Raw genomic sequence first — 56,299 nt, 5'->3', positions numbered from 1 at the left:
AGCCTCCTCAAGCGCTCCAAGGAGCTCCACCTCGGCGTGCCGATGGTGCCCACCACGGACTACATCAACACCATCGCGCCCGAGAACGAGCCCGACTTCCCGGGCGACGAGGACGTCGAGCGCCGCTACCGCGCGTGGATCCGCTGGAACGCGGCCATCCTCGTGCACCGCGCGCAGCGTCCCGGCATCGGGGTCGGCGGCCACATCTCGACGTACGCGTCGAGCGCCTCGCTGTACGAGGTCGGCTTCAACCACTTCTTCCGCGGTCAGGACCACCCGGGCGGCGGCGACCAGATCTTCATCCAGGGCCACGCCTCCCCCGGCCCGTACGCGCGCGCCTTCCTCGAGGGACGCCTGAGCGAGCACCAGCTCGACGGATTCCGCCAGGAGAAGTCGCATCAGGGCGGCGGGCTCTCCAGCTACCCGCACCCGCGGCTCATGCCGGAGTTCTGGCAGTTCCCGACCGTGTCGATGGGCCTCGGCCCGATCAACGCGATCTACCAGGCGCAGGCGAACAAGTACCTCACCAACCGCGGCATCAAGGACGCCTCCGACCAGCAGGTCTGGGCGTTCCTCGGCGACGGCGAGATGGACGAGGTCGAGTCGCGCGGTCAGCTCCAGGTCGCCGCGAACGACGGCCTCGACAACCTGAACTTCATCGTCAACTGCAACCTCCAGCGCCTCGACGGACCCGTCCGCGGCAACGGCAAGATCGTGCAGGAGCTCGAGTCGTACTTCCGCGGCGCGGGCTGGAACGTCATCAAGCTCATCTGGGGCCGCGAGTGGGACGACCTGCTCGCCCGCGACACCGAGGGCGCGCTGCTCGACCTGATGAACAAGACGCCCGACGGCGACTTCCAGACCTACAAGACGGAGGACGGCGCCTACGTCCGCGAGAACTTCTTCGGCCGCGACCCGCGCGCCAAGAAGCTCGTCGAGGGCTACTCCGACGAGCAGATCTGGGGCCTGCGCCGCGGCGGCCACGACTACCGCAAGATCTACGCGGCCATGAAGGCCGCGACAAAGCACAAGGGCCAGCCCACCGTCATCCTCGCCCACACCATCAAGGGCTACGGTCTCGGCCGCAGCTTCGAGGGCCGCAACGCGACCCACCAGATGAAGAAGATGACGCTGGACAACCTCAAGTCGTTCCGCGACACCATGCGCATCCCGATCACGGACGCGCAGCTCGAGGAGAACCCCTACCTCCCGCCGTACTACCACCCCGGTCAGAACGACGAGGCGATCGAGTACCTGCAGGAGCGCCGCCGCGCGCTCGGCGGCTACCTCCCCGAGCGCCGCTCGAAGTACACGCAGCTGAACCTCCCCGAGGACTCGGCCTACGCGGTCGGCAAGAAGGGCTCCGGGACGCAGGAGATCGCCACCACCATGGCGTTCGTCCGCATCCTCAAGGACATCCTCCGGTCGAAGGACTTCGGCAACCGCGTCGTCCCGATCATCCCGGACGAGGCGCGCACCTTCGGCATGGACGCGTTCTTCCCGAACGCGAAGATCTACAACCCGCGCGGCCAGCACTACACGTCGGTCGACCGCGAGCTCCTCCTGGCCTACAAGGAGAGCCCGCAGGGTCAGATCCTCCACGTCGGCATCAACGAGGCGGGCGCCCTCGCGGCGTTCACCGCGATCGGCACCTCGTACTCGACGCAGGGCGAGCCGCTCATCCCGGTCTACGTCTTCTACTCGATGTTCGGGTTCCAGCGCACGGGCGACGCGATCTGGGCGGCCGGCGACATGATGTCGCGCGGCTTCATGATCGGCGCCACCGCAGGACGCACCACGCTGACCGGCGAGGGCCTCCAGCACGCGGACGGGCACTCCCCGATCCTCGCGGCGACCAACCCCGCGGTCGTGAGCTACGACCCGGCCTACGGGTACGAGATCGCGCACATCGTGCAGTCCGGTCTCGAGCGCATGTACGGCGGGAAGCACACCGACCCGAACGTCATGTACTACATCACGGTCTACAACGAGCCGATCGTGCAGCCGAAGGAGCCGGAGGACGTCGACGTCGAGGGCATCGTCCGCGGCATCCACCGCATCTCCTGGGGCCAGTGGGACGGGCCGAAGGCCCAGCTCCTCGCCTCGGGCGTCGCGGTGCCGTGGGCGATCGAGGCGCAGAAGCTCCTCGCCGAGGACTGGGGCGTCTCGGCGGACGTCTGGTCGGTCACCTCGTGGAACGAGCTGCGCCGCGACGGCATCAAGGCCGAGCAGCACAACTTCCTCCACCCCGAGGACGCCGAGCAGGTGCCGTACGTGACGCAGAAGCTGGCCGACGCGAAGGGCCCCTTCGTCGCCGTCTCGGACTTCTCGCACCAGGTCCCCGACCAGCTGCGCCAGTTCATCCCGGGCGACTTCGCGACGCTCGGCGCGGACGACTTCGGCTTCTCGGACACCCGTGCGGCGGCGCGGCGCTACTTCCAGATCGACGGCCCCTCGGTCGTCGTGCGGACGCTGCAGCTGCTCGCCAAGCGCGGCGAGGTCGACCCCTCGCTCGCCGTCCAGGCGATCGAGAAGTACCGCCTCCTCGACGTCAACGCCGGCACCACCGGCAACGCGGGCGGCGAGAGCTGACGGACGAGTCCGTGCTCTCGCAGGAACCCGCACCGTCGAGTGCGCGGGGTCCTGCTCCTGCGGCGGAGCGTCCGGCCACCCGGCCGGGCGCTCCCCGCACGAAGGAGCAGACCCTCGCCTGGCTGCGCACCCTCGCCGGTGAGCTCTCGACGCAGACGATCAAGCGACTCGAGGACACGCTGCCCTGGTACGGCAGCATGCCCCCCGGTCGGCGCTCGGCGGTCGGCCTCGTCGCCCAGGCCGGCATCACCTCGTTCATCTCGTGGTTCGACGACCCGTCGGCCACGCCGTGGATCGCGGCGGACGTGTTCGGAGCCGCTCCCCGCGAGCTGCTGCGCTCCGTCTCGCTGACGCAGACGCTGCAGCTGATCAAGGTGACGGTCGAGGTCGTCGAGGACCGGATCAAGAACGGCGGGGAGGACCTCCGCGAGGCGATCCTCCTCTACTCGCGCGAGATCGCCTTCGCCGCGGCCGACGTCTACGCGCGCGCCGCCGAGGCCCGAGGTCTCTGGGACGCGCGCCTGGAAGCGCTGGTCGTCGACTCGATCCTCACGGGCGAGGCCGACGACGAGCTGCCCAGCCGGATCGCCGCCCTCGGCTGGCACGGCCACGGCGAGGTCGCCGTCCTGGTGGGCACCGCTCCCAAGATGCTCGACGTCGACCAGCTGCGCCGCACGGCCCGGCACATGGACGCCGACGTGCTGATCGGCGTGCAGGGCAGCCGGCTCGTCCTGGTCATCGGCCGCGCCGAGCCGAGCGAGAACGCCACGGAGGAGACCGGCCCGCCGGTCGCGTTCCTCGAGATCGCGGAGGCGCTCGAGCCCGGCTTCGGGACCGGCCACCTCGTCCTCGGCCACGAGGTGCCGACCCTGGTCGAGGCGTCCCGCAGCGCCCGCGCGGCCCTCGCAGGGTTCGCGGTCGCCCGCTCCTGGCGGAACGCGCCGCGACCGGTCAACGCCGACGACCTCCTTCCCGAGCGCGCCCTCGCCGGCGACCCGCTCGCCCGCCAGAGCCTCATCACGCAGATCTACCGGCCCCTGCAGAAGCACTCGACCGAGCTTCTGACCACGCTGTGGGCCTACCTCGACAACGGCCGCTCCCTCGAGGCGACCGCCCGCGAGCTGTTCGTGCACCCGAACACGGTGCGCTACCGCCTCAAGCGGGTCGCCGAGGTGATCGGCTGGGACGCGACGGGCGCCCGCGAGGCGCTCATCCTCCAGTCCGCCCTCATCCTCGGCTCCATGAGCGACCCGGACGGCGCCGTCCGCCGGAAGCCGTCCCGACGCTGAGGCCCTCCGCTCGCCGAACCCCTCCCGCCCCTGAACACTTGTAGACCCGCGACAAGCTCTTTGTGCTTTGTCAGTGGCTCCACGCGCCGCACGTGCGAGCGCAGATCGGAAGACTGAATACCGTGATCGTCGTCGTCGCCCCGGGTCAGGGCTCCCAGACCCCCGGATTCCTCGCCCCCTGGCTAGAGATCCCCTCCGTGGCCGAGCAGGTCGCCGCGCACTCGGAGGCGGTCGGCATCGACCTCGCCGCGCACGGCACCGTCTCGGACGCGGACACCATCCGCGACACCGCGGTCGCCCAGCCCCTGATCGTCTCCGCGGGACTCGTGAGCCTCGCCGCCCTCCTCGAGGGCGGACGGCGCGAGCGCATCGCGGGCATCGCCGGCCACTCCGTCGGCGAGATCACCGCGGCCGCCGGAGCCGGGGTCCTCACCGAGGCCGACGCGCTGGTGTTCGTCCGCGAGCGCGCCCGTGCCATGGCCGCTGCGGCCGCCGCCGAGCCGACCGCGATGAGCGCGGTCCTCGGCGGCGACGAGCAGGCCCTGATCGCCCGTCTCGACGAGCTCGGCCTCGAGCCGGCCAACTACAACGGCGGCGGGCAGATCGTCGTCGCCGGCGCGGTCGACGCGCTCGAGGCACTCAAGGCGGAGCCGCTCCGCGGGACCCGCGTGATCCCCCTGCAGGTGGCCGGCGCCTTCCACACCCGCTACATGGCGCCCGCCCGCGACTCCCTCGCCGGCGTCGCCGCCGGGCTGACCCCCTCCGACCCGACGCTCCGGCTCTGGACGAACCGCGACGGGTCGGTCGTCGACTCCGGTGCCGCGTTCCTCGAGCTGCTCGTCGGCCAGGTCGCCTCCCCCGTCCGCTGGGACCTCTGCATGGCGGCCTTCGCCGACGCGGGCGTCACCGGGATCATCGAGCTGGCACCCGCCGGCGCGCTGGTCGGCCTCGCCAAGCGCGGCCTCAAGGGCGTGCCGAGCATCGCCATCACGACCCCCGACGACGTGGACGCCGCCCGCGCCTTCCTCGACGAGCACGCCGCCTAGCAGGAGAGACCCCATGACGACCCCTTCCCTCACCCAGTCCAGCGGCAGCGCGTACACCCGGATCCTCGGCATCGGCGCGGCACGCGGCGACCTCGTCGTCCCGAACGACGACCTGATCGAGCCGATCAACTCCTCCGACGAGTGGATCCGCCAGCGCACCGGCATCATCGAGCGCCGCCGCGCCTCCGCCGACATCCACGCGGTCGACCTCGCGACCACCGCCTCCCTCGAGGCGATCGAGAAGGCGGGCATCCGCCCGGACCAGATCGGCGTCGTGCTCGTCTCCACGATCAGCAACACCGTGCAGACCCCGTCGCTGGCCGCGCTCCTCGCGGACCGCATCGGCGCGAACCCCGCCCCGGCGTACGACATCTCGGCCGCCTGCGCCGGCTACACCTACGGCATCGCCCAGGCCGACTCCTTCATCCGCTCCGGCCTGGCCGAGTACGTGCTCGTCGTCGGAGCCGAGAAGCTGTCCGAGCTGGTCAAGTCGACCGACCGCAGCATCTCCTTCCTCCTGGGCGACGGCGCGGGCGCCGCGGTCGTCGGCCCCAGCGACACCGCCGGCATCTCGAAGACCGTCTGGGGATCCGACGGCTCCAAGTGGGACACCGTCGGCATGGACAACCCGCTCGCGGCCTACCGCGACGGCACCGCCGAATGGCCCACCCTCCGCCAGGACGGCCCGTCGGTCTTCCGCTGGGCGGTCTGGGAGATGGCCAAGGTCGCCAAGCAGGCGCTCGCGGAGGCGGGCGTCCAGCCCGAGGACCTCGCCGCGTTCATCCCCCACCAGGCGAACATGCGCATCATCGACGAGCTCGCGAAGCAGCTGAAGCTGCCCGAGACCGTCGCTATCGGCCGCGACATCGAGACCACCGGCAACACCTCCGCCGCGTCGATCCCGCTCGCCACCCACCGCCTGCTCGAGGAGCACCCGGAGCTGCACGGCGGACTCGCGCTGCAGATCGGCTTCGGCGCCGGACTGGTGTTCGGCGCGCAGGTCGTGGTGCTCCCGTGACCGGCGCGACCCCACCCCTAAACTGACCTACGGTCACTGACGAACACCCGAAGAACCCCCAAGGAGAGAACCATGGCACTGTCCAACGAAGAAGTCCTCGCCGGCCTGGCCGAGCTTGTCAACGACGAGACGGGCATCGCCACCGACTCCGTCGAGATGGACAAGTCGTTCACCGACGACCTCGACATCGACTCCATCTCGATGATGACCATCGTCGTCAACGCCGAGGAGAAGTTCGACGTGAAGATCCCCGACGACGAGGTCAAGAACCTCAAGACGGTCGGCGACGCGGTCCGCTTCATCGTCAAGGCGTCCGAGTAGTCGTCGCCCGCGCACCCCGTCCTCGTGGCGGACACCCCGGCCGGCGATCGTCGGCCGGGGTGAGCCCGGCACCCACCCACACGGAACAGAGAAGCTCGTCATGACCAAGAAGATCGTCGTCACCGGAATCGGTGCCAGCACTCCCCTCGGCGGGACCGCCCGGGAGTCCTGGAACGCACTCCTCGCCGGCGAATCAGGCGTCCGCTCCCTCGAGCAGGACTGGGTCGCCCAGTACGACATCCCGGTCACCTTCGCCGCCCAGGCCAAGGTCCGCCCGGAGGAGGTGCTCTCCCGCCCGGAGGCGAAGCGCCTCGACCCCTCCAGCCAGTTCGCGCTCATCTCGGCCCGCGAGGCCTGGGCCGACTCCGGCATCACCGACGTCGACCCGCTCCGCGTGGGCGTCGACTACTCGACCGGCATCGGCGGCCTCTGGACCCTCGTCGACGCGTGGGACACCCTCCGCGAGCGCGGACCCCGCCGGGTCCTCCCGATGACCATCCCGATGCTCATGCCCAACGCGGCCGCCGCCGCCATCAGCATGGCCATCCCCTCCCGCGCCTACGCCCGCACCGACGTGTCGGCCTGCGCCTCCAGCACCGAGGCCCTCGCGAACGCCTACGAGCACATGCAGCTCGGCCTCGCCGACGTGGTCGTCGCCGGCGGCACGGAGTCGGTCGTCCACCCGCTCCCGATCGCCGCCTTCGCGTCGATGCAGGCCCTCTCGCGCCGCAACGACGACCCGGCGACCGCCTCGCGCCCCTACGACGTCTCCCGCGACGGCTTCGTCCTCGGAGAAGGCGCCGCGACGCTCATCCTCGAGACCGAGGAGCACGCCCTCGCCCGCGGAGCCCGCATCTACGCGGAGCTCGCCGGCGGCGCCGTCACCAGCGACTCGTACCACATCACGGCGCCGGACCCCGAGGGCTCCGCCGCCGCCCGCGCCATGATCGGCGCCCTCGAGCAGGCCGGAGCCGCGCTCACCGACGTCACCCACGTCAACGCCCACGCGACGAGCACCCCGGTCGGCGACATCGCCGAGTACCGCGCCCTGCTGCGCGTCTTCGGCGACCACCTCCCGAACATCGCCGTCTCCGCGACCAAGGCGTCCACCGGCCACCTCCTCGGCGGCACCGGCGCGCTCGAGGCCATCTTCACCGTGCTCGCCCTCCACGAGCGCACCGCACCCCCCACCATCAACCTCTTCGAGCAGGACCCCCAGATCCCCCTCGACGTCGTCACCAGCCCCCGCGCCCTCGGCGACGGACCGCTGGTCGCCATCTCGAACTCGTTCGGGTTCGGGGGGCACAATGCTGTTGCCGCTTTCCGGACGGTGTAGCGGGGCGTAGCCCCGCTCCACCATGCGGAAAGCGGGCTGCGCCGCTCCTTGCGCGGCGCAGGCGCGTCCGCTGGGGAGGGGGGCGGGGTTTCCGAGGGCCGGTGCGGTGCGGCGACGGTGATCCGCTGGAACGCGGATCCCCGGATACGCCTCGTGCCGCGAGGGATCTGCGCCGCCGTCTGGTGCGGGCTGGTGAGCACGCCGTGCTGGTGGGGAGCGCGGGCTTCGCCGCGGCTCGGGTCGGATGCTCGGATCAACGAAGCTGTCCGGGTGGGAGCGCGGGCTTCGCCGCGACTCGCGTCGGATACTCCGATCGCGGAAGCTGTCCGGGTGGGAGCGCGGGCTTCGCCGCGACTCGGGTCGAAAGCTTCGGTTCAAGCAGCTGTGCTCGAGGGGAGCGCGGGCTTCGCCGCGACTCGGGTCGGATGCTCGGATCAGGGCGGCTGCGCTCGTGGGGAGCGTGCGACTCGCCATTACTCGGGCCGTCGGCGTCGTGCGCGACAGAGGTGCGGGCGGGTCCACGAGTCTTCCGACGCCCTCCGCCGGAACGCGGTGCTCCGCCGACCGTCTGGTCGACGTGCCAGCGAGCGGCAACCGCGAGGTGACGACGCGACTTCGAGGCGGGCCTCTGCCGGAACGGGGGTCCGCTGGCCGCCTGGTTCATGGAGGCGGGAGCGAGCGGCCCCCGCGAGGCGTATCCGCCGATCCGCGTGCCAGCGGATCGGCGTCGCCGGACGCAAGCCGCTCCACGGAACCCGACCACCCGACCGAGCCGACTGCGCGACGCCGCGCGAGGAGCGGCGTCGAATGAACTCAGCCGACCCCGTGCATCCAGACGACGGGGGCGAAGTCGCCGCCGTAGCGGAAGGGCTCGAGCTCGTCCTCCCAGGCCTGGCCGAGGGCGAGGCGCAGCTCGCGGTGCAGCTCGATGGGGTCGGCGCCGGCGAGCTCCATGGCGGAGCGGATGCGGTCCTCGGGCACGACGGTGTTGCCCGCGCTGTCGGTCTGGGCGTAGAAGATGCCGAGCTCGGGAGTGTGCATCCAGCGGCCTCCGTCGACGCCGGGCGAGGGCTCCTCGGTGACCTCGTAGCGGACGTCGGCCCAGCCGCGGAGAGCGGACGCGATGACGGCACCGGTTCCGACCGGGCCCTCCCAGGCGAATTCGGCGCGCAGTGTGCTGCGGAGCACGGGCTGCTCGATCCAGGCGAAGTTCACGGCACGACCAAGGGCGCGACCTGTCCCCCACTCGAGGTGGGGGCAGAGCGCGCGGGGGGCGGAGTGCACGAAGAGCACACCCCGAGTCTGCTGCGCCACCATGGTGTCCTCCGTTCGTCCCGGTGCGTCTTCCCCAACGACCCGGACCACGGAACACTCTGCGGTGCGCCTTCTTCGATTATGACGGTGGACGTGCCACCACGCCCGATCATGCAGGAGCGGCGGACCTCCGTCAAGGCGGCTCGCCGCGCCTGCTCGACCGGCCGTGGGCGGCTCCTGCCTATACTCGGGTCGTCCGCGCCGCCGGACGCCGCACACCGCCAGACGCCCGCCGGGAGGAGCACCGTGTCCGTCCGCGACGGCCTGCTCGCCCTGCTCACGCTCGGCCCCGCCTACGGCCTCCAGCTGCACGCCGAGCTCCTCGACCGTGCCGCGCACCGGCCCCGGGTCAACGTCGGCCAGATCTACTCGACGCTCGAGCGCCTGCGCGAGCGGGGCCTCGTCGTCTCGGCCGGGTCCACCGACGACGGCCTCCCCCTGCACGCGCTCACCGGCGAGGGCCGCGCGGAGGCGGCCGCCTGGCTGACGGGTGACGGAGCGTCCCCGGAGGAGGACTGGGACGACGTCCTCGACCGGGTGCTGCTGGCCTCGAGCCTGTCCGGCGCCGACCTCGCCGCCGTCCTCGACGCGTACGAGAGCTCGCTGCCCGCCACCGCCGACGAGCAGGCGGAGGAGGAGGACGCGCACCCGCAGCGCCGCCTCGCCGCGATCGCCGCCGGCGTGCGGGAGGAGGCCCTGAGGCGCCTCCTCGAGGCGGCCCGCGACGAGCTCACGGGCGACGGGCCGGGACGGGGCGTCCGCGGATACGCTCTCGAGCGTCCCCGTCGGGGCCGTCGAGCCTCGAGCTAGGACGAGACAGGCGCGGGTGCCGTCGCCTAGGGTGGTTCGCATGTCCCGCACCCCCCTCGGTCTCCGCGTCCCCTCCCGGGCGCGCCGGCGCCTCGTCGCCGCCGGAGCGGGCACGGTCCTCGTCCTGTGCGCCGCCCTCGCCGCCCCGCTCTCCGCGTCCGCCGCCTACGACCCGTCCGACTACCCCTCGTGGTCCGATGTCGAGGCCGCGAAGTCGAGCGAGAGCGCCACCGCCGCCGAGGTCGACCGCATCACCGCCTTCCTCGCCGACCTGCGCGACCAGGCCGCCGCCCTCACCGACGCCGCCATCAGCCGGGCCGCGGAGGCGGACGCCGCGCAGAGCGCTCTCGACGAGGCGACCCAGCGCGTGAGCGTCCTGGAGGAGCGCGCCTCCGCCGCCCGCTCGGACGCCGACGCAGCGAAGGAGCAGGCCGGCCGTCTCGCCGCGCAGCTCTACCGCAACGGCGGGACCGATGCGACGCTCAACCTCCTCATCGGCGGCGACGAGTCGAGCGAGCTGCTCTACCGCCTCGGCACCATGACGCAGCTCACCCAGCAGACCAGCCGGCTCCAGACCGCGGCGCAGTCGACCGAGAACCAGGCCGTCTCCCTCGCCGCTCAGGCCGAGCAGGCCCGGGGCGAGCGCGTCTCCCTCGCCACCGCCGCGGCCGACGCGCTCTCGGTCGCCCGCTCCGCTCAGGCCGAGGCCGACGCCAAGGTCGCCGACCAGGAGAAGTACAGCCAGGAGCTCTACACCCAGCTCGCCTCGCTCAAGAACACCACCGCCGAGATCGAGCGGGAGTACGCCGACGGCCAGGACGCGAAGTCGGCGTTCGAGGAGCAGCAGCGCCTCTCCCGCCTCGCCGCCGAGGCCGAGGCCGCCCGCCAGCGCGCCGCGTCGGCTCCCGCCGCGGTCGCGGCTCCGGCAGCGCCCTCCAACAGTGGAGGCGGAGGCGGCGGAGGAGGCGGCCCGGTCGAGCTCGGCGACGACGACCCGACCGGCGCGCGCAACAGCTCCGCCAAGACCATCGCCGCCCTCGGCACCTACGCCGGACGCACGGACGGCCTCTCCCCCGCGCAGGCCCAGGCCTACGCCCGGACCGCCGTCGGCCGCTTCGGTTGGGGCGCCGACCAGGTCGACCGGTGCCTCATCCCGCTGTGGAACGGCGAGTCGGGATGGCGCTGGAACGCGCTGAACCGCTCCTCCGGCGCCTACGGCATCCCGCAGGCCCTCCCGGCGAGCAAGATGGCCAACTCGGGAGCCGACTACCAGACGAACGCGGCGACGCAGGTCGACTGGGGCCTCTCGTACATCAAGAGCGCCTACGGCTCGCCCTGCAACGCGTGGTCGAGCTGGAACAACCGCTCGCCGCACTGGTACTGATCCCGCGTCTCACTTCGCCTGGTCGTAGGAGTCGACGACGGCGACGGTGACCGGGAAGTCGACCTCGCCCACTCCGAAGAGCGAGCGTCCGGCGCGCACCGCCGCCTCGCGGACGATCGCGGCGACCCGCTCGCCGACGTCGGCGGGAGCGTGCACGATCACCTCGTCGTGCAGGAAGTAGACGAGGTGCGCCCGGCCGACCGTGCCACCCTCGGCGCGCAGTCGCGCCCGCAGCTCGCCCATCCAGCAGAGCGCCCACTCGGCCGCGGTCCCCTGCACCACGAAGTTGCGGGTGAAGCGTCCCCACTCGCGCGCTCGCGCCGCATCGGCCGAGAGCCCCTCGGGGCCGGGAGGCGAGCTGCGCCCGAGCCACGTCGAGACGCTCTCGCCGCGCTCCCCCGCCCGAGCCGCCGCCTCGACGTGCGCGACCGAGCGCGGGTAGGCACGGGCGAGCCTCGGGAGCAGCCGCCCGGCCTCGCCGCTCGTCGCCCCGTACATCGCCCCCAGCATCGCGACCTTCGCCCGCGGCCGATCGGGGACCACGCCGGCATCGACGATGCCCTGGTAGAGGTCGCGGCCCCGCCCGGCGGCGGCCATGGCCGAGTCGCCCGAGAGCGCGGCGAGGATGCGCGGCTCGAGCTGCGCGGCATCCGCGACCACGAGGCTCCAGCCCGGATCCGCGGTGACCGCGGCGCGGATCTGCCGCGGCAGCTGCAGCGCCCCTCCGCCCGAGGTCGCCCAGCGGCCGGTGACGACGCCGCCCACCACGTACTCCGGCCGGAACCGTCCGTCGCGCACCCACGCGTCGAGCCAGGCCCAGCCGTTGGCGGTGAGCAGCCGGGAGAGCTTCTTGTACTCCAGGAGCGGCGGCACCGCGGGGTGCTCGAGGGACTGCAGCTCCCAGGAGCGCGTCGACTCGACCGGCAGACCCGCGCGCCGCAGCGCCTTGAGGAGCTCGGCCGGCGAGTCGGGGTTGAGCTCGGGCGCGCCGAGCTCGTCGCGCAGGCGGTCGGCCAGCGCCTCCAACCGGGCCGGGCGGCCGCCGAAGAGCGGGCGGGGGCCGAGCATCCCGGTGAGCACCCGGTCGTGCACATCGGCGCGCCAGGGCAGCCCCGCGTGGGCGATCTCGCGAGCGATCAGGGCGCCGACGGATTCGGCGGCGAGCAGCAGGCGGAGCCGGCCGGCCTCGGCGGCGCCGGAGAGCGCCTCCTCCTGCAGGGCCAGCTCGAGGACGGGGTCGAGCTCGTCGGAGCCGCCCGCCGCCTCCTCGAACCCGATCAGCGTGTCCTGCGCGGCGGGGGCCGCGGCTCCCGCGTCCCACGGGTCGAGGGGCGAGCGCGCGAGAGCCGATGAGGCGGCGGAGACCGAGCGGCGGAGGATCGCGCGGGCCAGCCGGAGGTCGTGGCACCGGGCGACGACCACCCCGGCCGACAGCAGTGCGGGGTACCAGCGCGCGGTGTCGTCCCAGACCCAGCGCGGGCGCTCCGGCTCCCGCTCCCGGACGAACGCCGCCAGCTCGGCCGGCCCCCTGCCGCTCCCGGCCTCGGCGCCGCCGACGGGGTCGACCGCCCGCCACGCCCCCGTGGGGCCGCCGACGAGTGCGAGGAGCATCGGGCCATTCTCCCCCGTGGCGGACACGGAGGCCGCCGTCGCGGGGACGGCAGGGCCCCCTCTCGCTGAAGGAGTCACGCCGACGGCCGCGAGGGCGGGTAGCCGGGGAAGGGCTTCTCCTGCGCCGTCGGCGGCTGATGGGCCCACAGGGCGGCCGCGATGGTGTCCATCGAGCGGGAGTAGCCCACGAGCGTCCGCCTCTCCGGCTCGGCCGCCCAGGTCACCGCGCGGAACCAGGTCTCGCGGTACGGGCCGGTCTCGATGCGGCGCACCAGGCCGATCCGGCCGGTGCGCAGGGCGTCGACCATCACCCACTCGTCCTGCCCGCTGCTGCGCAGCATCTGGAGCGGACTCCACTCGATCATCGCGCCTCCCACCGGTCGATCCGCGGCCGTGGCGAGCACGAGCGCCGCGGCGTACACTCGCAGACTATCGAACACATGTTCGAACGGCCAACCGGGTCCGGCGAGTGAACGGGAGCACGACGATGGCGGTGATCGACGAGACGGCGCTGGTCTCGACCGACGGCGAGGGAGTGCCGATCGCGCTCGAGTGGCGGGGCGGGAGCTACCGGGTGACCGACCGGCCGACGGTGTGGACCTGCACGAGCGAGTGGTGGGCGCCCCTCGAGGGGTTCCCGCCGACGTTCGGGCGCACACCGGTGAGCATCGGCGGCTGGCGCTTCCAGGCGACGGACCTCGCGACCGGCGGAGCGTTCGTGCTCGACGTGGTCGCGTCGACGGAGCCGCAGTGGAGCGTGGTGCGGATCTACGAGTAGTGCCGGCGCGAGGCCGGCCGGGCGGCTACTTGTCGGCCGACCAGGGCGCCCGCGTCATGGCGATGAGAGCCGCGACTCCGGAGACGAGGCCGACACCGGCGATGGCGGACACGACGAGCCAGAGAACGAGTTCCATGCCGCCAGTCTACCGAGCCCCGGAGCGGATCCTCTCCGCCCCGCTTCCATCCCCCGGCTATGGAATAGCCTGGGCAGAGTGACCGACGCCCCCACCCGCGCGAGTGTCGGACTGCGCTCGGAGCGCGGCCCGATCCTGCTGTCCCTGATGATCTCGACCGCTCTGGTCGCCCTCGACGCCACTATCCTCTCGACGGCCGTGCCGTCCATCGTCGCCGACCTGGGGGGCTTCGAGCAGTTCCCCTGGCTGTTCTCGATCTACCTGCTGGCCCAGGCCGTCTCGGTCCCCCTCTACGGCAAGCTCGCCGACGTGATCGGGCGCAAGCCCATCATGCTGATCGGCATCGCCCTGTTCCTGGTCGGCTCGCTCCTGTGCGGCCTCGCCTGGAGCATGCCCGCGCTGATCGCGTTCCGAGCCCTGCAGGGCCTGGGGGCCGGAGCGATCCAGCCGATGGGCATCACCATCGCCGGCGACATCTACACGGTCGCCGAGCGTGCGAAGACCCAGGGCTACCTCGCGAGCGTCTGGGGCATCTCCTCTGTCGTCGGGCCGACCCTCGGCGGCGTGCTCTCGGACCTGGGCGCCTGGCGCGGCATCTTCCTCGTCAACATCCCCCTGTGCCTTCTGGCGGCGTTCCTCCTGATCCGCAGCTTCCGCGAGACCACGCGGGGCGAGAAGCAGCGGATCGACGTGGCGGGCGCCTCCGTGCTCGCCGTGGGCACCGCGCTGCTCATCCTCGGGCTGCTCGAGGGCGGCAGCGCCTGGCCGTGGCTCTCCCCCGCCGGAGTCGGCGTGTTCGTCGTCTCGGCCCTCGCGTTCGCCGGCTTCGTCGCGATCGAGCGGCGAGCTGCCGCCCCGGTGCTCCCCCTCTGGGTCCTCACGCGGCGCGTGCTGATCTCGACCAGCCTGGTCTCGGTGACCGTCGGCGCGATCACGCTCGGCGTCACCTCGTACTTCCCGACCTTCGCGCAGGGCGTGCTCGGCAGCTCCGCCCTCGGCGCGGGCTTCGCCGTCGCGGCGATGACGCTCGGCTGGCCGGTCGCGGCGAGCCTGTCGGGCCGGCTCTACCTGCGCATCGGCTTCCGCAACACGGGCTTCCTCGGAGCGGGGCTCGTCGTGATCGGCACGGCGCTGACCGTCCTGCTCGGCGCCTCCTCGACGCTGTGGGAGATCGCCGGCTTCTGCGTGCTGATCGGCGCCGGCATGGGGCTCGTGGCGACTCCGACGCTGATCCGGGCGCAGTCGAGCGTCGACTGGAACGAGCGCGGAGTGGTCTCCTCGACCAACTTCTTCGCCCGCAACATCGGCAGCGCCGTCGCCGTGGCCGTGTTCGGCGCGATCGTGAACGCGAAGGCGGGCGGCGGCGTCCCCGCACCGGCGGACCTCGCCGAGGGCACCCGCTTCGTCTGCATCGCGCTCACGGTCCTCGCCGTGGGCATGCTCGCCGCGGTCTGGGCGATGCCGAAGGAGGGGCGCCCCGCGCCCGGAGAGGATCGGGCGGCGGAGGCCGAGCCCGACGCGGCCCGGCCGGACGCGGCCCAGCCCTAGCCGTCAGGCGGCGCCGTCGGTTCTCGTCGTCAGCCGGAGCGGCGCGCCGCGGCCGTCGCTCGCAGGCGGTCGCGGCGGGTGCGGCGCACCCGGTGCGTCCAGCGCTGCAGGGACGATCCCATGCCGGGGTGCCGCGCCAGCGTGTGCAGAGCGCGGTCGAACCGGCGGAGCATGTCGGCGAAGGCGCCGAAGGGGCGGGCCGAGATGCCGACCTCGAGGTGGCGGTCGAGCACGATCCGGTGCCGGAGTCCCAGGTGCACGCTGATCTCGACGTCGTCGTGCACGTAGGCGTCGTGCCGGTGCATCTCCTCCGCGATCTCCTCCCACGCCGACCGGCGGACGGCGCAGTTGGAGCCGAAGAGCGGCCAGTTGGCCAGCGCCGACCCCATCAGCACGAAGTAGGCGTCCATGTAGGCGACCCGCGCGATCACCCGGGCGATCGGGCCGAGCTCGTCGAAGCGTCCGGGACCGGTCACCGCTCCGACCTCGGGATCGGCGAAGTGGCCGGCCAGGCGCGCCAGCCAGTCGGGTCCCGGGCGGGAGTCGGCGTCGAGCCGTGCGAGGACGTCGCCGTGCGCCTCGTCGAACCCGTGCGCCGTGCTCGCCGGGATCCCGGCTCCGTCGTGCCGCACCACCCGCGCGCCCGCCGCTCGCGCGACGGCGGCGCTGTCGTCGGTGCTCCCGTCGTCGACGACGACGATCTCGAACGGAGCGAGCGTCTGCTCGCGGAGGAGCTCGAGCAGCTGCTCGAGGTGGCGGGCGTCGTCCTTCACGGGGACGACGACCGAGATGCGCCGGTGATCCATCCGCCCAGTCAACGCGATCGGGCCGCTCAGCGGGGACACCGCCACGCGTCTCGCGCGAGCCCGGACCTGTCAACCGGCTCCCGAGCGCGCCGGATCCGCTGATGGGATCGGCCCGTGTCCGCCGGATCGGCGGCCCGATCGAGACAGGAGACGACATGACTCAAGGACCTCGAGACTTCCGGCCCACCCGTGCACTGGTGACCGCCTCGGACTCCGGCATCGGCCGGGCGACCGCGGTGGCACTGGCCGAGGCGGGCATGGACGTCGGCATCACCTGGCACAGCGACGAGGAGGGCGCGCAGGGCACGGCGGAGGAGGTGCGCTCCCTCGGCCGGCGCGCCGAGATCGCGCGCCTCGACACGACGGATCTGGAGGGCGCGGGCGACGTGATCGACGACCTCGCGGATCGACTGGGCGGGCTCGACGTCGCCGTCAGCAATGCGGGCGGAGGCGGGGGCGAGCCCTTCCTCGAGCAGAGCCTCGACAGCTGGCGCTCGACCGTCGCCCTGAACCTCGACGGAGCGTTCGTCTGCCTCCAGCGCGCCGCGCGGCGCATGGCGGCCCAGGGCACGGGCGGCAGGATCATCGCGGTCACCAGTGTCCACGAGCACCAGCCGCGGGTCGGCTCCGTCGCCTACACCGCTGCCAAGCACGGGCTGGGCGGCCTGCTGAAGGTCGCCGCACTCGAGCTCGGCTCCCTCGGCATCACCGTCAACGCTGTCGCCCCCGGGGAGATCGCGACGCCGATGAACGACGCCGAGGATGTGGACCCCGTCACGATCGACCGCCCCGGCATCCCCCTCGGCCGCCCCGGCGACGCCCGCGAGATCGCGGCGGTGGTCGCCTTCCTGGCCTCTCCCGCCGCCTCCTACATCACCGGATCCTCGTACGTCGTGGACGGCGGGATGCTGCAGATGGGGCCGCAGGCCGGCTCCCACCTCCGGCAGGACGACTGGCGCGAGGCCTGAGCCGCCGACCACGGCGCCCGCCCGCCGGGTACTCTCGAAGAGGTGCTCCGGCGGGCGGGGCACCTGCTCCGGGATGTAGGTGACGCACGTGTGGTTCCGGCGTCGACGCAGGTTCAAGATGGAGCCGTACGACCCCGATGAGAACCCGTCGCGCGAGCCCGCCTCCGTCGAGGAGGCCGCCGAGGAGGGCCTGATGCTCGCGCAGTACGCGAGTCGCATGGCCGTGAAGAACCGTGTGCTGATGGACGGCCTCGGTGCTGACGTCCCCTTCGACTCGGGCCGCTACTCCGTCGTCGCCGCGGAGGAGCTCGAGAAGCTGGCGCGCGAGTCCGAGGCAGCCGCCGAGCGCCTGCGCGGCATCGCCGCCGACGTGACCTCGGTGGGCGGCCGCTCCGACCACGTGCACGACTACCGCTCGGCCGACGTCGACAACCTCGACCACCGCGAGCGGCTCTCGCTCCTGGTCGCCGACTCCCTCCACAGGCGGGCGCAGGACGAGGAGTACCTCGCGACGCTCGTCGACGACGCCCGTCAGGACGCGTGGCGCGAGCTCGCGCAGTCGATCGAGGAGACCCTCGACCGCACCTCGCGGATCGACCCGGACGACGAGGAGTACCGCCGCGACCGCTCGGTCCGGATGGCGCTCGTGGTCGTCGACGACCTGGTCAAGCTGGCGGAGGAGCGCGGCGTCAGCCTCGAGGACTGACGGGCTCGTCGTGGGACGCCGGGACGGGGCTCAGGCCCAGCCGGCGCGGAACGACTCGGTCGCCTCGGCGGAGCGCTCCCGGACCGACTCCAGCAGCTCCTCCATGGTGGAGCTGCGGAGGAACGCGAGGCGGTCGAGCTCGGTGACCGGTGCGACGCCGGCGAGCTGCCAGGCGTGCGCGGCCGGATCCTCGGCGAGCTCGACGACCGCGCCGTAGCGCTGCTCGACGAACTCGCTCGCGACCGCCAGTGCCGTGCGGACCGCCGACTCCGCCGCAGCCAGCGCGGGGGCGTGCTTCTCGTCCCACTCCAGATCGGGCAGCAGGCGGACCTCGGCGCGCGGGTACGGGTCGTCCTCGTACCAGCGGACGACCTCGAAGCGCTCCTCGCCCACGGAGTCGAGCGTGACGAACGACTCCGCCCCGTCGATGTTCAGGATGCGCGCGCGGGCGCCGACCGCGAACCGCTGGTCGCCGCCGCCCACCTCCTGGCCGCGCTCGATGAGCACGACGCCGAACGCGAGGGTCTCGTCCTCGAGGACGTCGCCGAGCATCCGCAGGTACCGCGGCTCGAACAGCCGGAGCGGGAGCGGCATGTGCGGCAGGAGCACGGAGCCGAGCGGGAACATCGGAAGATCAGGCACGGGATCAGGCAATCACGTCGAGCGGGGAGCGGCCAGTACGGGCGCGGCGCGTCGGGACGTGCTAGCGCATCGCGCCACCGTGTCGTCCGCTCGCGGATGCTCGCCACGCCCCGGACGATCTCCGACGGCCCGGACCCACCCGCGAGGCGCCCACTCGGACTGGGAGCATGGATCTCGCCGAACTCCGAGCCGTCGTCCGCGCGGACCTGGCCGCCAAGGGCCACGCCTCCGACCGGCTCACCGTCCTCGTCCTCCGACTCGGGCAGTACTCGAGCTCTCGGAGGACCCGGCTCCCCCTCCACCTCGTCTACCGCCTGGTCGATCTCGTCTGGACCCGCATGATCGTCGGAGCCGAGCTGCCGCCGGCCGCTCAGGTCGGGCCCGGCCTGCGGCTCCCCCACTGGGGCCGCGGCGTGATCCTGCACCCGCGCACGGTCATCGGGAGGAACGCGTTCATCTACCACGGCGTCACCATCGGCGAGTCGAAGGGTCGGACGCCCGTCATCGGCGACGACGTCTACATCGGCGCCCGCGCGACGATCGTCGGGGACGTGACCGTCGGCGACCGTGTGCGGATCGGAGCCGGCGCCGTCGTCGTCCGCGACGTCGCCTCCGACTCGTCCGCGGTCGGCGTGCCGGCGACGACCGCGTCGGCGCCGTCTTGAGGCACGGCCAGTCGGCCTGACGGGGCCGGACCGCCCGCCCCGACGAGACCGGCATCAGGTGGATTCCCGACCCGGCGCTGGAGAGGAGGAACCACCGCGGGTGGAGCGGAGTAGGGCGTACGGGACTTGAACCCGTGACCGACGGATTGTAGGACAGATTCTCACTGCCGTTCCCGCGGCCTCCCAATACTTCCTCTGATCTGGTCTTCCCTCTCGGCAGCTGATCCCGCCTGGCCTGCGTAATTCGCTCTGACTCCCCTGCATTCCGATGGGTAAACGACGGAAGGCCCCTTCCACTCCGAGGAGGGCGGGGGCCGAGGGCTCATCGAGGGCGGTTAGACCAGGTGTGGAATGCACGCGCGGCGTCGGCGAGCGAGTCGCCGCATCCGACCACCCACTCTGAGCGGGTGACACACACGAATGTCGGGCGGCCTTGATAATGCACCAGGCGAATCCAGCCGAGGTGCTTGCGCTTGTCCCCGACCCACCACTCCCCCGAGCGCACGGCGGCGCGCACCATGCTCATCGGAGTCCAGTGGTGGGCCATGCCGACGACCGTAGAGGTCGCCGCCGACACTCACTCTGGCTGCGGCTGCTCGATCGCGCGAAGGCGGAGCCCGGCGGCAACGAGCTTCAGCCCGTGCAGCGCTTCGCGCGACTCACGGACCGTCGGCTGGTTGAAGACGCCAGCGATGCCATCGGACGCTGCCCGGAGCACGGCGCCGCGTCGACGCAGCTCCGTGATCTGCTCATCGGAGAGCCGCTCGCCCTTGGCGGGGAGCGTCGGCGTCGACGTAACGAATGGTGTTGGCTCAGCGACCGGCGCTGCGGAGGTGGCGGGGGCGGCGGGCGCTGGGCGCTTCACTCGTGCGGCCCACTTCTCGGCGCGGGCGGTCTTCGCCTGCTCGTAACGGGCCTTGCGGTCGGCCTCGCGACGCTCGAACTCGGCGCGGCGCTCGTCTCGAGACTTTAAGCTCGGGATCGTAGCGCAGCAACCGATCAGCCGATCCTCGTCCTGCCCGCCCAAGTTTTATCGAAGCGATCCGGGGTAGGGCCGCACTCTCGCTCCGCTGCGACGGCGGCATCGGCGTCCTCGCGGCGGGCAAAGATGCCGAGCACAGACGTTGCGTCGTCCCACGGACGTTGGACGGTGGCGCGTTTCTACCAGTTGCCATCTCATGTAGCGACCGATGCTTCATTGAGCCGTCGGCAGCAATGTCGTCTCAGGACTTTTCGAGTGGCTCACTGTACAGACATCCACGATTTGTCGCGTGAGCGGCAAGGGCACGTGCCAATCGACGCTTGCCCTCCCGACCATCTTCGATTCTGATGAAGGCATGGTCTTCAGGGCGGTCATCCCTCGCCGAGTCGTCGGCTACTTCTAACTCAAGCGCTACAGCTTCGCCAACCGAAATACCCCACGTCCCCCGCGATTCGCCGCCGAGCGCTGTAAAGCGTTGATACGCCTCCTGAGGTGAAACCGCGCCGCGAAGATGACTCATGTCGCCTTCGGGCTCATCCTGTTTCCAGCGAGGGGTGAATGCCACGCTTCGCACCCTCCTTGAGATTGGATCGAGGTTAGCCTCGTGGACCTGCCGGTTCAGAACTTCATCCGCGTCTTCGATTGCCACGACCTTAGAATCCGTCATGTGATGGCACCTCGAAGGAAATCGGCCAGCTTTCGCACCGACAATGGACTCGTCCAAGTTCGCTCGTTATCGTCACTTTCGATCACGTAGACGATACGGTCCGGATGCACCTCGACCGTGAACCAATGCCCGAGGTCCTCCCACTCGGATGAGAGGTAGCCATCCGCGTGAGCAGTAGGTCCGATGCGGTCGCGGAACTCGAAAGCACGCTCTGTCGCGGCAAATAGGACACTAATCGCACGCCTAGAGGGCGCCTTGCTTGCCGGACCATCCCAGCCATTCCGGAGTCTGGCGAGCAGTGCAAACCTCGCATCAATTCCATCCCAGTCCCGTCGCCGGCCGGGTCCTGCTGAAAGTACGGGTACCGCTTCGTTATACTTCTGTTCGAATCGGGTTAAGCTATTGGCACTAGTTTCGAAGCTGTAATCCGCATTTAGTTTTGGCTTTTCACTTACGGTTCGGTCAAGTAACAGGGTCAAAGGCCGAGCACGCCCCTTCGAAACTCCGAGGTGAATAATTTATCGCCAAGAACGCCAATGTTTTCAAAGCGACAGTCGATAAATTCGGAGTTAGAGAAGCCAAGAACACCAAGGACTTGACGAGCACCGGGAATCTCAATGATTATGTCTTCGCCCGGCCCGATGAACGTACAACCCCGAAGTACGGACTGCCCCAAAAACGTGATCACCGCTGGGCCTACCAGCAAGCAGTCTTTAAATTGCAACTTATCGATCACCGACTGAACGGTAAAGAGATCGGACAGACGGACGACTTCGTCCGTGTACTTCAACCCGTGTACAGCCATGGCGGAATTGTATCGGTCCAAGCTTCGGCGTGGCGAACCCTGCGTGTTCCGGCGGCTCGCGCGAACGACCGAACGCCCCCACCCTGCCGCCGAGGCAGAGGGTGGAGGCGTTGTCGCGTCAGGCTGCGGCATACCAGGCTGCGGCGTCGATCTGGTATCCGGTCACGTTCATCGTGGTCGTGATGCGGCCGACGTTGCCGGTCGTGATCGGGCTGGCCGTGTCGGTGTAGCTCGCGACCTCGGTCCCATCGACGTACGCCTTCAGCAGGACTCCGCTGGGGACGTCGGACACCTCGACACGGACTCGATGCGTGCCCGCCCACGTTCCCCCGCCCGGAAGGGCGGCCACCGCCCCGAGCGTCTGAGATGCGGCACCGGAGGGTCGCTTCGTCAGCTGCACGATGTTCGCGGTCGTAAGCGCGAGCCGGTAGGTGCCCACGGTCGAGGTCGCGGTCGACTCCGCGCGGACGTCGAGCCACATCGTGCCGCCCGCGAGGCCGGTGATGATCGCCTCAAGCGCCATGCTCGGCTTGCCGGATGATTCCGATGAGAAAACGATGGCAAGCGGCACCGTGCGGGGACTCAATGGCCCCCGATCCCTCCTGGCAGTAGGGCGTACGGGACTTGAACCCGTGACCGACGGATTATGAGTCCGCTGCTCTGACCGGCTGAGCTAACGCCCCGCGGCGGCCGTCCGAGCGGCCGTCAGGTGGCGGCGGGTGCGGACGCTGCGTCGGAGGCCGGATCGGCCACCGGCTCCCCACGATACAGGCTCTCGAAGGTGCTGATCGTGCGGTTGATGTCGTGCGCGGCGACGATTTGGAGGGAGGCGCGCTTCATCGCCTCGAGGTCCTCCTGGTCGGCCGTGAGCACGGCGGTGAGGCGGTCGGCGAGGGCCTCGGCGCTGCCCGGCGCGAAGAGGTAGCCGTTCTCGCCGTCGTGGACGAGGTGCGGGAGGGCCATCGCGTCGGCGGCGACGACGGGGAGGGCCGAGGCCATCGCCTCCATCGTCGCGATGCTCTGCAGCTCGGCGATGGACGGCATGGCGAACACGGTGGCGCGCGTGTACGCCTCCTTGAGCTCGGCGTCCGAGACGTAGCCGGTGAAGCGCACGCGGTCGGCGATGCCGAGGGTCGCGGCGAGCTGCTGGAGGTTGCGCATCTGGTCGCCGCCGCCGACGATCTCGAGCTTCGCGTCGAGCGCCGGATCGAGCAGGGCGACGGCGCGGAGCAGGACGTCGATGTGCTTCTCGCCGGTCACGCGGCCGACGAAGAGGATCGAGTCGCCGGCGCGCGCCGTGAAGTCGGGCGTGTAGTTGTCGGCGTCGATGCCGCAGGAGATGGCGTGGACGCCCCGGAGGCCCGTGTACTTCTCGAGGAACTGCGCGGCCTTGCGGGTCGGCGTGGTGACCGCCTCCGCCCGGCCGAAGGTGCGGCGCGCGGCCCGCCACGCCATCGCCACGGCCTTGGCCTGCACGGCCTTCGGCAGGAGGGTGAACTCGAGCATGTTCTCGGGCATGAAGTGGTTCGTGCCGACGATGCGGATGCCGCGCTTGGCCGCCTCGATCCCGAGGCCGCGGCCGACGATGATGTGCGACTGGAAGTGCACGACGTCGGGCTTCACCTCGTCGAGGATGCGCGCGCTGTTCTGCCGGATGCGCCACGGCATCGCGAAGCGCAGCCAGTCGTGCGGGTACCAGCGCCAGCTGTAGAGCCGGTGCACGATGATCCGCTGGCCCTCGTGCGTCTCGACCCGGGTGCCGCTCCAGCCGTCGGCCGAGGGGGCGACGACGTGGACCTCGTGGCCGCGCTGCGCGAGACCGGCGGCGAGGCGCTCGGCGAACTTCGCGGCTCCGTTCACGTCGGGAGCGAAGGTGTCGCAGCCGATCACGACCGTCAGCGGTCGGGAGTCGGGCGATCCCGGTCGGGACGCGTCGCGGGGATCTGACACGGGAGGTCCTATCGGTGTCGTGCCGCTCGGGGAGAGAAGGGAGCGATCGGCGGAGGTCGGTCGGTTTCGTGGCTCTCGGCGCGGACCCATTGTAGGCAGAGGAGTCCTCACCACTCGGGATCCCGCGCCGTCAGCGCGCCTGCGGGTGGTGCTTGGCGAGGAGGAAGACGCCGTAGATGGCGACGGCACCGGCCGCGATGAAGAGCGGGATCGCCCACGGGGCCGCGTACTGCGCCTCTCCGAGCACGACGATGCCGATCGCGACGGCGACCAGCGGGTCGATGACGGTGAGGCCCGCCACGACGAGGTCCGGCGGGCCGGAGGAGTAGGCGTTCTGAACGAAGTACCCGCCGAGCGCGGTCGCGGCCAGGAGCGCCACGATGCAGACCACCGTAAGCGGGTCGAACTCGCCGTACTTGATGCGGTTGAGCACGACCTTCGCGAGAGTCGCGACGAAGCCGTAGACCACTCCGGCGCCCACGATGTAGAAGATCGCCTTCGCTCCGCGGCGGAAGACGCGGAAGGCGACGACGAAGACCGTGAGCACCACGGCGAGGATCACGAGGATCGTGATGAGCTCGGGCGTCTGGATGGACTTGTCGACCGCGTTGAACGCCGCTACGAGGACGAACGTGCCGACGCCTCCGACGCAGAGCACGATCGCCCGGATCGACGCCGCGTTCAGGCGCACCCGGCTGACCCGCGCGTTGACGACCGCGGTGATCACGAGCGCCACCGCTCCGAGCGGCTGCACCACGATGAGCGGGGAGAAGCCGAGGCTCGTCAGCTGGAAGACGATCGCGAGACCCAGGAGCAGGGTGCCGATCACCCACGAGGGGCGCGAGAGCAGCGCGACCAGCTGGCCGCCGCTGAGCCCGGAGGAGCCGGAGCGCTTCGAGAACCGCTCCACCTTCGCCACTCCCCGGTGCTGGAACTGCGCGCCGAGGGAGAGGAACACCGCGCCCACGAGAGCGATCGGGATGCCGATGAACTTCGCCGGGTCGTTGAGGAGTTCGGCGAGATCGGCGGGCATGGGTCGACCCTACCCAGAACGCCTCCGGGAGTCCTCCGACGCACGGGTGAGGGGCTGAGCCCAGCGGATGATCCTCGCGGACCCGGTCGGCGGCCCCGCGGTACCCTGTCCACCATGGCCGTCCTCCCCATCCGCATCGCCGGCGACCCCGTCCTGCACTCCCCCGCCGCCCCCGTCACCGAGTTCGACGATGCGCTGCGCACCCTCGTCGCCGACATGTTCGAGACGATGGACACCGCCCCCGGAGTCGGCCTCGCCGGCCCGCAGGTCGGCGTCCCGCTGCGCCTGTTCGTCTACGACTACGCCGACGACGACGGCACCCCCCGCCGCGGCGTCGCGATCAACCCCGAGCTGTTCGTCACGCCGACCCCGCTCGGCGAGGCGGACGAGGACACGGAGTCGGAGGGGTGCCTCTCCTTCCCCGGCGAGCGCTTCCCGCTCCGCCGCTCCGAGCGCGCGATCCTCCGCGCGGTCGACCTCGAGCAGGAGCCGTTCGAGATCGTCGCGGACGGCTGGTTCGCCCGCGTGTTCCAGCACGAGTTCGACCACCTCGACGGCGTGCTCTACATCGACCGCCTCGAGCACGACTACCACAAGCCGGTCGCGAAGATCACCCGGAAGCGCGGCTGGGGCGGCCCCGGCGTCTCGTGGCTGCCCGGCGTGGAGCACCTCGAGGACTGACTCAGGCCAGGTCGACCCCGTGCACGCCGTTGTGGTGGCGGATCGCGGGGAACGAGGCGGTGACGCTCCGGCCGACGCCGGGCGTCCGCTTCTCGGTCACGTCACCGCCGAAGAGGGCGGCCCGCTCGCGCAGCTCGGCGAGCGCGGGGCTGTCGATGCGCTCGGTGAGCGAGCGCAGATCCGCCTCGAGAGCGCTGGCGTCCTGCTCCGCAGCGCCGTGCTGCTCGCGGTCGTCGTCGACCTCCACCCGGAGGCCGGTGGTCGTCCATCGGGAGCTGATGCGGACCTCGGTCCCCGCGCCGCCGGTCTCCAGCGCCGAGTCGAAGGCGTACTCGAGCACCCGGAGCACGGCCACCTCGGCGCCGTTTTGCAGCGGGAACGGCTCGCCGAACGACTCCTCGCGGACGCTCAGGCCTCGCTCGCGGGCGCCCTCGATCAGGGGGACGGAGCCGCCGGTGCGCGGCAGCTCCCCCGGATCGACGGAGGCGACGGTCGCGATGCGGCGCAGCTGCGCCAGCGAGGCCTCGGCCGCCCGCACGGCACGCTGCGCCGACCGCGCGGCTGCGGCGGGGTCGCGGTCGATCGTGAGACGGACGCTCTCGGCCTCCTCGACGACGTGCGCGGCGCTGCGGACCGCGAGCTGCTCGAGCTCGCCGACGATGCGGAGCCTCGCCTCCTGCTCGCCGACCGCCAGCTCGAGGCGGACGACGCGCGCCGCCTCCTCCGCACGGCTCTCGGCGGCACGGCGCTCGGCGCCGACGGCGCGGCGCCACAGCACGACGACCGCGACCAGGGCGATCAGGGCGAGGACGAGGACGACTTCGAGCACGACGGCCTCCGGGGGGACGGGACGGGTTCGGCACAGGAGCGCCGGAGAGAGATCGTACCCGCGCCGCGGACAGCGGACCTGAGGCCGCGGAGGGGGTTGCGGAGCCGTACTCAGCCGTCGGAGCGCACGGAGCGGGTGACGGTGAAGCGGCGGTCGCGCGCCACCACCGTGGTCGGCCCGACCGCGCGGCGCAGCTCGGCCGGATGCGCGAGGTGGGAGTTGAAGACCGTCCACAGCACGCCTCCGGGGCGCAGCACGCGGCCGGCCGCGCGCAGCATGCGCCGGGCGACGAGGTCGGTGACGGCTCCGTCGGAGTGGAACGGCGGATTGCAGAGCACGACGTCGACGGAGGACGCCTCCAGAGTCGAGGCGTTGTCGTCGCGGAGGACGCGGACGGCCAGCCCATTGGCCGCCGCAGTCGCCCGGGCGGACTCGACCGCGGCACGCGAGGTGTCCGTCGCGGTCACGGCGAGGTCGGGGCGGGCCCGGGCCACCACGGCGGCGAGCACGCCGGTTCCGCAGCCGAGGTCGAGTGCGGTGCCCGCGGGGAGGGAGTCGAGATCGAGGGCGGCGAGGAGGGCGCGGGTGCCGAGGTCCAGTCGTGCACCTGCGAAGGCTCCCGGCAGTGCGACGACCTCGAGGTCGAGCTCGTCCAGACGGCGCCGCTCGGGCCCTGGCGCGGGCGGCTGGTCGGGGAGCGCGCCGCTCGCGAACAAGGCGCGCGACTTCTGCCGGGCGAGGGAGACGTCGATCCGCTCGTAGCGCACGGCGAGCACGTCGTTCATCGTGCGGGTCATGTGCTTGATGCGGCCGGCGCCGATCAGGGTCGCCGCCGGGTTCGCGAGTGCGGTCCCGGCCGCGACGGCGGCCAGCGCGTCGAGCGAGCGCGGCAGGCGCAGGAGCACCGCGTCGGCGTCGCGGACGGCCTCCGCGACGGAGTCGACGATCTCGATCGGCGCGAGATCGACGCCCGACCCCCGCACCGTCTCGAGGTTCTGCGCGAGAGCGCGCTCGGCGGTGATCGAGTCCTGCACGACGCGCACGGCACGGCCGTCGGCGGCGAGGCCGAGGCTCAGTGCCCCGTAGGCGTCCCCGATCACGGCGAGGCGGCCGCGATCGGCGGCGAGGTCGAGCAGCAGACGGTCACTGGCGTCGACGGCGACGAGATCCGGCGCCTCGACGTCGGGGCGGCGGCGCAGGAGAGCGAGCACGTCCTCGCGCATCGCCCCTCCGATCGTCGGTCCGAGCGGGTGGGCCCTCGAGGGCGACCGCTCGCGGGCGCGAAAAAAGGGCCCGAGAGTGGAGTCCCGGACCCTTCGCTCCCCGACTTGGACTCGAACCAAGAACCTACCGGTTAACAGCCGATTGCTCTGCCAATTGAGCTATCGAGGATCATCCGACCACCCGGAGGCGATCAGCGCGGTACTACTTTAGCAAACTCTCCGCGAACGCAAAATCGGGCGCGCACTCAGTAGCCGGAGGCCGGGTCGACGCGGCCGACGAACGGCCCGCCGGCGGCACAGGCGGCCACGTTGGCGCGCACGCGCTCGGCCAGGAGCGGCGCGGTGATCTCGGGGGTGTCCGCGCTGTGGGGCGTGATCAGGCACCGGGGCTCGCTCCAGAGCGGATGCCCGTCCGGCAGCGGCTCGGGGTCCGTCACGTCGAGCGCGGCGCCCGCGAGACGGCCTTCGGCGAGGGCCGCGACGAGCGCGTCCGTGTCGACGAGGCTCCCCCGGGCGACGTTGACGAGCACGGCGTGGGCGGGGAGCCGCGCGAGCAGACCCGCGTCGACCATCCGCTCCGTGCCCGCGGTGGCGGCGGCGGCAAGGACCAGCACGTCGGCGTCCGCCGCGGCCTCGGCGAGCCGCGACGCCGGCAGGGTGCGGGCCGCGCCCTCCACCGGCTCGTCTCCGCGGCGGACGATCGTCACCCGGCAGTCGAAGACGGCGAGCAGCCGCAGGAGCTCGCGAGCGATCCCTCCTGCTCCGACGATCACCACGGAGGCGCGGTGCAGCGTGACCGCCTTCTTCGGCCCCCACGACGCGGCGCGCGCCCGCTCCGGCAGCGAGCGCAGGAGGGCGAGCACCAGCGCGAGCGCGTGCTCGGCCACCGGCTCCGCGTAGGCGCCCTTGGCGCTGGTCCAGACGACGTCCGCGCGGGACGCGGCGAGCACGGGCGCGAAGACGTCGACGCCGGCCCAGGGCAGCTGCACCCAGCGGATCGACGGGTGCTCCTCCAGCACAGCGGCCAGCTCGTCCGTGCGGCCGTAGGACAGCCAGAGCAGCGCGTCCGGACTCCCGTCGAGTCCGACGACCACTCCACCGCCCGACTCGACCGCCTCGGCGAACACCGGCTTCGGCCGCGGGAGCACCGCGACGCGCGGGACGGTCACTGGTCGGCCGCCTCGACGCGCTGCGCTCGGGAGGCGTCGAAGCGCTCGTACTCGGCGAAGGCCGCTCCGAGCTCGCGCACGTAGGGGTGCCGGGCCTCGATCAGCACCTCCAGCAGCGGCCCGTACGCGACGACCTCGCCGCCGACGAGCACGGCGATCCGGTCGGTCGCCCGGCTCAGCACGTCGATGTCGTGGCTGACCACGACGGCCGCGAAGCCCTCCCGGCGCCGCAGGTCGGCGAGGAGGTCGACGATCGACTCGCGCACCGTCGCGTCGATGCCCGAGGTCGGCTCGTCGGCGATCAGCACCTTCGGCCCGAGCACGAGCGAGCGGGCCACGGCCACGCGCTGGCGCTGGCCGCTGGAGAGCTCGTAGGGGTAGCGGTCGAGCAGGAACAGCGGCAGGTGCACGGAGTCGAGCAGCGTCGCCACCCGCACCGCCGCGGCCTTCGGGTCGTAGTGGCGGTCGCGGAGGAAGATCGGCTCGGCGATCAGCTCCGAGACGGTCAGCTCGGGGCGGAGGGCCGCTCCGGCGTCCTGCGCGAGATGCGCGACGTCGACGGTGAAGCGCTTGAGCTCGCGGGCGGGGAGCGAGCGGAGGCGGTGCCCCGCGACCGTCGCGTCCCCTCCGATGATCACCGGGCGCGTGCGGCCGCCGTCGTGCCCCAGGCCGTCGCCGCCGAGCACGCGCGCGAGCGTGGACTTGCCCGAGCCGCTGCCGCCGAGGATCCCGAGCACCTCCCCCGGCTCCACGCGGAGGCTCACTCCCCGCAGTGCTGTCCACCGGCGGCTGATGCCGCGCGGCGGGTACTCGACGCTGAGGTCGTCGACGACGATGGGGGCCTGATCCTCGGCGGTCCGGCTCACGCCCGGCGCTCCGCCTCGACGATGCTGCGCAGGAGCTCGCGCCTCGAGGCCTGCTCGACCGGGTCGGGCACGGGCAGGGAGGCGAGCAGGCGCTGCGTGTAGGGGTGCTTCGGCGCGGCGAGCACCTCGGCCCCCGTCCCCTCCTCGACCAGCTCGCCGCGGTAGAGCACCGCGATGCGGTCGGCGAGCAGGTCGACCACGGCGAGGTCGTGGCTGATGAACAGCGAGGCGAAGCCGAACTCGCGCTGCAGCTCGGCGAACAGCTCGAGCACGCGGGCCTGCACCGACACGTCGAGCGCCGAGGTGGGCTCGTCGGCGATCAGCAGCTTCGGCTCGAGGGCGAGGGCCCGGGCGAGGCTGGCGCGCTGGCGCTGGCCGCCGGAGAGCTCGTGCGGGTAGCGGTCGCCGTAGGAGCGGGGCAGCTGCACCGCCTCCAGGAGCTCGTCGACGCGCGAGCGCGCCCCGGCGGCGTCGCCGGCCCGTCCGTGCACGATCAGCGGCTCGGCGACGCACTCCGCGATGGTGAGCAGCGGGTTGAAGCTCGACGCCGGGTCCTGGAACACGAAGCCGATGTCGCCGCGAACCGGCCGGAAGGCGCGCTCGCGGATGCCGCGCATCTCCTTGCCGAGGACCTTCAGCGACCCGCCGGTCACCTGCGTCAGGCCCGCGATGGCGCGACCGATGGTGGTCTTGCCCGAGCCGCTCTCGCCGACGAGGCCGAGCACCTCGCCCGCGCGGATGCGCAGCGAGACGCCGTCGACCGCGACGAAGCCGGGACGGCCGAGCCGGCCGGGGTACTGGATCCGCAGGCCCTCGCCGGCGACGAGCGTCTCGGTCTCGGGGGCCTCGGCGCGCTCGACGGCGCGGACGCGGGCGCGCTCGACGCCCTGGCCCACGTGCGGGACGGCGGCGAGGAGCTTCCTCGTGTACTCGGCCTTCGGCGCCGAGAACAGCTCGGAGACCGTCGCCTCCTCGACCAGCTCGCCCTGGTACATCACGGCGACGCGGTCGGCCAGATCGGCGACGACGCCCATGTTGTGGGTGATCAGCACGATCGAGGTGCCGAACTCGTCGCGGCACCGGCGGAGCAGGTCGAGGATCTCGGCCTGCACGGTCACGTCGAGAGCCGTGGTCGGCTCGTCCGCGACGATCAGGCCGGGATCCAGGACGAGGGCCATCGCGATGACGACGCGCTGCTTCTGGCCGCCCGAGAACTGGTGCGGGTAGTAGTCGACCCGCTTCTCCGGCTCCGGGATGCCGACGGTGCGGAGGACGTCGATCGCGCGCTTGCGCGCCTCCTTCTTCGAGACGGAGCCGTGAGCGCGAAGTCCCTCCGCGATCTGCCAGCCCACCGTGAAGACCGGGTTGAGGGCGGTGCCCGGCTCCTGGAAGACCATGGCGACGTCGGTGCCGCGCAGCTCCCGGAGGCGGGCCTTCGGCACGGAGACGACATCGGTCGCCGCGCTGCCGTCCTTCTTCGAGAGCAGGACCACTCCGGAGGCGGTGGCCGTCTCGGGCAGGAGGCCGAGGATGGTCTTCGCGGTCACGGTCTTGCCGCTGCCGGACTCTCCGACGATCGCCAGGACCTCGCCGCGCTCGACGCGCAGGCTCACCCCGGCGACGGCGCGGACGGCGCCGCGGTCGCTCGCGAAGGCGACCTCGAGGTCGGTGATGTCCACGATCGGGCGCGCTGAGGCGTCCCGGACGATGCGCTGGTCGCTCATCGCGTCTCCTCCACTCCGGCGACGGGGTCGTGCCCCGGCGTCTCCAAGCCGTCGGCGGCGAGGACGCCGCCCGGCACGACGGACGTCGCGGCGACGTCGCCGGCACCGGCGGCCACCGCGCGCCGACCGCGCAGGCGCGGGTCGGCGAGGTCGTTCAGGCTCTCGCCCACGAGGGTGATGCCCAGCACCACGAGCACGATCGCCAGGCCCGGGAAGACCGAGGTCCACCAGATGCCGCTCGTGACGTCCGACAGCGCCTTGTTGAGGTCGTAGCCCCACTCCGCGGCCGACGTCGGCTCGATGCCGAAGCCGAGGAAGCCCAGGCCCGCGAGGGTCAGGATCGCCTCGGAGGAGTTCAGCGTGAAGATCAGCGGCAGCGTGCGCGTCGCGTTCCGCAGGACGTGGCGGAACATGATCCGCGGCGTCGACGCTCCGATGACCTTCGCCGACTCGACGAAGGCGTCGCCCTTGATCCGCACTGTCTCGGCCCGGATCACGCGGAAGTACTGCGGGATGTAGACCACGGTGATCGAGACCGCCGCGGCGAAGATGCCGGCCCAGAGGTTCGACTGCCCTCCGGAGATGACGATCGACATCACGATCGCCAGCAGCAGGGTCGGGAACGCGTAGATCGCGTCGCAGATCACGACGAGCACGCGGTCGAGCCAGCCGCCGAGGTAGCCGGAGACGAGGCCGAGGAAGACGCCGAGGAAGATGGACAGGACCACGGCGACGACGATCACGAGGAACGCGGTCTGCGCTCCCCAGATCACTCGCGAGAGGACGTCGTAGCCGCCCACGGTGGTGCCGAGCAGATGCTCCGCGCTCGGCGGCTCCTGCGCGCCGAACGACTCGCCGCCCGAGCGCAGCTGCGAGTATCCGTAGGGCGCGATGAGGGGCGCGAACAGGGCCACCAGCAGGAACGCGCCGGTGATGATCAGGCCGGTGACGAGCATCCCCCGCTGGAGGCCGACGCTCTGCCGGAGCTGGTGGACGACCGGCAGACGGTCGACGAGACGGCGGCGCGGACGCGCCGGGGAGGTGGTGCTCATGCTCAGTACCTCACTCGCGGGTCGATGAGCGCCGCGATGACGTCGACGATGAAGTTGGTCAGCGCCACGATGACGGCGAGCAGGGCGACGATGCCCTGCACGGCCACGAAGTCGCGGGCCTGGAGGTACTCGGCGAGCTGGAAGCCGAGGCCCTTCCACTCGAAGGTGGTCTCGGTGAGGACCGCGCCGCCGAGCAGCAGGGCGATCTGCAGGCCGATCACGGTGATGATCGGGATGAGCGCGGGCCGGTAGGCGTGGGTGCGGACGAGCCGGAACTCGCTGACGCCGCGCGAGCGCGCCGCGTCCACGTAATCGGTGCCGAGCGTGCCGATCACGTTGGTGCGCACCAGGCGCAGGAAGATGCCCGCGGTGAGCAGTCCCAGTGCGACGGCGGGGAGCACCGCGTGCGAGAGCACGTCCGAGATCGCGGCCGGGTCGCCGGTCTGGATCGCGTCGATCAGGTAGATGCCGGTCTTGTTCTCGAGGAACTGGAGCGAGAGCTCGGTGCTCGTCGAGGCGCGCCCGGCGACGGGGAACCACTTCAGCCAGACGGAGAACACCAGCTTCAGCAGCAGGCCCGCGAAGAACACCGGGGTCGCGTAGCAGAGGATCGCGAAGATGCGCAGCACCGCGTCGGGCGTGCGGTCGCGGTGGTAGGCGGCGAGCATCCCGAGCGGGATGCCGACCAGGAACGCCACGATCAGGGCGTAGAAGGCGAGCTCGACCGTCGCGGCGCCGTAGGTGAGGAGCACCTCGGTGACGGGGCGGTTGTCGCTCAGGGTGGTGCCGAAGTCGCCGGTCAGCAGCTTGCCGAGGTACTCGAGGTACTGCACGATCAGCGGCCGGTCGTAGCCGGCGGCGGCTACGCGCTCGGCGAGCTGGTCCGCGGTCAGGCGGCCGCCGAGGGCCGCCGTGATCGGGTCGCCCGTGCTGCGCATGAAGAGGAACACCAGCGTCACGAGGATGAAGACGGTGGGGATGATGAGCAGGAAGCGGACGAGCAGGTAGCGCCCGAGTCCGCCCCCGGAGCCGCGCGGTCGCCGGGTGGGCGCCGTCGCCGCAGCCGTCGTGGCTGTCGTCGTGGCTGTCGTCACGTGATGCCTTTCGTGGAGAACGGCCGGCGCCTCCTGTCGGGGAGGCGCCGGCCGCGAGGGGGTGGATCAGCCCTTGCTGAGTGCCGCGTAGCGGAACTTGAACGAGGCGTCGAGGGTGTCCTCGGCTCCGCTCACGGTGCTGCCGACGACCGCGACCTGCGAGCCCTGCAGGTAGGGGACGGTCGAGAGCTGCGCCGCGACCTTCTCCTGGATCTGCTCGATCAGCGCGGTGCGCGCGTCGGCGTCGGTGGTCGAGACCTGCTGTGCGATCAGGCTCTGCACCTCGGCGTCGTCGAAGTGGTTCGCGAGGAAGTTCTCCTTGATGAAGAACGGCGAGAGGTAGTTGTCGGCGTCGGAGTAGTCGGGGAACCAGCCGAGCTGGTAGGCCGGGTAGACGTCGCTCGAGCGGTCCTTCGAGTACTGCACCCACTCCGTGGTCTGCAGGTTCACGGTGAAGAGGCCGGTCGACTCCAGCTGGTCCTTGATCAGCGCGTACTCGTCGCCCGAGGACGGACCGTAGTGGTCGTTCGAGTACTGCAGGTTCAGGGTGACCGGAGCGGTGACGCCGGCGGCCTCGAGGGTCGCCTTCGCCTTGTCGGCGTCGGGCGCGCCGTTGCCGTCGCCGTAGAGCGACTTGAGCGGCTCGACCGCGCCGGTCAGGCCTGCGGGGACGTAGGAGTAGAGGGGGGTGTAGGTGCCCTTGTAGACCTGGTCGGCGATCTCGTCGCGGTCGATCAGGTCGGCGACGGCCTGGCGCACGGCGAGGGCCTTTGCGCTGTCGGCCTCACCGGTGGTCGCGCCGAAGGGCTGGGTGTCGAAGTTGAAGACGATGTAGCGGATCTCGCCGCCGGGGCCGTCCACGACCTTGACCGTGTCGTTGCCGCGGAGGTCGTCGATGTCCGTCGCCGAGAGGCTGCGGAACGCGACGTCGATGTTCCCCTCCTGGATGTCCAGCTTGAGGTTGGACGAGTCCGCGTAGTACTTGACGTTGACGGTGTCCGTCTTCGCCTCGCCGAGAACGCCCTGGTAGTCCGGGTACGCCTTGTACTGGATGAGGTTGTTCACGTCGTAGTTCGCGATCGTGTACTGGCCGGCGAAGGCGTCGCCCGAGACGATGTCGGCGTCCGCGGTCAGCTCGTCGGCCGAGAAGACCTCCTCGTCCACGATCGGGCCGGCGGGGCTCGAGAGGATCTGCGGGAAGGTCTGGTCGTTCTCGGACTTCAGCGTGAAGACCACGGTCGTGTCGTCCGGAGCCGCGACGCTGTCGAGGTTCGCCAGGAGCGAGGAGGGGCCGTTCTCGGCCGCGATGCCGACCTGGCGGTCGAAGGAGAACTTCACGTCGGAGGAGGTGAGGTCGTGGCCGTTGGCCCACTTCAGTCCCTCCTTCAGCTTCACGGTGTACTCCGTGGGAGCGGTGAACTCCGCCGACTCGGCGATGTCGGGCTCGACGTCCGGGCTGCCGTAGGGGGTGTTCATCAGGAACGGGAACACCTGGTTCATCACGGCGAACGAGCCGTTGTCGTAGGAGCCCGCGGGGTCGAGCGTCGTGATCTTGTCGGTGGTGCCGATGGTCAGGGCCCCTCCGGCGCTGCCGCCGGACGAGTCGTTCCCGCCGGCGGCGCAGCCCGTCAGCACGAGCGCGACCGCGGCGAAGCCTGCGGCGGCGGCCAGTGCACGGGTGCCGCGAGTGGATGCGGAATTCATCTCCGTCTGCCTCTTCCTGTCAAGGATGGGATGCGGGCGCGCTCCGGGCGCGCGGACTCTCGGCACACAGATCTCCTGTGGGCTGTGGCGTCACGACACTGGACGCCCGCATTGCTGTTCCTCATGGGTAACACAGTTGGAAGCGCTCTCCGAACCGGCACGGGCGTGCGGCCGATTTCTTCACACGACCGCAACACGCTCACTCCGTGCGCAGCGCCCGCTTCTCGCGCTCGAGCTCGACCAGTCGCACCTGCACCGCGCGCGCCATCACCGGATCGGCGGACGCGCGCTGGAGCGCCCCGCGCAGCTCGGCGATTTCGCGGAGCAGGTCGCGCTCGATGAGCGAGATCGCCACGTCGCGGGAGTAGCGGGCGAGCCCCTCCTCGTCGGCGGCCGGGATCGGCGCCACCGCGAGCTGGCGCACCAGCGAGGCGAAGGGGCCGGGGACGTCGTCGGCGACGTGCTCGACCCAGTCGCGGTCCTCCGCCCGCTCGAGGTTCGCGACCACGGCGTCGCGGACCACGCGGAGGGTCTCGTTGGTGACCGCCGCGTGCGCCGCCCGGGCCAGGAGCTCCGGACCCATCGCCTGCGGAAGCTGGAGCATCGCCATCAGCGCCTCGCGCTCGATGCGCGTGACGACGTCGACGGGGAGGTCGGCGATGCGCGCGCCGAGGGGCGCCTCGGCCGCGGACGATTCGCCGCCGCCCCGCCCGCCCTGCTGGTCGCGGCCCTCGGGTCCGGAGGAGCGGGGCCGGGATCCGGCGGAGCGCACGGCGGAGTTGACCTCGGCCATGTCCAGGCCGAGCATCCGGGCGAGCTCGCGGGAGTAGCCGGGCCGCAGCGCCGGGTCGCGGATCTCGGCGACGACCGGGGCGGCCGCGCGCAGGGCCGCGATCCGGCCCTCGACCGTCTCGAGGTCGTAGCGGTCCAGCAGCTGCCGGATCACGAACTCGAACATCGGCTTCTTGTCGTCGATGAGGCGGCGGACGGCGTCGTCTCCGCGGTTCAGGCGGAGGTCGCAGGGGTCCAGGCCCTCGGGCGCGACGGCGACGAAGGTCTGCGCGGCGAAGCGGTGCTCCTCCTGGAACGCGCGCATCGCCGCCTTCTGGCCCGCCGCGTCGGGGTCGAAGGTGAAGACGACCTCGCCGACGCCGCTGTCGTCGCCCAGCACCCGGCGCAGCACCTTGATGTGGTCGACGCCGAAGGAGGTGCCGCAGGTGGCGACCGCGGTGGTGACGCCGGCGAGGTGGCAGGCCATGACGTCCGTGTAGCCCTCGACGACGACCACCCGGTGCCCGCGGGAGATGTCCCGCTTGGCGAGGTCGAGCCCGTAGAGCACCTGGGACTTGTGGTAGACGGGCGTCTCGGGGGTGTTGAGGTACTTGGGGCCCTTGTCCTCCTCGAGGAGGCGGCGGGCGCCGAAGCCGACGGTCTGGCCGGTCACGTCGCGGATCGGCCAGACGAGGCGGCCGCGGAAGCGGTCGTAGACGCCGCCGCGGTTGTTGCTGCTGACCAGGCCGGCCGTGGTCAGCTCCTCCTCCGAGAAGCCGCGGCGCTTGAGCGCGGTGGTGAGCCCGTCCCAGCCGTCGGGTGCGAAGCCGACGCCGAAGCGGTCGGCGGCGGCGCGGTCGAAGCCCCGCTCGCCGAGGAAGCGCCGGCCGACGTCGGCGCCCGGGGTCGCGAGCTGCTCGCGGAAGTACTCCTCCGCGGCGTCGTTCGCGGCGAGGAGGCGCGCTCGCCCGCCGGTCTCGGGCGCGCGGCCGTCGCCGTCCTCGTACTGCAGCGGGAAGCCGATGCGCCCGGCGAGGCGCTCGACGGTCTCGCTGAACGAGCTGTGGTCCATCTTCATGACGAAGCTGTAGACGTCGCCCGACTCCTGGCAGCCGAAGCAGTGGTAGAAGCCGGCCTGCGGGCGGACGTGGAAGCTGGGGCTGCGCTCGTCGTGGAAGGGGCAGAGGCCCTTCAGCGAACCGATGCCGGCCGACTTCAGCGTGACGTACTCGCCGATCACCTCGCCGATGTTCACCCGCGCCTTGACCTCCTCGACATCTGACTGTCGGATCCGAGGCATGGGGTCCATCGTATCGGCCGCCGGAGCCGCCGAGCCGGGGTGGGGAGAACTGCACCAGGGCGGCGCGGATCACCCCGGAGACCTGTGATCGGCCCCGCACCCCGAGATCAGGGTCATCCCTGATCCGCACCCGCCCGCCGTCTCCGAGAATCGACCCATGCCCCCTGCCGCCTCCCGCCCGCCTCTCCTGCGTGCTCTGCTCGTCGCCATGCTCGGCGGTCTCGTCCTGGGCGGGCTCACCAGCCTGCTGCAGGGCTTCCTTCCGCCGTCGGTGAGCTCGTTCGCCAACTCCTCCGGGGGCTGGTCCATGCTCGTGTTCGCGCTCGTGCGCCTCGGCGGCGCCCGACCGGCGGCGGCGACCGCTCTCGGCCTGCTGAGCTTCTGGGCGCTGCTCGAGGGCTACGACCTGGTGACCGCGGCGCGCGGCTTCGGCTACTCGCCTCCCTTCACGGACGTCTTCTGGCTGCTCGCCGTCCCCGCCGGGCCGATCCTGGGCGCCGCCGCCGCGCTCACCCTCCACGGCTCGAGGACGTGGCGCGTCCTGGCCGTCGCGCCGCTCTCGGGCGTGCTGATCGGCGAGGGCGTCTGGGCGCTGGGCGCGGTCGCCGACACCACGAGTCCGGTGTACTGGTGGCTCCAGATCGTCCTGGGCGCGGGCTTCCTCGTCCTGGCCGTCGTGCGGAGGAGGCCGCGCGCACTCGTCTCGCTCGCGGCGCTCGGCGTCACCGCGGCGGCCGCCGTCGCCTTCTTCGTCGTCTACTCCGCGCTGTGAAGCGTTCGAGAGGGTTGTCGCGGACCCTCCGCGCGCTCGCGGGTTCCGCCCTCCTTCTGGCCCTCGCCGGGTGCACCACCACCGCGGACGCCCCGGTCGCGCCGCCGTCGTCCGACTCCGTGCCGTCGTCGGCGTCCTCCGCCACCCCTCCTCCGATCGACGTCTCCGCCGAGCTGGCCGTGCTCGAGAACGAGTTCGACGCCCGGATCGGCGTCAGCGCCGTCGACACCGGCTCGGGTCGCCGGGTCGATCACCGGGCCGACGAGCGCTTCGGCTTCGCCTCGAGCCTCAAAGCCCTCGCCGCGGCGGAGTTCCTGCGCACCGTCCCCGCCGCCGAGCGGGACGAGGTGGTCACCTGGACCGTGGCCGACGTCGAGGCGGCGGGCTACTCCCCCGTCACGGAGGAGAGCACCGCCACCGGCCTGCCGCTGTCGCAGCTCGCCGAGTCGGCCGTCCGCCGGAGCGACAACACAGCGCTGAATCTCGTCCTCCGGCGCCTCGGCGGACCCTCCGCCCTCGACCGAGGACTGGAGGCTCTCGGCGACACCACCACCGAGGTGGTGAACGAGGAGCCCGCGCTGAACACGATCGAGCCCGGCAGCATCGACGACACCACCACCCCGGCCGCGTTCACGGCCGACCTCGCCGCGGTCGCCACAGGTGACGTGCTGTCCGCGGAGGACCGGGCACTCCTGCTCGACTGGATGAGCGGCAACGCGACCGGCGACACTCTCGTCCGGGCGGGCGCTCCGGCCGGCTGGAGCGTCGCGGACAAGTCCGGGGGCGCCGGCGGGATCCGCAACGACGTCGCCGTGGTGACGCCTCCCGGGCGGGACGCGGTCGTGCTGTCGATCCTCTCGTCGCGCAACGACCCCGAGGCGGACTACGACGACGCGCTGGTCGCCCGAGCCGCGGCCGTCGTGCTGGGAGCCCTGCGGTAGCGTCCGCCCGGCGTCAGCAGTGCCGGTTCACGTAGCCCGCTGCGCCACGGGGAACGACGTCGCGGTCGCGGAGGGTGACCGAGATGCTCCGGCCCTGCGCGGCGCAGGCCTCGGAGTAGGCGGACCGGCCGTTGTCGGTGTACTCGATCTCGTAGACCTGGCGCCCGTAGACGTCCGTGTACGCCGCGCACTCGTCGTAGACCTGGCACTCCTCGACGACGGCGAAGTCGAAGCCGACCGTCCCCTTCCCGGCAGCGGCGAGATCGGCTCCGTTCTTCTGGCCGATCGCCAGGCCGGAGCGGTGAGCGCGCGCCGTCAGGAGGGTGGCGAACGCCAGCGCCTGCGACTTCGTCAGCCTCCCGCCCGAGCGGGTGTAGCTGTCCAGATTGTCGGCCTCGACGGCGTCGAAGCCGTCCTCGGCGCAGCCGTCGATCCAGGCGCCGACGATCGCGAGCAGAGCGGTCCGCTTCGCGGCGGTCGAGACGTCGAAGAGGTACTCGTCCGGCCAGCCCGGATCGGCGAGGGGCTTCCCGTCCGCTCGCCTCACCAGGAGCTCGGGGTGCCGCTTCGCGAAGGCGGCGCTCGCGCCGGGCTGGGTCTGGAAGGCGTTCACGTAGCAGATGCTGTAGCGGCCGGCGGCGGGCGCGTCCGTGCGGTCGCGGTCGACGATGGTGACGCTCGACGCCGGAGCGTAGGCGCCTCCCAGCTGGTAGTCGAGGACGCCGTTCGCGGGAGGGAGCAGCGGTGCCGCCGAGGCCGCGGCGGGCTGGAGCAGCAGCAGCCCCGCGACGACCAGGGCGAGGAGGCCGAGACGGGGCCGACGCGGTCTCATCCGGGAGCTCCCGGCGTGCGCCCTGCGGCTCGCACGCCCGTGGCCGCCGGCAGCGCGCCGAGTGCGAGCTCGCCGATGACCGCGATGCGGTCCGCCGGTGCTCCGTCGCGGGCCTGCGTCGACATCCCGCTGAGCACGACGACGACGAAGGCGGCGACGGATCCGGCGTCCGTCTCCGGCGGCACGTCGCCCTCCTCGATCCCGCGCTCGACTCGTGCGGCGACGAGCGCCTCCATCTCGCGGCGACGGGCCTCGAGCCGCGGCTCGCTCAGCACGAAGCAGCCGGCAGGAGTGCCGGGCGCGGAGTACCCCTCCGCACTGACTCGGACGACGGCGGCGACGGCCTCGCGCGCCGTCGGCCGGTGCGAGTACAGCATCGGCTTGCTCATCCCCGACCGTGCCGCGATGCGGTCGACCCGCGCTCCCGCCAGCCCGTGCGCCGCGAACTCCTCCGTCGCCGCCTCGAGGATCCGCTGCCGTGTCCGCTCCGCTCCCACGCCATCACCGTACCCGCCGCCCCGCGCCCCTCCGCGCCTCGCGGTGCGGCGCCCTCCCCGCCCTCCGAGCCGACCGGCCGACCCGCACACCAGCGCATCGCCTCAGACGGACGGACCCGGCTCCCTGGAACCCGCCATCCCGCAAGCCGACCGCGGTGACGCCTGGCGGTGACGGGCGTGCCCCCGGCACCGCCGAACGGCCGATCCGCGTCCCAGCGGATCGCCCTAGGCGGACGCGCCCTGCTCCCTGGAACGCACCACCTCGACAAGCCGACCGCGCCACGCCGGGCAGGGACCGGCGTGGAATCGAGCACCGCCGACCGCGCCACGCCGGCCGAGAACCGGCGTGCCACCGGCACCGCCGAACGGCCGATCCGCGTGCCAGCGGATCGCCCTAGGCGGACGCACCCCGCTCCACGAAACGCACCACGTCGCCAAGCCGACCGCGCCACGCCGGGCAGGGACCGGCGTGGAATCGAGCACCGCCGACCGCGCCACGCCGGGCAGGGACCGGCGTTCCACCGGCACCGCCGAACGGCCGATCCGCGTGCCAGCGGATCGCCCTAGGCGGACGCACCCCGCTCCACGAACCGCACCACCTCGCCGAGCCGACCGCGCCACGCCGGGCGAGGACCGGCGTGGGATCGAGCACAGCCGAACGGCCGATCCGCGTCCCAGCGGATCGCCCTAGGCGGACGCACCCCGCTCCCTGGAACGCACCACCTCGACAAGCCGACCGCGGTGACGCCGGGCAGGGACCGGCGGCACAGCTGAGCCGGGCGCCGCCCGGCTCAGCGCATCAGCACAGCCTCTCGAACCAGGCGAGGGCGCTCTGGTCGGTGAGGTTGGCGACCTGGTCGACGACGACGCGGCGGCGGGCGTCGTCGTCGGGGGCGGCGTGCCAGTCCTCGGCGAAGCCGGGCTCGAGGGTTCCCGGGCCGCGGTCGAGGAGGGTGTCGGCGAGGCGGGTGAGGACTTCGCGCTGCTGGGCGTATATGGGCTGGCGGGTGTTCCGCGACATCACGAACGTCGCGACGATCCCCTTGAGCACGGCGATCTCGGCCTGCTGCTCGCGGGGGACGACGACGTGGCCGCCGAAGCGGACGAGGTCGGGGTGCTGGTACGCCTCGCGGGTGGCCTCGGTGGCGGCGGCGGCGAAGCGGCCGATGAGCTGGCTGGTGAGGTTCTTGAGCCGGGCCTGGTCGCGGCGGGAGCCGTCCCAGGAGGAGACCCACACGTCGAGCGAGTCGAGACGGTCGAAGGCGGCGACGAGCTCGTCGTGTCCGACCTCCCCGCCGACCCAGGAGTGCATCGACTGCACGAGGTCCTCGTGGTCGGCGCGGGAGCCGAGTGCTTCGACGTCGATGTAGCCGGAGACCACCGCGTCCTCGAAGTCGTGCACGGAGTAGGCGATGTCGTCCGAGAGGTCCATCACCTCGGCCTCGATGCAGCGCACCCCCTCGGGGGCGCCCTCGCGCATCCAGGCGAACGCGGGGGCGTCGTCGGCGTAGAAGCCGAACTTGGCGCGCCCCGACGGGTCCGCGACCGAGCGCGTGTCGGGCCAGGGGTACTTGCAGCTCGCGTCGATGCTGGCGCGGGTGAGGTTCAGCCCGTAGGGGCGGGCGTCGTCGCCGAACACCTTCGGCTCGAGCCGCGTGAGCAGCCGGAAGGTCTGCGCGTTGCCCTCGAAGCCGCCGATCCCCTCGGCCCAGGTGTTGAGCGCGCGCTCGCCGTTGTGCCCGAACGGCGGATGCCCGATGTCGTGCGCGAGGCAGGCCGTGTCGACGACGTCGGGGTCGAGGTCGAGGCTCGTGGCGAGCTCCCGGCCGATCTGCGCCACCTCGAGCGAGTGGGTCAGGCGGTTGCGCGCGAAGTCGACGCCCGCCGTGGGGCTGAGCACCTGGGTCTTCGCGGCCAGGCGGCGGAGCGCGCTGGAGTGGAAGAGCCGGGCGCGGTCGCGGGCGAAGTCGGAGCGGCGGGTCGAGTGGTCCTCCGGCAGGAATCGCTCGGTGTCGACGAGCGAGTACCCCCAGAGCGCGCGGTCATCCACCGCTGTTGTGGATCTCGGCGGCCGAGACCGCGTCGCGCTGCCCGGCGTCGAGCTCGCGGGACTCGAGCCAGCGGTCCGGGAGGGAGGGGACCTTGGGCGAGCCGGCGCGGCCCCGCTGCCCCTCGGCCGCCTCGCCCGGATAGGGCTGCGTCCAGTCGAGCGTCGCCAGGAGCTCGTCGAGCTGCGCGAGCGACTCGACGGTGGCCAGGCGAGCGCGGAGGTCGCCGCCGACGGCGTAGCCCTTGAAGTACCAGGCGACGTGCTTGCGGATGTCGCGGCAGCCGCGCTCCTCGCTCTCGAAGAAGTCGACGAGCAGCTCCGCGTGGCGGCGGAACGCCTCGGCGACCTGTCCGAGCGAAGGGCGGAACCGCTCGTCGGAGCCGGCGAACGCGGCGGCGAGGTCGCCGAAGAGCCAGGGGCGCCCGAGGCAGCCGCGACCGACGACGACTCCGTCGCAGCCCGTCTCGGCCATCATCCGCAGCGCGTCCTCGGCCGACCAGATGTCGCCGTTGCCCAGCACGGGCACGCTCGTGACCGTCTCCTTGAGCGTGGCGATCGCCGACCAGTCGGCGTGCCCGCTGTAGAACTCGGAGGCGGTGCGCGCGTGCAGTGCGATCGACGCGACCCCGGCGCCCTCGGCGGCACGGGCGGCCTCGAGGTAGGTGAGGTGGTCCGGGTCGATGCCCTTGCGCATCTTGACGGTGAGCGGGACGTCGCCGGCGGCCTTCACGGCGCCCTCGACGATCTGCCGGAACAGCGGGAGCTTCCACGGCAGGGCCGCTCCCCCGCCCTTCCGGGTGACCTTGGGCACGGGGCAGCCGAAGTTGAGGTCGATGTGGTCGGCCCGGTCCTCGGCGACGAGCATGGTGACCGCTTCGGCGACCGTGACCGGGTCCACTCCGTAGAGCTGGATCGAGCGCACCGACTCGCTGGGGTGGTGGCGGATGAGGCGCATCGACTCCGGCGTGCGCTCGACGAGCGCGCGGGAGGTGATCATCTCGCTCACGTAGAGGCCGTTGCCGAACTCGCGGCAGAGGCGGCGGAACGCCGTGTTGGTGATGCCCGCCATGGGGGCGAGCACCACCGGCGCGTCGAGTTCGAGGGGGCCGATCCGGAGCGCCGGCGCGGTGCGCGCGGGCGGGCGGGGCGGCCGTGAGAGTGGAGGACATCGGTATCGATTCTCCCAGATCCTGTGTTGGGGAAGGCGGAGTGACGAGCTGAGAGGTGGAGAGATGAACGGGAGCACACCTGTGGAGGACGGTTCGCAGCGGCTGGAGGCGGACGCGTCCGCCCGCGGCCTGGCGGTCGAGATCGTGGAGAGGCCCGCTGCCGGCAGCCTGCACGAGGCGGCCGCGCTGCTCGGCATCGAGCCCGGCGACATCGTGAAGTCGCTCGTGGTGAAGCGCCACGACGGCGGCTACCTGTTCGCCCTGGTCCCCGGCGGGCGGCAGATCGCGTGGCCGAAGCTGCGCGCGGTGGTCGGAGTGAACAAGCTCCGCCTCCCGGACGAGACGGCCGCCCTCGAGGCGACCGGCTACCGGCGCGGCACCATCACCCCGATCGGCTCCACGACGGCCTGGCCGGTCTACGCCGACGAGCGGATCCTCGGCCGCCGCGTGGCGGTGGGAGCCGGCGCCGACGGGCGCAGCGCCTTCGTCGACGCGGACGCCCTCGTGGCCGCCTACGGCGCGACCGTGGCCGACATCACCGTGGAGGAGCCTCCGCGCTGATCGGCGGCACCTCGGCCTGCGCTTCCGCGGCCTGCGGCACGGCGCAGACGCCGTCCTCGCACAGCGGCCCGCCGGAGTCGCCGAGCATCTCGAACGGCCCGCTCACGCGACGGCCGCCCGCTGCTCCAGCACGTGCTCGAGGACCTCGGTGAACGCCGCCGGCTCCTGGGCGCCGGAGACGCCGAAGCGCCCGTCGAGGACGAAGAACGGCACCCCCGAGATCCCGTACTCGCGGGCCTGGGCGATGTCGGACTGCACCCGCCCGAGGTAGCGCCGGTCCTCGAGAGCGCGGCGCGTCTCCGCCGGGTCGAGCCCGACCTCGCCGGCGAGCGAGGCGAGCACCTCCGGATCGGCCAGGTCGCGGCCCTCGACGAAGTACGCGCTCAGGAGACGCTCGACGAGCTCGAGCTGCAGTCCGTTCTCCTTGGCGTGGTGGAGCGCCTGGTGGGCGGTGACCGTCTTGACGTGGCGCACCGACTCGAAGTGGTAGTCGAGGCCGACGCCCGCCGCGACCGCCGTGACGGAGTCGAGCATCTGCTGCGCCTGCGCCTCCGGGATGCCCTTGTGCTCGGCGAGGAACGCCGCCTCTCCCCTGCGGTAGTCCTCCGGCGTGTCCGGCGAGAGCTCGAAGCTGCGGTACTCCACGACGACCTCCGGAGCCTCGGGGTGCGCGGCGCGGAAGGCCTCGAGCCCGCGCTCGAACCGGCGCTTCCCGATGTAGCACCAGGGGCAGGCGATGTCGGACCAGACGTCGACGGACAGGGGGCTCGGCTCAGCACTCACCCGCAGGACAACGGAGGGGGCGCCCCGCTATTCCCGCAGCACGCGGACGAGCTCGTCCACGTCGGACTCGTCGTTCCAGAGGTGGAAGGCGATGCGGAGCCGGCCGCCGCGGCCCGAGACGCGCAGACCCGCGGCCTGCAGCAGCTCCAGGTCCGCTCCCCCCTCGTCCGGCCAGGACACGAGCGCCCGGTGCTGAGGCTCCCGGTCAAGCCGCTCGCACAGCAGGTCGCCGAGGCCGGAGGCGTGCGCCCAGACCGCGTCGAGGTCGAGCGAGCGGAACAGAGCGAGCGACGCCTCGGCGCCGGCGAACGCCTGCCAGGCCGGCGAGACGTCGAAGCGGCGGGCGTTCTCGGCCAGGTGCATGGCCGGTCCGTAGCAGGACGACCACACGTCCTCCCCCGAGTACCAGCCCGCCTGCACGGGGACGAGCTCGGCCGCGTAGGCGGGCGAGACGGTGAGGAACGCCACTCCGCGCGGCGAGCACAGCCACTTGTAGGCGTGGGTGAGGGTCGCGTCGAAGCGGGAGGCGTCGACCGGCAGGACGCCGGCCGCCTGCGTGAGGTCGCAGGCGGTTCGCACTCCGTGGCGCGCGGCCGCCTCGAGGACGGCGTCGAGATCGGCGAGCGCTCCGCTGCTGGACTGCACGGCGGAGAAGACGACGAGGTCGTCCCCGTCCTCGACGGAGTCGGCCAGCGCCTCGAGCGCGACGGGGCGCACGGTCACTCCGCGGTGCGCCTGGGCGAGGAAGGGGAACACGATGGAGGAGAAGTCGCCGTCCACGCAGAGCACGCGGGCCCCGTCGGGCAGCGAGGCGGCGAGCACGGCAGCCATGGCGGAGGTCTGCGCGCCGATCGCGACACGGTCGACCGGGACGCCGGCGATCGCGGCGAACGAGGCACGCGCGCGCTCGGCGACAGCGCCGTAGGCGGCGGCCGTGCTCTCCCCGGACGACCAGCCGTCGAGGTCCGCCCGCAGCGCCTCGACGGTCTCCCGCGGCGGCAGGCCGAGGGTGCAGGCGTTGTGGTAGCCGCGGGCACCGGCGAAGCGCGCGCGCAGGTCGGCGGAGTTCGGCAGTGCGGTGCTCACCTCTCGAGGATGACGCTCGGGAGCCGGATCGCCAAGACCGGGGAGCGACCGGGCGCGTCGGCGGCGGGCCCGGTCAGCGGGCGGCGAGAGCGTGCGCCTGCTCGAGCACGGCGACGACCTCGCGGGCCTCGCGCACGTCGACCGGCGAGGGAGCGCCCTCCTGGAGCGACCGCGCGACCTGCTCGAGGAACGCGGCGTAGCGTCCCCGCTCGCTCGGCACGGGATGCGCGCCGGAGTCGTCGACGAGGACGCCCCATCCCTCCGGCGCGACCTCGCCGAAGCCGTCGTCGTCCGGTCGGGCGCCGCCGGTGCGGAGCGCGGTCTCCTGCGGATCGAGACCGTCGACGCTGAAGGCGGCGCGGGTGCCGAGCACGCGGAAGCGGGGGCCTGTCGCCCGGGCGACGCGGCTCATGGTGAGGTGGGAGCGGACGCCGCTGTGATGCAGGAGCGAGACGAACGCATCGTCCTCGCTCGCCGAGCCCTCGTGGATGGTCCGGGTCTCGGCCGCCGTGACGACCGCCGGGCCGAACAGCAGCAGCGCCTGGTCGACCAGGTGGCTGCCGAGATCGAAGAGGATCCCGCCGCCCGCGGCCGAGCCCGTCTCGCTCTGCCACCGGCCCGTCTTCGGCGCGCTCCAGCGCTCGAAGGTCGACTCGAAGCGGAGGACCTCGCCGAGGACGCCTTCGACCAGGAGGCGGCGGAGCGTGAGCAGATCGGCGTCCCAGCGCCGGTTCTGGAAGACGAAGACGGGCGCACCGCTCCGCTCGGAGGCGGCGATGATCGCGTCCGCGTCGGCCGTGCTCGGTGCGAAGGGCTTGTCGATCACGACGGCGACACCGGCCTCGAGCACCCGGACGGCCTGCTCCCGGTGCACCGACGGCGGCGAGGCGAGCACGACCAGCTCCGGCCGCTCGGCGAGCACCGCGTCGAGGTCGGGCACGATCCGGGCCTCCGGATGCGCGGCGGAGGCCGCGGCCCTCCGACCGGCGTCGCGGGTGGAGACGGCGACGACCTCGAACGCCGGGTCGGCCGCGAGGAACGGACCGTGGAAGACGCTGCCGGCGAGCCCGAAGCCGACGATCCCGGCCCGGATCACGAGGAGGCCCCCGGCACGTCGACCGCGCCGCCGAAGCGGCGGGAGCGGCCGGAGTAGTGCTCGATCGCGTCCCAGAGGTCGGTCCGCGTGAAGTCCGGCCAGAGCCGGTCGAGGAACACCATCTCGGCGTAGGCGCTCTGCCAGAGCAGGAAGTTGCTGGTGCGCTGCTCGCCGGAGGAGCGCACGAAGAGGTCGACGTCCGGCATCTCGGGCACGTAGAGCGCCTTGGCGATCGTCTTCTCGGAGATGCCGGAGGGCTTGAGCCGCCCCGCCTGGACCTCGGCGGCGAGCCGCTGCACCGCGTCGGCGATCTCGGTGCGCCCGCCGTAGTTGACGCACATGGTGAGCGTCAGCACGTCGTTGTCCGCGGTCATCCGCTCGGCGAACTGCAGCTCGTTGATCACCGACGCCCACAGGCGCGGCTTCCGGCCGGCCCAGCGGATGCGCACGCCCCACTCGTTGAGCTGATCGCGGCGGCGGTGCAGCACGTCGCGGTTGAAGCCCATCAGGAAGCGCACCTCCTCGGGCGAGCGCTTCCAGTTCTCGGTCGAGAACGCGTAGACGCTGAGGTGCTTCACGCCGATCTGGATCGCTCCGGCCACGACGTCCAGCAGCGCCGTCTCGCCGCGCTTGTGCCCCTCGATCCTCGTCAGGCCGCGGGAGTTCGCCCAGCGGCCGTTCCCGTCCATCACGATGGCGACGTGCCCTGGAACGGCCTTCCGCGGGATCGCAGGCGGGTGGATCCCGGTCCAGTCGAGGGGGCGGTACGGCTCGGCGTCCTTGTGAGTGAAGGGCTTCATCGGGTGACGTGCTCCAGGGATCTCAGACCGCGTTCGAGGTGGAACTGCGTGTAGGCGGCGACCACTCCGCTCGCCCGCGACCGCGTGGTCGGCTCGGTGGTCTCGGCGTGGGCCCAGTCTCCCGTGAGCAGTGCGCCCAGCAGGACCACGACCTCCGGAGCGACCCGCGGTGCGCCGGGCGGCGTGCAGTCGGCGCAGACGACGCCTCCGAGCTGCACCACGACCGCGCCGTGGGGCCCGGGAGCGCCGCAGCGCGCGCAGTCCTCGAAGCTGGGCGCCCAGCCCGCGATCGAGAGCGCCCGCAGGAGGTAGGAGTCGAGCGTCAGCACCGGCTCGTGCTCGTGCTTCGAGAGCGAGCGCAGGGCCCCGACGAGCAGCAGGTACTGCTGCAGGGAGGCGTCCGCGTCGGTGAGGCGGTCCGCCGTCTCGACCATCGCGCTCGCCGCCGTGTAGCTGTCGTAGTCGGCGGCGATCAGCGCACCGTAGGCGCCGAGCGACTCGGCCTGCGTGACGATGTCGAGGCTCCGGCCCTCGTAGAGCTGGAGGTCGGCGACCATGAACGGCTCGAGCCGCGAGCCGAACTTGGAGCCGGTCTTGCGAACGCCCTTCGCCACCGCGCGGATCTTGCCGTGGCTGCGCGAGAGCAGCGTCACGATGCGGTCGGCCTCGCCCAGCTTGTGCGTGCGGAGCACCACGGCTTCGTCGCGATAGGTGGGCATCCTCCGATTATCCCCCCGACCCCCGACACCCGGCTGGCAGCCCGGCCGGAGCAGGGCCCGCGCCGTGGAACGATGTCCGGGTGGCAGCCTCCCTCTTCGAGATCCCGGCCTGGGCCGACCTGCTCGCGATCGCCATCGGCTGCCTCCAGGGCGCGATGTTCGCGGGCGAGTTCCGCGACCGCCGGATCGACCTGCTCGGCGTCACGATCATCGGCACGGCCACCGGCCTCGGCGGCGGCGTGCTCCGCGATCTGCTGCTCCAGACGCCCCTGGTGGCCCTGCACACCGACGCGTACCTGATCGTCGCGGTGACCGCCTCCCTGCTCGGGATGCTGCTCCAGCACCTGCTGAACCGGGTCGACGGGACGATCACCGCCCTCGACGCGCTGACCCTCGGGCTCTTCGGCGCGATCGGCACCACGAAGGCCCTGTCGCTCGGCGTGCCGGAGGTGCCGGCCGTGTTCGTCGGCACCGTCTCGGCCGTCGGCGGATCCGTCGTCCGCGACATCCTGCTGAACCGGCCGATCGCGCTGATGCACGTCGGCTCGCTCTACGCGGTCGCCGCCTCGGTGGGCACGGGCGTCCTGGTCCTCGCGCTGCGCTTCGGAGTGACGATCGACTTCGCCGCGCCGCTCGCGGTGGGCGTGACCACGGTCATCCGCCTGCTCGCGGTCCGCTACGGCTGGAGCCTGCCCGAGCAGCGCGCGCTCAGCGGGGTGCCGCGCCTTCGCTGGCGCCGCCGGACCTAGCGGCGGCCGACCCGGACGCAGGGAGCGGAGTCCCGCGCGGTCCGCGCACGGGAACGCCGGGGGAGGCGCGACGCGTCACGGCTCCCCCGGCGGGGATCGGGTGCGATCAGGCGGAGGCGCCGGCCAGCTCGCGGACCGGGACCTCCTCGCGCAGGGCGCGGTTGACGGCAGAGACGATGGCCTTGAGGGAGGCGGTCGAGATGTCGGCGTCCACGCCCACGCCCCACAGGGTGCGGCCGTTCACCGTGCACTCGACGTACGAGGCGGCCAGCGCGTCGCCGCCGGCGCTGAGCGCGTGCTCGACGTAGTCGAGGACCCGGACCTCGACGCCCTGCTGCTTCAGCACGGCCTCGAAGGCGTTGATCGGGCCGTTGCCCCGCGAGCTGGCCGAGACGCGCTCGTCGCCCACCCGGAGGACCGCGTCCAGCGCGATGCTGCCGCCCAGATCGCTCGACGTGTTCGTGCGCAGCAGCTCGAAGCGGCCCCACTTCTCGTCGGCGCGCTCGGCGGGCGCGGGCAGGTACTCGTCCTGGAACACCGTCCAGATCTGCTCGCTCGTGACCTCGCCGCCCTCGGCGTCGGTCTTGGCCTGCACGACGCCCGAGAACTCGATCTGCAGCCGGCGCGGCAGGTCGAGCGCGTGGTCCGTCTTCAGCAGGTACGCGACTCCGCCCTTGCCGGACTGCGAGTTGACGCGGATGACCGCCTCGTAGGAGCGGCCCAGGTCCTTCGGGTCCACCGGCAGGTAGGGCACGGCCCAGGTGAGCTCGTCGACGCTGCGGCCGGTCCGCTCGGCCTCGGCCTGCATCGCCTCGAAGCCCTTCTTGATGGCGTCCTGGTGCGAGCCGCTGAAGGCGGTGAAGACCAGGTCGCCCGCCCAGGGGCTGCGCTCGGGCACGGGCAGCTGGTTGCAGTACTCGGCGGTGCGCTTGATGCCGTCCATGTCGCTGAAGTCGATCTGCGGGTCGATCCCCTGGGTGAACAGGTTCACGCCCAGCGCGACCAGGTCGACGTTGCCGGTGCGCTCGCCGTTGCCGAAGAGGCAGCCCTCGATCCGGTCGGCGCCGGCCAGGTAGCCCAGCTCGGCGGCCGCCACGGCCGTGCCGCGGTCGTTGTGGGGGTGCAGCGACAGCACGATGTTCTCGCGCTGCGCGAGGTTGCGGCTCATCCACTCGATCGAGTCGGCGTAGACGTTCGGGGTGGCCATCTCGACGGTGGCGGGCAGGTTCAGGATGACCTTGCGCTCGGGAGTCGGCTCGAAGACCTCGACGACCCGGTCGCAGATCTCGCGGGCGAAGTCGAGCTCGGTGCCGGTGTAGCTCTCGGGCGAGTACTCGTAGTAGACGGCCGTGCCGGGGACGGTCGACTCCATCTCGCGGCACTTGCGGGCGCCGGCCAGCGCGATGTCGATGATGCCCTGGCGGTCCTTGCGGAACACGACCTCGCGCTGCAGCACGCTCGTGGAGTTGTAGAGGTGCACGATCGCCTGGCGCGCGCCGCGGATCGACTCGTAGGTGCGCTCGATCAGGTGGTCGCGGGCCTGGGTCAGCACCTGGATGGTGACGTCCTCGGGGATCGCGCCCTCCTCGATGAGGCTGCGCACGAAGTCGAAGTCGGTCTGGCTCGCGCTCGGGAACCCGACCTCGATCTCCTTGTAGCCCATCCGGACCAGCAGATCGAACATGATGCGCTTGCGCTCGGGGCTCATCGGGTCGATGAGCGCCTGGTTGCCGTCGCGGAGGTCCACGGCGCACCAGCGGGGCGCGGTCGTGATGCGTTTCGACGGCCAGGTGCGGTCGGGCAGGTCCACGGCGATCAGCTCGTGGAAGGGACGGTACTTGCCGATCGGCATGGGCGACGGCTTCTGGTTGTTCAGCATGAGGTGCTCTCCCGGCGCAGTGGTGCGCACGTGTCTGTTCTCGCTCGTGACCGATCCCGCTCGCGTGCGGATCCGCTGGTGGGCGGTGCCGGTCGGGCGGTCTCGCGGGGATCCGGATGCGGATCGACCTCGCGGGCGAGGGATGGTTCAGCCGACGACGGACTCCGCGACGAGGATGGCCTGAGGATCAGATCTCGTCGCGGCGGAGAAGGAGGAGCTGTCCGAAGCGCACCAGATCAGGGTAGCACCGCCCCCGCGGCGCGTCACCCCGGCGTCCCGCGCTAGGAGACCAGGCCGTTCTCGTAGGCGTAGACCACCAGCTGCACGCGGTCGCGCAGGCCGAGCTTGCCGAGGGTGCGGCTGATGTGCGTCTTCACCGTCGCCTCGCTCAGGAACTCGGCCCGCGCGATCTCGGTGTTGCTCATCCCCCGCGCGGCCAGGTGGAAGATCTCGCGCTCGCGGTCGGTGAGGGTCGCGAAGGCGGGCGGAGTCTCGCGTCCGCTGCCCGCCGCCCCGAAGTGCTCGAAGAGCTCGCGGGTCGCGGAGGCGGCGACCACGGCGGTCCCCGCGTGCACGGTGCGGACGGAGGCGAGGAGGAAGCCGGGCTCCGTGTCCTTCAGGAGGAAGCCGCTCGCGCCCGCCCGGATGGCGCGCGCGGCCGCCTCGTCGAGGTCGAAGGTCGTCAGCACGAGGATGCGCGGAGGCTGGACCCGCCGCTCCTGCGCGTCCGCGAGGATCCGCCGGGTCGACTCGATCCCGTCGACGCCCGGCATCCGGATGTCCATCAGCACGACGTCGGGGGCCAGCCGCGCGACCAGCTCCGCGCCCTCCGCTCCGTCGGAGGCCTCGCCGACCACCTCGAGATCGGGCTGCGAGCCGAGCAGCATGCGGATGCCGGCGCGGAAGAGGGCCTGGTCGTCGACGAGGACGAGGCGGATGGTGTCGGTCATGCGGGGCTGCCTCCGGAGGCGAGGGGTGGGGCGGTGCGGGCGAGGGACGGGGAGGAGGGCAGGCGCGCGTCGACGACGAAGTCGTCCCCGACCGGGCCGGCGGCGAGCACTCCCCCGACGAGCGCGGCGCGCTCGCGCATGCCGACCAGGCCGTGGCCCTCGCCCGGCAGGGAGTCGCGCTCGACGTCGGCGCACCGGGCGTTGCGCACGGTCAGGGCGAGCTCGCCGCCGTCCTGGCGCAGGGCGATGTCGAGCGGCGAGCCCGGGCGGCCGTGGCGGAGAGCGTTCGTGGTCGCCTCCTGGGCGATGCGGTACAGGGCCAGACCGACGGCGCGCGGCACCGCCTCCAGGTCGACGGCGAGCTCGGCGCGGACGGGGGCTCCGGCTCCGCCCACGCTGTCGAGGAGGGCCGGCAGGTCGCGCGCGCCGGGCTGCGGGCCGTCGCTCTGCGAGTGCCGCAGCTGGGCGAGGAGCACGCGCACGTCGCCGAGGGCGTCCCGGGCGACGGAGGAGATGGTCAGCAGCGCGGCGTCGGTCTGCTCGGGGCTGGTGGCGCCGAGGTAGCGCGCGCCGTCCGCCTGCGCGATCACGACGGCGAGGGAGTGGGCGACGACGTCGTGCATGTCGCGGGCGATCCGGTTGCGCTCCTCCACGGTGTCGAGCTCGCGCTGCGCCCGGGCGCGCTCCTGCTCGGCCTGCGCGCGCAGGGTCTGGCCCTCACGCGCCCGGCGGACCGAGCGGGAGAGCAGTCCGATGGTCCAGGAGAGGCCGAGCGTCGCGAGGATCCCGCCGAAGGTGGCTCCGGCCGACAGGAGGCCGTCGTAGGCGCTCGCGACGAGGTCGAAGACGAGGACGAGGTAGACGACGGCGACCACAGCGCCGAGGACGGCCGACACCGCGCCCGCGATCCGCACCCGCCGCGACTCCGACGCGCCGGCGCCGAAGAGGACGGCCAGGATGGCCAGATCCGCGGGTCCGGGAGCGAGGCTCGCGCTCATCTGCAGGGCGGCGCCGGCCCAGGCGATCGAGAGGGCGAGGACCGGGGACCGCCGGTGCAGCACCAGCGCGACCGCGAGCACGCCCGCGACCAGCAGCTGCATCGCGCCGTCCACCCCGGCGAACGGGAGGCCGGCGACGAGGAGGAGCACCAGCGCCTGACCACCGGCGACCCCCACCGCGAAGGGGTCCTGCGGACCGGCGACCCGGTTCAGCAGCGCGTCGATCCGATCGCCCGCGAGGACCGGCGCCCGCAGCGCGTTGAGGTACACGAGGACCTTCGCCGCACCGAGCACGGAGGCGACCGCGAGGGCGACCAGGGCGAGGACCACGAACTCCACGCGCGCCGGGAGCCCGGACGGATCGAGCGGGCCGGAGAGGCCGAGCGCGACGGTGACGCCGCCGATCCCGGCGAGGATCAGGCCGCCCGCGAGCGCCAGGGCACGGGTCCAGGGGCCCACCCGGCGGGTCGTCTGCCAGAGGACGACCAGGCCGACGAGCACCCCGTCGACGGGGACGCCGCCGAGCAGGACGCCTCCGTCGGCGAGCGCGCCGACCGCGACGAGCGAGGGGGCGAGCGCGGGCAGGAATCCCGCGACCGCGAGGGCCAGCGCGAGCACGAGGCCGCCGGCGATCCGCTCGGTCGGAGTGACCCCGGTGAGCCCGAGCAGCAGATGGAGGGCGGCGAGCAGCGCCCCGGCGATCGGCAGGGCCGCCGGTCGGTCGAGGAGGGCGCGCATGAGGATCACGCTACGGGTCCGCGCGCCCGGGGGCGTCGTCCGCGAGGGTGACCGCCGTCGTCCCTCCGGCGTCAGAAGCCCAGGCGCCCCAGCAGCTTCGGGTCGCGCTGCCACTCCTTGGCGACCTTCACCCGGATGGAGAGGAACACGCGGCGGCCCAGCAGGCGCTCGATCTGCTCGCGGGAGACGGCTCCCACCTCGCGCAGGCGCTGGCCGCCCTTGCCGATGATGATGCCCTTCTGGCTGTCGCGCTCCACGAAGACGTTGGCGTAGATGTCGATCAGCGAGCCGTCCTCGCGCTCGACCATGTCGTCGAGCGTCACGGCGAGGGAGTGCGGCAGCTCGTCCGACACGCCCTCGAGGGCGGCCTCGCGGATGAACTCGGCGATCCGCGAGGACAGGTCCTCGTCGGTCACCGCTTCCTCCGGGTAGAGGGCGGGCGAGACGGGCATCAGGCGCAGGAGCTCGACGGCCAGGACGTCCAGCTGCTCCTCGGTCACGGCCGAGATCGGCACGATCGTGTCCCACTCGCGCAGCTCCGAGACGGCGAGCAGCTGCTTCGCCACGGACTTCTTCGAGGAGAGGTCGACCTTCGAGACGATAGCGACCTTCCGAGCGCGCGGGAAGGAGTCGAGCTGCTCGTTGATGAAGCGGTCTCCCGGGCCGATCGGCTCGTCCGCGGGGAACAGCATCCCGATGACGTCGACGTCGCCGAGGGTCGAGGTGACGAGCGAGTTCAGCCGCTCTCCGAGGAGCGTGCGCGGCCGGTGGATGCCGGGGGTGTCGACGACGATCAGCTGGCCGTCGGTGCGGTGCACCACGCCGCGGATCGCGCGCCGCGTGGTCTGGGGCTTCGAGCTCGTGATGGCGATCTTCTCGCCGACGAGGGCGTTCGTGAGCGTCGACTTGCCCACGTTCGGGCGGCCGACGAAGGACACGAAGCCCGCCCGGTAGGGAGCGGCGGCGGGAGTGGAGTCGGTCATCGTGCGTCCTCGTGCTGATCGCCCGTGGCTCCGCGGGTGGGAGCCGTGCTCGGGCTGGGGGTGGTGGTGCCGCCGTCCGCGATGATCGCGACGGGGCCGGTGCCGGGCTCGCCGGCGGTGTCCAGATCGGGATCGCGGCGGACGATCACCGTGGAGATGGTCCCACGGCGCGGGTCCGCCTGCTCGGCCTCGAGCAGCACTCCGCCGATCCGCGCCGTCGCGCCGCGCTCGGGGAGGCGCCCGTAGGCCTTGGTCAGCAGTCCGCCGACCGAGTCGACGTCGTCGTCCTCGAGGTCGAGCTCGAACAGCTCGCCGAGCTCGTCCACCGGCAGGCGCGCCGAGACGCGGTAGACCCCGGGCGCCGTCTCCTCGAAGAGGTCGACCTCGCGGTCGTACTCGTCGGAGATGTCGCCGACGAGCTCCTCGATCAGGTCCTCCAGCGTCACCAGGCCCGCGATGCCGCCGTACTCGTCGACCACCATCGCGAGGTGGTTGGACTCGAGCTGCATCTGGCGGAGCAGCTCGTCGGCCTTCTTCGACTCGGGCACGAACAGCGCCGGGCGCGCGAGATCGGCGACCGTGTCGTCGTCGTCCGGCCGCTCGTAGGTGTGACGGGCCACGTCGCGCAGGTAGAGCACGCCGAGGACGTCGTCGACGCCGTCGCCGATGACGGGGAGCCGGGAGATGCCGCGGCTCAGCAGGAGCCCCATGCCGGCGCCGACGGAGGAGGTCGCCTCGATCGTCACCATGTCGGTGCGGGGCACCATCACCTCGCGGACGAAGGTGTCGTTGAACTCGAAGATCGAGTGGATCAGCTCGCGGTCGTCCTGCTCGAGCACGTCCTGCTCGGTCGCCTCGTCGACCATGCTGAGCAGCTGCTCCTCGGAGGAGAACCCCGCCGAGCGCCCGGTCCCCGGCGTCACCCGGTTGCCGAGGGCCACGAGCCCGTGCGCGACCGGGCCCAGCGCGAGCCGGAGCACGTGCACGAGCGAGGCGCTGGTGGACAGGACCGCGCGGGCGTTCGCGCGCCCGACGCTGCGGGGGCTGGAGCCGACCAGGACGAACGAGACCGCCGCCATGATCAGGACCGCCAGCAGGAGCGCGAGCCAGAGCTGCGGGACCTCGACGACCAGCACCGTGGTGACGAACACCGCGGCCGTCGTCTCGGCCGCGATCCGCGAGAAGTTGACGACGTTGACGTGGGCGCTCATGTCGCCCGCGATCGCGCGGAGAGCGCGGACGCTGCGGGAGTGCTGGGCCATGTCGAGCAGGTCGCTGCGCGAGAGGACGCCGAGTGCTGCGTCGGTCGCGGCGAACCAGCCGCCGACGGCGACGAGCGCGAGGGCGGCGATGAGGAGCTGGAGAGTGGGCACGGCGCGCTCTAGCGGCGTCGCTCGCTGATGTGGAAGCCGACCAGGATGTCGCGCTGGATGCCGAACATCTCGCGCTCCTCCTCCGGCTCGGCGTGATCGAAGCCGAGCAGGTGAAGGAGCCCGTGGGCGGTCAGCAGCTGCAGCTCGTCGAGCACGGAGTGGCCGGCCGACTCGGCCTGGGACTGCGCGACCTGCGGGCAGAGCACGATGTCACCGAGGAGCCCCGCGGGGGTCTGCTCGTCCTCGGTCCCGGGACGCAGCTCGTCCATCGGGAAGCTGAGCACGTCAGTCGGTCCCGGCTCGTCCATCCACTGCACGTGCAGCTGCTCCATCGCGCCCTCGTCGACCAGCACGATCGCGAGCTCGGCGTCGGGGTGCACGTGGAGCGAGTCGAGCGCGTAGCCGGCGAGGCGCAGCAGGGCGGCCTCGTCGACGGGGACGCTCGACTCGTTGTTGATCTCGATGCTCACGGGGGCGGGTCTTCCTTCGGTTCGGGAGGGGCG

The 56,299-nt window shown here is 72.2% G+C and carries 54 protein-coding genes and 2 tRNA genes (1 of these 56 cut by a window edge); 18 read left to right on the top strand and 38 right to left on the bottom strand.

Annotation, left to right across the window (positions count from 1 at the left end; translation table 11 throughout):
* The 6 genes from aceE to C5C54_RS12900 form a co-directional block, all read left to right on the top strand.
* Positions 1-2,592, top strand: the 3' portion of a protein-coding gene (gene aceE / locus C5C54_RS12925; protein WP_104288495.1) for a pyruvate dehydrogenase (acetyl-transferring), homodimeric type. The gene continues 135 nt to the left of window position 1, outside the view; the window shows 2,592 of its 2,727 coding nt (coding positions 136-2,727); its start codon lies off the left edge, out of view; it ends in the stop codon at positions 2,590-2,592.
* A gap of 122 nt (positions 2,593-2,714) precedes the next feature.
* The gene (locus tag C5C54_RS12920; RefSeq protein WP_181027189.1) at positions 2,715-3,881 is read left to right on the top strand and encodes a CdaR family transcriptional regulator; all 1,167 of its coding nucleotides are present in this window, start codon (positions 2,715-2,717) and stop codon (positions 3,879-3,881) included.
* Positions 3,882-4,003: 122 nt separating this feature from the next.
* Complete coding sequence (locus C5C54_RS12915) at positions 4,004-4,927, top strand: ACP S-malonyltransferase (RefSeq protein ID WP_104226672.1); 924 nt, start codon at positions 4,004-4,006, stop codon at positions 4,925-4,927.
* Positions 4,928-4,940: 13 nt separating this feature from the next.
* Positions 4,941-5,945, top strand: a complete 1,005-nt coding sequence (locus C5C54_RS12910; RefSeq protein ID WP_104223464.1) for a beta-ketoacyl-ACP synthase III — start codon at positions 4,941-4,943, stop codon at positions 5,943-5,945.
* Positions 5,946-6,017: 72 nt separating this feature from the next.
* Positions 6,018-6,266 carry an acyl carrier protein gene (locus C5C54_RS12905; protein WP_104223463.1) on the top strand — a complete coding sequence of 83 codons (249 nt, stop codon included), beginning with the start codon at positions 6,018-6,020 and terminating at the stop codon, positions 6,264-6,266.
* 100 nt (positions 6,267-6,366) lie between these two features.
* A complete protein-coding gene (locus C5C54_RS12900; protein ID WP_104226673.1) occupies positions 6,367-7,602 on the top strand; it encodes a beta-ketoacyl synthase in 1,236 nt (411 codons plus the stop codon).
* A gap of 813 nt (positions 7,603-8,415) precedes the next feature.
* On the opposite strand, the gene C5C54_RS12895 is transcribed toward C5C54_RS12900, so the two are convergent.
* Complete coding sequence (locus C5C54_RS12895) at positions 8,416-8,919, bottom strand: DUF3145 domain-containing protein (RefSeq protein ID WP_104226674.1); 504 nt, start codon at positions 8,917-8,919, stop codon at positions 8,416-8,418.
* 243 nt (positions 8,920-9,162) lie between these two features.
* Between C5C54_RS12895 and C5C54_RS12890 the strand changes: the two genes are divergently transcribed.
* Positions 9,163-9,726 (top strand): PadR family transcriptional regulator, encoded by a 564-nt coding sequence (locus C5C54_RS12890; protein ID WP_181127891.1) that lies wholly within the window; start codon positions 9,163-9,165, stop codon positions 9,724-9,726.
* Positions 9,727-9,766: 40 nt separating this feature from the next.
* Positions 9,767-11,110, top strand: coding sequence for a hypothetical protein (locus C5C54_RS12885; protein WP_104288493.1), 1,344 nt, complete (start codon positions 9,767-9,769; stop codon positions 11,108-11,110).
* 9 nt (positions 11,111-11,119) lie between these two features.
* Here C5C54_RS12885 and C5C54_RS12880 read toward each other — a convergent pair whose 3' ends face one another.
* Both C5C54_RS12880 and C5C54_RS12875 read right to left on the bottom strand, forming a co-directional pair.
* A complete protein-coding gene (locus tag C5C54_RS12880) occupies positions 11,120-12,721 on the bottom strand; it encodes a bifunctional 3'-5' exonuclease/DNA polymerase (RefSeq protein WP_104288492.1) in 1,602 nt (533 codons plus the stop codon).
* Between the two features lie 74 nt (positions 12,722-12,795).
* Positions 12,796-13,143, bottom strand: coding sequence for a hypothetical protein (locus C5C54_RS12875; RefSeq protein WP_104260982.1), 348 nt, complete (start codon positions 13,141-13,143; stop codon positions 12,796-12,798).
* A gap of 47 nt (positions 13,144-13,190) precedes the next feature.
* Here C5C54_RS12875 and C5C54_RS12870 point away from each other — a divergent pair, with 47 nt between their 5' ends.
* The gene (locus C5C54_RS12870; protein ID WP_104226677.1) at positions 13,191-13,499 is read left to right on the top strand and encodes a hypothetical protein; all 309 of its coding nucleotides are present in this window, start codon (positions 13,191-13,193) and stop codon (positions 13,497-13,499) included.
* A 283-nt stretch (positions 13,500-13,782) separates the two neighbouring features.
* Positions 13,783-15,183, top strand: a complete 1,401-nt coding sequence (locus C5C54_RS12865; protein WP_104226703.1) for an MDR family MFS transporter — start codon at positions 13,783-13,785, stop codon at positions 15,181-15,183.
* A 29-nt stretch (positions 15,184-15,212) separates the two neighbouring features.
* Here C5C54_RS12865 and C5C54_RS12860 read toward each other — a convergent pair whose 3' ends face one another.
* Positions 15,213-15,989, bottom strand: coding sequence for a glycosyltransferase family 2 protein (locus C5C54_RS12860; protein ID WP_104288491.1), 777 nt, complete (start codon positions 15,987-15,989; stop codon positions 15,213-15,215).
* 155 nt (positions 15,990-16,144) lie between these two features.
* On the opposite strand from C5C54_RS12860, the gene C5C54_RS12855 reads away from it, so the two are divergent.
* Together C5C54_RS12855 and C5C54_RS12850 are read left to right on the top strand one after the other, a co-directional pair.
* A complete protein-coding gene (locus tag C5C54_RS12855; protein ID WP_104226704.1) occupies positions 16,145-16,957 on the top strand; it encodes an SDR family oxidoreductase in 813 nt (270 codons plus the stop codon).
* 118 nt (positions 16,958-17,075) lie between these two features.
* Positions 17,076-17,663 (top strand): hypothetical protein, encoded by a 588-nt coding sequence (locus tag C5C54_RS12850; RefSeq protein ID WP_104223455.1) that lies wholly within the window; start codon positions 17,076-17,078, stop codon positions 17,661-17,663.
* Between the two features lie 30 nt (positions 17,664-17,693).
* Here C5C54_RS12850 and C5C54_RS12845 read toward each other — a convergent pair whose 3' ends face one another.
* On the bottom strand, positions 17,694-18,305 hold the full coding sequence (locus C5C54_RS12845; protein ID WP_244229436.1) for an LON peptidase substrate-binding domain-containing protein: 612 nt from the start codon (positions 18,303-18,305) through the stop codon (positions 17,694-17,696).
* A 167-nt stretch (positions 18,306-18,472) separates the two neighbouring features.
* Between C5C54_RS12845 and C5C54_RS12840 the strand changes: the two genes are divergently transcribed.
* On the top strand, positions 18,473-18,970 hold the full coding sequence (locus C5C54_RS12840; RefSeq protein WP_104288490.1) for a serine acetyltransferase: 498 nt from the start codon (positions 18,473-18,475) through the stop codon (positions 18,968-18,970).
* Between the two features lie 322 nt (positions 18,971-19,292).
* Here the strand turns inward: C5C54_RS12840 and C5C54_RS17645 are convergent, their stop codons facing one another.
* The 8 genes from C5C54_RS17645 to C5C54_RS12815 form a co-directional block, all read right to left on the bottom strand.
* Positions 19,293-19,517, bottom strand: coding sequence for a hypothetical protein (locus C5C54_RS17645; RefSeq protein ID WP_146078835.1), 225 nt, complete (start codon positions 19,515-19,517; stop codon positions 19,293-19,295).
* A gap of 30 nt (positions 19,518-19,547) precedes the next feature.
* Positions 19,548-19,997 carry a hypothetical protein gene (locus tag C5C54_RS12835; RefSeq protein ID WP_104288489.1) on the bottom strand — a complete coding sequence of 150 codons (450 nt, stop codon included), beginning with the start codon at positions 19,995-19,997 and terminating at the stop codon, positions 19,548-19,550.
* Positions 19,998-20,193: 196 nt separating this feature from the next.
* The gene (locus C5C54_RS17640) at positions 20,194-20,601 is read right to left on the bottom strand and encodes a hypothetical protein (RefSeq protein WP_146078834.1); all 408 of its coding nucleotides are present in this window, start codon (positions 20,599-20,601) and stop codon (positions 20,194-20,196) included.
* 493 nt (positions 20,602-21,094) lie between these two features.
* Positions 21,095-21,424, bottom strand: coding sequence for a hypothetical protein (locus C5C54_RS17635; protein WP_146078833.1), 330 nt, complete (start codon positions 21,422-21,424; stop codon positions 21,095-21,097).
* Positions 21,425-21,542: 118 nt separating this feature from the next.
* A complete protein-coding gene (locus C5C54_RS12830) occupies positions 21,543-21,947 on the bottom strand; it encodes a hypothetical protein (protein ID WP_104288488.1) in 405 nt (134 codons plus the stop codon).
* An 86-nt stretch (positions 21,948-22,033) separates the two neighbouring features.
* Positions 22,034-22,107 (bottom strand) — tRNA-Ile (locus C5C54_RS12825).
* 22 nt (positions 22,108-22,129) lie between these two features.
* Positions 22,130-23,374: a glycosyltransferase gene (locus C5C54_RS12820; protein ID WP_258059440.1), complete on the bottom strand. Its 1,245-nt coding sequence runs from the start codon at positions 23,372-23,374 to the stop codon at positions 22,130-22,132.
* A gap of 130 nt (positions 23,375-23,504) precedes the next feature.
* Complete coding sequence (locus C5C54_RS12815; protein ID WP_104234188.1) at positions 23,505-24,407, bottom strand: DMT family transporter; 903 nt, start codon at positions 24,405-24,407, stop codon at positions 23,505-23,507.
* A gap of 114 nt (positions 24,408-24,521) precedes the next feature.
* Here C5C54_RS12815 and def point away from each other — a divergent pair, with 114 nt between their 5' ends.
* Positions 24,522-25,088 (top strand): peptide deformylase, encoded by a 567-nt coding sequence (gene def, locus C5C54_RS12810; protein WP_104223450.1) that lies wholly within the window; start codon positions 24,522-24,524, stop codon positions 25,086-25,088.
* A 1-nt stretch (position 25,089) separates the two neighbouring features.
* Here def and C5C54_RS12805 read toward each other — a convergent pair whose 3' ends face one another.
* The 10 genes from C5C54_RS12805 to dnaG all read right to left on the bottom strand — a co-directional run bounded on the left by C5C54_RS12805 (position 25,090) and on the right by dnaG (position 36,820).
* The gene (locus C5C54_RS12805) at positions 25,090-25,917 is read right to left on the bottom strand and encodes a hypothetical protein (protein ID WP_104288487.1); all 828 of its coding nucleotides are present in this window, start codon (positions 25,915-25,917) and stop codon (positions 25,090-25,092) included.
* 110 nt (positions 25,918-26,027) lie between these two features.
* Positions 26,028-27,140 (bottom strand): class I SAM-dependent methyltransferase, encoded by a 1,113-nt coding sequence (locus tag C5C54_RS12800; RefSeq protein ID WP_104288486.1) that lies wholly within the window; start codon positions 27,138-27,140, stop codon positions 26,028-26,030.
* Between the two features lie 96 nt (positions 27,141-27,236).
* Positions 27,237-27,309 (bottom strand) — tRNA-Asn (locus tag C5C54_RS12795).
* Between the two features lie 76 nt (positions 27,310-27,385).
* Positions 27,386-28,309 (bottom strand): NAD(P)-dependent oxidoreductase, encoded by a 924-nt coding sequence (locus tag C5C54_RS12790; protein WP_258063324.1) that lies wholly within the window; start codon positions 28,307-28,309, stop codon positions 27,386-27,388.
* On the bottom strand, positions 28,306-29,175 hold the full coding sequence (locus C5C54_RS12785) for an ATP-binding cassette domain-containing protein (RefSeq protein WP_258060485.1): 870 nt from the start codon (positions 29,173-29,175) through the stop codon (positions 28,306-28,308). Before C5C54_RS12785 ends, C5C54_RS12790 begins: the two co-directional genes overlap by 4 nt.
* Positions 29,172-30,899 carry an ABC transporter ATP-binding protein gene (locus C5C54_RS12780; RefSeq protein ID WP_104288485.1) on the bottom strand — a complete coding sequence of 576 codons (1,728 nt, stop codon included), beginning with the start codon at positions 30,897-30,899 and terminating at the stop codon, positions 29,172-29,174. Before C5C54_RS12780 ends, C5C54_RS12785 begins: the two co-directional genes overlap by 4 nt.
* A complete protein-coding gene (locus C5C54_RS12775) occupies positions 30,896-31,951 on the bottom strand; it encodes an ABC transporter permease (protein ID WP_104226685.1) in 1,056 nt (351 codons plus the stop codon). The genes C5C54_RS12780 and C5C54_RS12775 overlap by 4 nt, the downstream gene beginning before the upstream one ends.
* 2 nt (positions 31,952-31,953) lie before the next feature.
* Complete coding sequence (locus C5C54_RS12770) at positions 31,954-33,045, bottom strand: ABC transporter permease (protein ID WP_104288484.1); 1,092 nt, start codon at positions 33,043-33,045, stop codon at positions 31,954-31,956.
* A gap of 66 nt (positions 33,046-33,111) precedes the next feature.
* Positions 33,112-34,749 (bottom strand): ABC transporter substrate-binding protein, encoded by a 1,638-nt coding sequence (locus tag C5C54_RS12765; RefSeq protein WP_104223443.1) that lies wholly within the window; start codon positions 34,747-34,749, stop codon positions 33,112-33,114.
* 199 nt (positions 34,750-34,948) lie between these two features.
* Entirely contained in the window at positions 34,949-36,820 is a 1,872-nt protein-coding gene (gene dnaG / locus C5C54_RS12760) for a DNA primase (RefSeq protein WP_104288483.1), read from the bottom strand.
* A 157-nt stretch (positions 36,821-36,977) separates the two neighbouring features.
* Between dnaG and C5C54_RS12755 the strand changes: the two genes are divergently transcribed.
* Together C5C54_RS12755 and bla are read left to right on the top strand one after the other, a co-directional pair.
* Positions 36,978-37,592: a DUF6518 family protein gene (locus C5C54_RS12755; RefSeq protein WP_181127890.1), complete on the top strand. Its 615-nt coding sequence runs from the start codon at positions 36,978-36,980 to the stop codon at positions 37,590-37,592.
* Positions 37,589-38,533, top strand: a complete 945-nt coding sequence (gene bla / locus C5C54_RS12750; protein WP_258063323.1) for a class A beta-lactamase — start codon at positions 37,589-37,591, stop codon at positions 38,531-38,533. Before C5C54_RS12755 ends, bla begins: the two co-directional genes overlap by 4 nt.
* A 13-nt stretch (positions 38,534-38,546) precedes the next feature.
* On the opposite strand, the gene C5C54_RS12745 is transcribed toward bla, so the two are convergent.
* The 4 genes from C5C54_RS12745 to dusB all read right to left on the bottom strand — a co-directional run bounded on the left by C5C54_RS12745 (position 38,547) and on the right by dusB (position 43,023).
* A complete protein-coding gene (locus tag C5C54_RS12745) occupies positions 38,547-39,365 on the bottom strand; it encodes an endo alpha-1,4 polygalactosaminidase (RefSeq protein WP_104288481.1) in 819 nt (272 codons plus the stop codon).
* Entirely contained in the window at positions 39,362-39,862 is a 501-nt protein-coding gene (locus C5C54_RS18365) for a helix-turn-helix domain-containing protein (protein ID WP_181127889.1), read from the bottom strand. Before C5C54_RS18365 ends, C5C54_RS12745 begins: the two co-directional genes overlap by 4 nt.
* A 799-nt stretch (positions 39,863-40,661) precedes the next feature.
* Positions 40,662-41,912 carry a deoxyguanosinetriphosphate triphosphohydrolase gene (locus tag C5C54_RS12735; RefSeq protein ID WP_104223438.1) on the bottom strand — a complete coding sequence of 417 codons (1,251 nt, stop codon included), beginning with the start codon at positions 41,910-41,912 and terminating at the stop codon, positions 40,662-40,664.
* A complete protein-coding gene (dusB, locus tag C5C54_RS12730; protein ID WP_258063327.1) occupies positions 41,905-43,023 on the bottom strand; it encodes a tRNA dihydrouridine synthase DusB in 1,119 nt (372 codons plus the stop codon). Before dusB ends, C5C54_RS12735 begins: the two co-directional genes overlap by 8 nt.
* Before the next feature lie 121 nt (positions 43,024-43,144).
* On the opposite strand from dusB, the gene C5C54_RS12725 reads away from it, so the two are divergent.
* Positions 43,145-43,642: an aminoacyl-tRNA deacylase gene (locus C5C54_RS12725; RefSeq protein ID WP_104288479.1), complete on the top strand. Its 498-nt coding sequence runs from the start codon at positions 43,145-43,147 to the stop codon at positions 43,640-43,642.
* A 102-nt stretch (positions 43,643-43,744) separates the two neighbouring features.
* Here the strand turns inward: C5C54_RS12725 and C5C54_RS12720 are convergent, their stop codons facing one another.
* From C5C54_RS12720 to recO, 5 genes are all read right to left on the bottom strand, one after another.
* On the bottom strand, positions 43,745-44,425 hold the full coding sequence (locus C5C54_RS12720) for a DsbA family protein (RefSeq protein WP_104288478.1): 681 nt from the start codon (positions 44,423-44,425) through the stop codon (positions 43,745-43,747).
* Between the two features lie 27 nt (positions 44,426-44,452).
* Positions 44,453-45,511: an aminotransferase class V-fold PLP-dependent enzyme gene (locus C5C54_RS12715; protein ID WP_104288477.1), complete on the bottom strand. Its 1,059-nt coding sequence runs from the start codon at positions 45,509-45,511 to the stop codon at positions 44,453-44,455.
* 73 nt (positions 45,512-45,584) lie between these two features.
* Positions 45,585-46,607, bottom strand: coding sequence for a Gfo/Idh/MocA family oxidoreductase (locus tag C5C54_RS12710; RefSeq protein ID WP_104226694.1), 1,023 nt, complete (start codon positions 46,605-46,607; stop codon positions 45,585-45,587).
* Positions 46,604-47,407, bottom strand: a complete 804-nt coding sequence (locus tag C5C54_RS12705) for an isoprenyl transferase (protein ID WP_104234456.1) — start codon at positions 47,405-47,407, stop codon at positions 46,604-46,606. Before C5C54_RS12705 ends, C5C54_RS12710 begins: the two co-directional genes overlap by 4 nt.
* Positions 47,404-48,126 (bottom strand): DNA repair protein RecO, encoded by a 723-nt coding sequence (recO, locus tag C5C54_RS12700; RefSeq protein WP_104223431.1) that lies wholly within the window; start codon positions 48,124-48,126, stop codon positions 47,404-47,406. Before recO ends, C5C54_RS12705 begins: the two co-directional genes overlap by 4 nt.
* A gap of 80 nt (positions 48,127-48,206) precedes the next feature.
* Here recO and C5C54_RS12695 point away from each other — a divergent pair, with 80 nt between their 5' ends.
* Positions 48,207-48,875 (top strand): trimeric intracellular cation channel family protein, encoded by a 669-nt coding sequence (locus tag C5C54_RS12695; RefSeq protein ID WP_104223430.1) that lies wholly within the window; start codon positions 48,207-48,209, stop codon positions 48,873-48,875.
* Between the two features lie 106 nt (positions 48,876-48,981).
* On the opposite strand, the gene leuA is transcribed toward C5C54_RS12695, so the two are convergent.
* The 6 genes from leuA to ybeY all read right to left on the bottom strand — a co-directional run bounded on the left by leuA (position 48,982) and on the right by ybeY (position 56,266).
* Positions 48,982-50,754, bottom strand: a complete 1,773-nt coding sequence (leuA, locus tag C5C54_RS12690; RefSeq protein WP_104288476.1) for a 2-isopropylmalate synthase — start codon at positions 50,752-50,754, stop codon at positions 48,982-48,984.
* 281 nt (positions 50,755-51,035) lie between these two features.
* Positions 51,036-51,704, bottom strand: a complete 669-nt coding sequence (locus C5C54_RS12685; RefSeq protein ID WP_104226697.1) for a response regulator transcription factor — start codon at positions 51,702-51,704, stop codon at positions 51,036-51,038.
* Positions 51,701-53,440 (bottom strand): sensor histidine kinase, encoded by a 1,740-nt coding sequence (locus tag C5C54_RS12680; protein WP_146078832.1) that lies wholly within the window; start codon positions 53,438-53,440, stop codon positions 51,701-51,703. Before C5C54_RS12680 ends, C5C54_RS12685 begins: the two co-directional genes overlap by 4 nt.
* A gap of 71 nt (positions 53,441-53,511) precedes the next feature.
* A complete protein-coding gene (era, locus tag C5C54_RS12675) occupies positions 53,512-54,423 on the bottom strand; it encodes a GTPase Era (RefSeq protein ID WP_104288474.1) in 912 nt (303 codons plus the stop codon).
* A complete protein-coding gene (locus tag C5C54_RS12670) occupies positions 54,420-55,796 on the bottom strand; it encodes a hemolysin family protein (RefSeq protein WP_104288473.1) in 1,377 nt (458 codons plus the stop codon). The genes era and C5C54_RS12670 overlap by 4 nt, the downstream gene beginning before the upstream one ends.
* A gap of 8 nt (positions 55,797-55,804) precedes the next feature.
* Positions 55,805-56,266 carry an rRNA maturation RNase YbeY gene (gene ybeY, locus C5C54_RS12665; protein ID WP_104223424.1) on the bottom strand — a complete coding sequence of 154 codons (462 nt, stop codon included), beginning with the start codon at positions 56,264-56,266 and terminating at the stop codon, positions 55,805-55,807.
* Positions 56,267-56,299 lie beyond the last annotated feature (33 nt).

Origin of the sequence: Rathayibacter sp. AY1F2 (genome assembly GCF_002930885.1) — a bacterium.
Taxonomy (GTDB): domain Bacteria; phylum Actinomycetota; class Actinomycetes; order Actinomycetales; family Microbacteriaceae; genus Rathayibacter.
The sequence above is the reverse complement of the archived record's forward strand: the minus strand, read 5'-3'. Positions and strand labels throughout refer to the sequence as shown.

Bases quoted from the DNA above. Each gene is read 5' to 3' on its own strand.
- C5C54_RS12910 (WP_104223464.1), top strand. From the start codon at position 4,941: ATGACGACCCCTTCCCTCACCCAGTCCAGCGGCAGCGCGTACACCCGG.
- era (WP_104288474.1), bottom strand. From the start codon at position 54,423: ATGACCGACTCCACTCCCGCCGCCGCTCCCTACCGGGCGGGCTTCGTG.
- C5C54_RS12745 (WP_104288481.1), bottom strand. From the start codon at position 39,365: ATGAGACCGCGTCGGCCCCGTCTCGGCCTCCTCGCCCTGGTCGTCGCG.
- C5C54_RS12685 (WP_104226697.1), bottom strand. From the start codon at position 51,704: ATGACCGACACCATCCGCCTCGTCCTCGTCGACGACCAGGCCCTCTTC.
- C5C54_RS12775 (WP_104226685.1), bottom strand. From the start codon at position 31,951: ATGAGCACCACCTCCCCGGCGCGTCCGCGCCGCCGTCTCGTCGACCGT.
- recO (WP_104223431.1), bottom strand. From the start codon at position 48,126: ATGCCCACCTATCGCGACGAAGCCGTGGTGCTCCGCACGCACAAGCTG.
- C5C54_RS12830 (WP_104288488.1), bottom strand. From the start codon at position 21,947: ATGGCGCTTGAGGCGATCATCACCGGCCTCGCGGGCGGCACGATGTGG.
- C5C54_RS17645 (WP_146078835.1), bottom strand. From the start codon at position 19,517: ATGGCCCACCACTGGACTCCGATGAGCATGGTGCGCGCCGCCGTGCGC.
- C5C54_RS12865 (WP_104226703.1), top strand. From the start codon at position 13,783: ATGATCTCGACCGCTCTGGTCGCCCTCGACGCCACTATCCTCTCGACG.
- C5C54_RS12725 (WP_104288479.1), top strand. From the start codon at position 43,145: ATGAACGGGAGCACACCTGTGGAGGACGGTTCGCAGCGGCTGGAGGCG.
- C5C54_RS12880 (WP_104288492.1), bottom strand. From the start codon at position 12,721: ATGCTCCTCGCACTCGTCGGCGGCCCCACGGGGGCGTGGCGGGCGGTC.
- C5C54_RS12840 (WP_104288490.1), top strand. From the start codon at position 18,473: ATGGATCTCGCCGAACTCCGAGCCGTCGTCCGCGCGGACCTGGCCGCC.
- C5C54_RS12800 (WP_104288486.1), bottom strand. From the start codon at position 27,140: ATGCGCGAGGACGTGCTCGCTCTCCTGCGCCGCCGCCCCGACGTCGAG.
- C5C54_RS12850 (WP_104223455.1), top strand. From the start codon at position 17,076: ATGGAGCCGTACGACCCCGATGAGAACCCGTCGCGCGAGCCCGCCTCC.
- C5C54_RS12885 (WP_104288493.1), top strand. From the start codon at position 9,767: ATGTCCCGCACCCCCCTCGGTCTCCGCGTCCCCTCCCGGGCGCGCCGG.
- C5C54_RS17635 (WP_146078833.1), bottom strand. From the start codon at position 21,424: ATGGCTGTACACGGGTTGAAGTACACGGACGAAGTCGTCCGTCTGTCC.
- C5C54_RS12900 (WP_104226673.1), top strand. From the start codon at position 6,367: ATGACCAAGAAGATCGTCGTCACCGGAATCGGTGCCAGCACTCCCCTC.
- C5C54_RS12765 (WP_104223443.1), bottom strand. From the start codon at position 34,749: ATGAATTCCGCATCCACTCGCGGCACCCGTGCACTGGCCGCCGCCGCA.
- def (WP_104223450.1), top strand. From the start codon at position 24,522: ATGGCCGTCCTCCCCATCCGCATCGCCGGCGACCCCGTCCTGCACTCC.
- leuA (WP_104288476.1), bottom strand. From the start codon at position 50,754: ATGCTGAACAACCAGAAGCCGTCGCCCATGCCGATCGGCAAGTACCGT.
- C5C54_RS12780 (WP_104288485.1), bottom strand. From the start codon at position 30,899: ATGAGCGACCAGCGCATCGTCCGGGACGCCTCAGCGCGCCCGATCGTG.
- C5C54_RS12905 (WP_104223463.1), top strand. From the start codon at position 6,018: ATGGCACTGTCCAACGAAGAAGTCCTCGCCGGCCTGGCCGAGCTTGTC.
- C5C54_RS12815 (WP_104234188.1), bottom strand. From the start codon at position 24,407: ATGCCCGCCGATCTCGCCGAACTCCTCAACGACCCGGCGAAGTTCATC.
- dnaG (WP_104288483.1), bottom strand. From the start codon at position 36,820: ATGCCTCGGATCCGACAGTCAGATGTCGAGGAGGTCAAGGCGCGGGTG.
- C5C54_RS12860 (WP_104288491.1), bottom strand. From the start codon at position 15,989: ATGGATCACCGGCGCATCTCGGTCGTCGTCCCCGTGAAGGACGACGCC.
- C5C54_RS12680 (WP_146078832.1), bottom strand. From the start codon at position 53,440: ATGCGCGCCCTCCTCGACCGACCGGCGGCCCTGCCGATCGCCGGGGCG.
- C5C54_RS12895 (WP_104226674.1), bottom strand. From the start codon at position 8,919: ATGGTGGCGCAGCAGACTCGGGGTGTGCTCTTCGTGCACTCCGCCCCC.
- C5C54_RS12855 (WP_104226704.1), top strand. From the start codon at position 16,145: ATGACTCAAGGACCTCGAGACTTCCGGCCCACCCGTGCACTGGTGACC.
- C5C54_RS12755 (WP_181127890.1), top strand. From the start codon at position 36,978: ATGCCCCCTGCCGCCTCCCGCCCGCCTCTCCTGCGTGCTCTGCTCGTC.
- C5C54_RS12705 (WP_104234456.1), bottom strand. From the start codon at position 47,407: ATGAAGCCCTTCACTCACAAGGACGCCGAGCCGTACCGCCCCCTCGAC.